This is a genomic window from Enterococcus sp. DIV1283b, from assembly GCF_051710965.1.
Classification (GTDB): Bacteria; Bacillota; Bacilli; order Lactobacillales; family Enterococcaceae; genus Enterococcus_B; species Enterococcus_B lactis.
In genome coordinates, this window is the sequence record NZ_JBIOLR010000001.1 from 1623432 (window position 1) to 1681102 (window position 57671).

Genomic DNA, 57671 nt, shown 5'->3' on the forward strand with positions numbered 1-57671 from the left:
ATTGATCGTCGACTCCTTCGCAACATTTTTATAATCTTCTAAAAATGCATCTTGTTGGACAAAATATTCTTTATTCATCTTCTTTCTCACCTTTCTTTTCAAGTTCAAGTAAAACTGCTTGTTCTTTTATGTAACAGCTTTATCTTTGTTGCTTATTGTGACAAAAAATGCGAAGAAAGACAACTAATTGCACTTTTCACAAAAAGACAGAGGGTCGTGACAAAAAACGCGTCACAACCCTTTTTCCAAAATAAACGGTAATCAATCAAAGCTAAACAGCTTTTTCATAACCGCTCTCGTCTGTCTTTCTTTATTGTGCTGTTTCGATTTCGCCTAGCGCTGCTTGTGCAAGTAGGTTCAAGTAATTCCAAGGACGGTCAAAATGTGGTTGGAAGAAGAAGTCTGAAAGAGCAAGATCTTCTACAGTCATTTTATTTTGAACAGCTAAAGACATAGTATTTGCTGATTGCGTAATGTCGTATTTAGACATGAACTGAGCACCAACGATACGATTTGTGCCTTTTTCATAAACTAACTCCATCATTACTTTTTCAGTAGTCGGCATGAACTCTGGACGATAATTGTCTTCAAATACCGTTGCTTGGACTTCTAGATCGTTCAATGTTGCGCTTTCTTTGGTCACTCCTGTCGAGCCAATCGTCCAGCCAAATAGATAAAGTCCTGAAGTTCCTTGAGTCCCACGATATGCCATTTTATGCTCTGTCAAGTTATTTCCTACAAGCAATCCTTGGCGCACGGCATTTGTTGCCAGAGGAATATAGTTTTGTGTGCCACTTGGATTGTAGTTGACTACTGCTGAATCTCCAGCAGCAAAAATGTCTGGATCACTTGTTTGCATGTATTCATTTACTTTGATTGCCCCGTTTGGCAGTGTCTCTACTTTTCCTTCGATCAGTTTTGTATTTGGACGGAAGCCCACACATAAAATGACCATATCTGTATCAAATGTATCTGTTGGTGTAGCTACTTGTTTCACTTTTCCTTCTTCATCTGTGATGAATTCAGTAACATTTTCACCTAATGCAAGAGTGACACCGCGGTCTGTCAATTCTTTTTCTAAGATATCCGTGAATGGTTTATCTAGATATTTGTTCAAGATGCGATCTAACCCATCAATCAATGTTACTTGTTTTCCAGATTCGACAAAAGCTTCGACTAATTCAATACCGATATACCCACCACCAACGATTACTACACGTTTTGCTTCTTTCGCTTGTGCAATGATTTCATTTGCTTGGTTGTAGTTTTTGCATAGGAGTACATTTTTTGCATCAATTCCACTAATCGGTGGGATGATAGGCCATGAACCAGTTGTCATTACTAATTTATCATAAGAAACCGTTTCTGTTTCTCCTGTTTTCAGATCTTTTGCCGTCACTGTTTTGTTTTCTGTATCGACGTCTGTTACATCGTGTTCCATTTTAACTGTTGCTCCTAATGAAGATAATTCTTCAGGGTTTGAGTAGAACAAGCCTGCTGGGTCTTTTACTACTCCGCCGACATAAAGTGCAATACCGCAAGATAAGAAAGAAATATTGTCATTTCTTTCATATACTGTCACTTCTGCTTCTGGATGATTTTTTAAAATACTTTTTACAGCTGCAGTACCTGCATGAGTACAGCCAATTACTACTACTTTCATTTATGGTCCCTCCGATTAACATTTTGTCCTTCGACAAAATTACTATAACAGAAATAAAACGGATACAACAGTTTAATGCTTGTGAATTCACAAAGGTTTATTTGTAGTTTTACTCATTTACAATCATAGAAATTCATTGTTAGCAAGGTTCTAATTGTGATAACATTCACTTTAACGTTTGTGTTTGTGAACAAAAGACAAAAAAATAAAAAAAGCTAGCGTTTTTTTACGCAGCCAGCTTTTTTAGGTGTAACACTTGTAGAAACTGTTTTTACATTTGTGCCTTTTTCGCTGATTCTTTACAGTCTGGACAAAGTCCATACAATTCCAACCGATGTTCGTTAATCTCAAAATCAGTCAGCCTACTCGCAGCCATTTCTATATCTTCTAACCCTGGGTAATGAAAATCAACGATCTTACCGCAGTTTTCGCAAATCACATGATAGTGACGCTTTGAGCTGAAATCAAAACGGCTAGAAGCATCGCCGTACTTCATTTCTTGAACAAATCCAATCGAAGTAAACAGACGAAGATTGTTGTAAACGGTCGCAACACTCATGTTTGGGAAACGATGTTCAAGTGCTTTATAAATCTCATCAGCTGTTGGATGGGAATGATGTTCAATCAAATATTCTAAAACCGCGTACCGTTGAGGTGTGATTCGAATGTTCTCTTTTTTTAACTTTTCGATAACCTCTTCGACTAACTTATTTTCCATGTAAACACCCCACGTTGTTATTCTCGTCTTATCATACTATTTTTACATTTTAAAATCCACTTAACATGAAAAGAAAATTCAATTTTATTGTATTTTAATGAAAAAAAGACGTAAAACAGTCATGTTCACCATTCTACGTCTCTATTCAACTAACTCTTTTCTTATCATAGATTTTTGTGTTTTCTTTTCATCTGTAAAAGCCTTCCACATAAACCTATTTATAGAGAAACAAGTTTACTTACATTTCTTGGTAAAGGGCTGTAGATAAATAACGTTCACCATTGTCGGGAACGACTGCTAATACCTTTTTGCCTTTCCCTAGTTCTTTTGCGACTTTTAATGCAGCAGCAATTGCAGCGCCAGATGAGATACCAACTAAAATTCCTTCTTTTCGTCCGACTTCTCTAGCTGTTTCCATCGCTTCGTCTCCAGTCACGGAAAGGACTTTATCATATACAGAGGTATCCAGTGTTTTAGGAACAAATCCTGTACCGATCCCTTGGATTTTGTGAGGACCTGCTTCTTTTCCTTCTAAAATGGCAGATTCTGCCGGTTCTACCCCAACTAATTCGATCTTTGGATACACACGTTTTAATTCTCGGCCAACGCCAGTGATTGTCCCGCCTGTCCCGATACCTGCGACAAAAGCGTCCAATCCATTTACTCCAAAGGCTTGATGAATCTCTGGACCAGTCGTTTTTTCATGTACAAGAGGATTTGCTTCATTTTCAAATTGTAATGGTAAAAAGTAGCCATTTTCTTTTGCCAAACGTTCTGCTTCTCTAATGGATCCAGAAATACCATCCACACCAGGCGTCAGAATCAACTCTGCGCCGTATCCTTTCATCAATAAACGTCTTTCGATACTCATCGTCTCAGGCATCACGATAATGACTTTATATCCTTTCGCGACTCCTACCATCGACAATCCGATTCCTGTATTTCCGGAAGTAGGTTCAATGATGGTATCTCCTGGTTTCAGTAATCCATCATGTTCCGCTTTTTCTATCATACTTAGAGCAATCCGGTCCTTTACACTTCCTCCTGGATTAAAAAACTCAAGTTTCACAAATACATCTGCTGAATCTTCTGGTACGACTTTATTTAATTTGACGATTGGCGTTTTACCAATCAATTCGGTGACTGAGTTATAGATAGCTGTCATCTTCAATTCCCCCTTGTCTTTGCTCTTTCCTACTTATCATAATACAATCTGTTCATTTCTGGCGAGTGATTCGTCTTTGACTAGCAAAAAAAGGCAAAGATATACCAGATATGGTAGTTTCTTTGCCTTTTTATCTAAATCAAACGTTTAGTTCTTGTCCGACTAATAAAGAATAACTGGACATGGACATACCGTTTTTCGCCATTAGATCATCAACAGACATGCCAAATTTTTGTGCAATATCCCATAGCGTATCTCCTGATACAACTGTATATGTTTGACTACTATTTGTATCCGCGCCTGTTGTCGAAGATGATGATGACGTTGAAGTCGTCGTAGTAGTTGTTGTACTTGTGGTAGTTGTGGTCGCCGAACCAGTTGATGGTGTATCAAAACGGGTTAAATTATAAGTATTAATCAATGAGTTCAATTTGGTCCCATAATCTGGATCGGTAGCATAACGACCTGTCAAGTACGCTGTTGCATCATAAAAACTTGTTGTATTGCTTTTCCATACACCAGCATAATGATAATCGCCTGTTGAAAAACTGGTTGAACGAAGAACATTTGCATGGTCTTGGAAGGATTCCCAATAAGAAGAATATTTTCGGAATGGTTCATTCATCGTTACCCATTGTCCGTTTACATATTCTTTGGTTGCCATATAAACGACCTGTCCGTTATAGCTTCCTTTTACACCGAACAAATTATAATTGGGCGCACTAGCTAATCCGGAAGTACCATATGCACTTTCCAACAACGCTTGAGCGATCATGACTGAAGCATACAAGTCATTACTTGCAGCAACTTCTGATGCAGACCAGCCGATTTGATCGATAAACGCTTGAGGATCAGCGACTGTTTGAGATCCTTGTTCATCTGCATGAACACTTTGCGGTACCGCTGTAACCATCATCGGCCCAACTAAAAGACTCGTTCCAATTAAAGGAGCAATCGCTTTTTTATTGATCACCATGTTTCTTTTAGGTCTATGGTGTCGGGCACTGCGGGTCTTCAGCTCTTGCATTCAAATTCCTCCTCAAAATAAAAAAACTTAATAAAAAGTTCTCTTCTTAAAACAAACTTAATTAATTAAATTATACTTTTAATTTTCAAGAAACACAAACTAATCCGAAGAATTCTTTGTTTTGTCATTTAAATGTAATATAACAGAAAACGAAAAGTAACATTGACTCATTCTTTCCACCACATAAAAAACAGCTGCCTCCAACTTGCAGACAGCTGTCTTTATCATTCAAACAATGATTGGTGTCTATGATAATTGATTGTACGTATTCACAACATTTTCTACTGTAAATCCAAACTCTTCTAAAATTTTAGAACCAGGAGCAGATGCACCGAAATGATCGATGGTAATCGTTGTTCCTTCTGTCCCCACATAGCGTTCCCATCCGAATGATGCAGCAGCTTCGATCGCCACGCGTTTCTTCACTGCTTTAGGAAGTACGCTTTCTTTGTATTCAGAAGATTGTTTTTCAAACAGGTCGAAGCTTGGCATAGAAACAACAGAAACATCTTTCCCGTTTTCTGCCAATTCTTTTTGAGCTTTCACGGCTAAATCAACTTCAGAACCAGTTGCAATCAAAATACCTTCTGGTGTTTCTCCTTTAGCTGGAGAAAGAACGTACGCGCCTTTTTTGACCATTTCATCTGCTACTTCTTTTGTAGAAGGCAATACAGGAAGGTTTTGACGGCTCAATACAAGGATAGTAGGCGCATCAGTAGTCTCCATCGCCACTTTCCAAGCAGCACGTGTTTCATTTCCGTCTGCTGGACGAATCACTTGGACACCAGGCATGCAACGAACAGAAGCTAATTGTTCAATCGGTTCGTGTGTTGGTCCGTCTTCTCCGACAGCAACGGAGTCATGTGTCAAAACGTAAACAACAGGCGTATGTTGAATCGCTGCTAAACGAACAGCTGGTCTTAGGTAATCGACAAAGACAAAGAATGTTCCGCCATAGATACGAGTTCCGCCATGAAGTTGGATACCATTCATAGCCGAAGCCATCGCAAATTCGCGAACGCCAAACCAGATGTTACGTCCTTCATAATGTTCAGGAGTAAAATCTTTATCAGCAGCTACCATTGTATTATTGGAACCTGATAAATCTGCTGAACCGCCCCAGAAACTTGGTATAGCTTTCGATAATTCTTGGATGACTTCTTTACTTGAAACACGGCTTGCTTGACTGCTTCCTACTTCATAAGTCGGCAATTCTGCATCCCAGTTTTCTGGCAGTTTTCCATCAAAGGCATCTTCAAATTGTTGTGCTAATTCAGGATAAGCTTTTTTATAATTGGCAAACATTTCATTCCACGCATCTTCAGCTTTTTGTCCTTCTTCTATCATTGTTTGATGGAAGCGGGCAGCTACTTCTTCGGGAACAGTGAAGTCTGGATAATCCCATCCGTAAACTTCTTTAGCCATCTTGATACCATCTTCGCCAAGAGGAGCACCATGAACAGCAGATGTTCCTTCTTTAGGAGCACCGTAGCCGATGACTGTTTTTACTTCGATCAACGTTGGTTTATCTGTTTCAGCTTTTGCTTCTTCAATCGCTTTAGAGATTGCTTCTAGATCATTTCCGTCTTTCACTAAGATATGTTGCCAGCCATATGCTTCATAACGAGCACCAACATTTTCTGTGAACGCTTTTGAAGTTGGACCATCTAATGAAATATCGTTTGAATCATATAAAACGATTAATTTACCTAACTTCATATGACCTGCCATCGAACTTGCTTCTTGAGAGACTCCTTCCATCAAGTCTCCATCCCCACAGATTGCATACGTATAGTGATCCATTACGTTGAAGTTTTCTTTGTTATAAGTTGCTGCAAGGTGTGCTTCTGCCATCGCCATACCAACAGCCATTGCAATCCCTTGGCCTAATGGGCCTGTAGTAGCTTCTACACCATCTGTATGATGGACTTCAGGATGTCCCGGTGTCTTAGAATCCCATTGACGGAATTGTTTCAAATCATCAATTGTCACTTGATAGCCAGCTAAATGAAGTAAACTATATAACATTGCTGACCCATGTCCTGCTGAAAGAATGAAACGGTCGCGATCAGCCCAATTTTTGGATGTCGTTGGATTTACTTTCAGGTGTTTTGTCCATAACGCATATGCCATAGGTGCTGCGCCCATCGGCAATCCAGGATGTCCTGAGTTTGCTTTTTGGACTGCTTCAATACTTAATGTACGAATTGTGTTAACGCCAAGTTGGTCAATTTTGTCAAACAAAATAACCCCTCCTATTAATTTAGGTTTTTTTTACCTTTATTTCTTACACTTTCATTCTATAAGATGTCACACGAAAAAGCAATCATTTTCAGTATTTTTTACTAAAAGTTGTCATTTCGGTTGTGTAAGCCTTTTTTCTTTTGGATTTCTTTTAATTTTTCCGGGGTCACGTCATTGCCCTCAGGATCGACGATTTTCATTCCTTCGATATGATGACGCATACCGGAACGAAAAGCTTCCAAATACTCTTTGCGTAAGTTGATTTGTTCTTGTTCTTCGGCTTTCGAGAGACCATTTTCCTTCTTTTTACGTGCAAGTTCATTGATCCGCTCTATTTTTTCAGGTGACAGCATGCTCAGCCCTCCTTTTACTCTCCTTCATATTATATAAAAACTGAAAAAAAAACAACTAGATAAACTAAATAAAACACGAACATTCGTTTGATTTAGCGCTTTTTATATGGTACTATTTATTTATCAAGTGAAAGAAGGTGTACCTTGTGGCCCGACAAACTGAATCAAGACAAATTGAAGTCTTACGTTATATCCATGAACAAGTAACCCAAAAAGGATACCCGCCAACTGTCCGTGAAATCGGGGAAGCTGTTCAGCTTTCTTCTACTTCTACTGTTCACGGTCATCTTGCACGGCTTGAAAAAAAAGGGTTTATCCAAAGAGATCCGACGAAACCTCGTGCAATCGAGTTGACAAAACAAGGTTTAGAAAAGATTGGGATTCGTCCAACAACTATTCCAGTACTTGGCGTAGTAACAGCTGGAGAACCAATTTTAGCAGTAGAGGATGCTTCGGACTTCTTTCCGATCCCTCCTAATCTTTCTTCTGAAGAAGGCAGTCTCTTTATGCTGACGATTCGTGGAGATAGTATGATCAATGCTGGAATTTTGGATGGCGACAACGTGATCGTTCGGAAGCAGGAAACTGCACAAAACGGTGATATCGTCATTGCAATGACTGCAGAGGATGAAGCGACTTGCAAACGATTCTATAAAGAAAAAAACTACTTCCGTCTTCAACCTGAAAACGACTTACTCGAACCAATCATTTTAGATCAAGTATCTATATTAGGACGAGTAGTAGGACTCTATCGTAGCCATATCTATTAATTAGTACTAAAAAAGAAAATTGTTTAAAACCGAGTTTGAGACCATTGTCTCAAACTCTTTTTTCGCCCAAGTTCTTCTTCTTTCAAATTTTTATCACTTCCCTCTTTACAAACCGAACAAATATTCGTATACTAAATATACGAACAATTGTTCGCATAAATTAACGAGGTGAGAATTCATGAAATCAATGAGACGTCTTGGCTTAGTATTAACTGTTTTGTTTTTAGGTATTATTATTGGTAATTTCGGCATACGTCCAGCTTTACTTGTGTTTGTTCCGTTATTTACTTTGTGGTTCATGTTGTGGGATGAAAAGAAGTACCGTCAATCTGAGCGGCGCAGAATTCATGAAGATCATTTCTATCATGAACCCTACTACAGATCCAGGCAATCATAATGAGGATTGACTGCTAATTGTTTAAAAGACAAAAAGTTAAACTTTTACGAGGGTGTGACAAAAATCGGTCACATCCTTTTTTTCGAACCTTTACCGGACTTTGACTGGTTCCATTTATAAAAAATAGCGACCCTCAAGCGTCAGAGTGCCTATCTGACTTTTGAGGGTCGCTTCAAAATCACTTCTTTATAAATTATAAATCATAAATCGCTTTTTCTGCTTAATATTCCATTAATGTAATAATGTCGTATCCTTTGATTTTGTCGCGTCCATGGAGATCCATCAATTCGATTAAAAATGCGCAGCCTACGACTACACCACCTAATTGTTCGATCAGTTCGATTGTCGCTTTGATCGTTCCACCAGTAGCCAGCAGATCGTCACAAATCAGCACACGCTGACCTGGTTTAATGGCATCCTTATGCAATGTCAATGTATCTGTTCCATATTCTAATCCATAAGTCACTTCGATGGTTTCTCGAGGTAATTTTCCTTTTTTGCGGACTGGTGCAAAACCGACTCCTAACTCATAAGCAACAGGACATCCTACGATGAACCCACGTGCTTCTGGTCCAACTACCATATCAATTCGTTTTTCTTTTGCATAATTTACGATTTGCTTCGTAGCTTCCCGATAAGCGTCACCATCTGCCATCAGCGGGGAAATATCTCGGAATACAATTCCTTTTGACGGATAGTCGGGAATACTGGCAATATAATCTTTTAAATCCACTCTTTGTTTCCTCCTAGGTTGTTAACCATTTCTTTATGGTAGGAATATCGCTCAAAAGCAAAAATTCCTCAACTTTGATTTTATTTAGCCGCCGCTGGTATAATTTGCTCTCAGTCAAAGGATGACTTTCTGGGCTGGCGACTTTTTGTAAAACACCGTTCTCTATTGTAACAAATTTCAATTCAAAAAACACCTGTATCATAAAAATTAATAATTTTTCAGGGATACGCAAATATTGAGCTACTGCTTTTATTTTATGACGTATATCTATTCGTTCTTGAGAATGGATCAATTTAAACAATTTTGCGTACTGTTCTCTTGTGCCTACCCCATTCAAATAAGCCTCATCAGGTGAAATCCCCATCAGATAAACACGATTGAATGAATAAGACCGAAAGACTTCTTTCAGCTCTGCTAAATCATCTGGACAATCCATAATAACCAGAGATTTCGGTTTTCTTTTTTCAATTACCGCCTGTATAGAATCCATTCCTTCGAAAACAATCGCCGTTTCTTGGATACTTTCCGGCACGAATTTCAACGTCGAAGAATCAAAAGCTAAATAAAGACTGTCTTCAGATGTTCGGCTCTGTTCACGGAAACGTTTTGCCCGCCAATCAAATACTTGCAGACCCCCTACTGCAAAATCAGATACCATCAATTGGGGTTTCTTACGTCCATTCCATTCATTGATCGAAAGCTTTCCTACTACATCTACTAGATTATTCAGCAGTTCTTCTTCTTGAGTTCCAAAACCAAAAGCGACCGCATCAAGCTGACTAGATTCATCGGAAAGGACAAATTTCAGATGCTGTTGATTTGCTCCGATTCTTTTGACATTCGCTGCTTGAACTTGCCGAAATAAAAATTGAGGTAAAGGATTATCTGTACCAAATGGCGCTAATAATTTTAGTTCATCAATACGCTCTACTGTTACTTCATCCGGAAATAGCACTTCATCAATTCTTAATTCAGGTCCTCTTGTCAAATCGATTTGACGATCGACTATATATTGGTTCATCTTCTCCTGTAGTATTGTGACATTTTCACTTGGCATCGTTAACCCGACTGCTGCATGATGTCCTCCAAAATAAGTAAATAAATCTCGCATCTGGTCAAGCATTTCAAAAAGGTTCAAGGCTTCAACACTACGTCCAGATCCTTTAGCTGATCCGTCTTCTTTTAAAGTAAGAACAAGCGTTGGTTTACCAGTTTCGTTCATTATTTTTCCAGCAACAATACCCAAAACGCCTTCATGCCATCCTCGGTTTACCAATAGATGGATATGATTCTCCTTATTGACCATCGCTAACGCTTCTTCTGTTATCTGCTCTACGATTGCTTTTCTTTCTTCATTGATTTCATTCAATTTTTTTGCTTGAATGGATGCCTCTTCTTCGTCAAACGTTGCAAGCAATGAAACGGCAGGTCGCGGGTCGCCCATCCGACCAATGGCATTTAGTCTGGGCGCAATCGAAAAGCCGATCGTTGTTTCGTCTGCATCTCTCATTTTTACGCCACTTTCTTCAAACAGCGCCTGAAGTCCTATCCGTTCTGAATGATGGATGGCATCGATTCCTAATGAAACAAGGATTCGATTCTCATCAGTCAATGAAACTAAATCGGCGATCGTTCCTATTGCTACTAAATCCAAAAATTCTGCAGGTGGTTCTTCCAACAATGCAGAAGCTACTTTGAATGCTACTCCGACTCCTGCCAGATCTGGAAATGGATATTGCCCCGCTGGATGACGAGGATGAACAATCGCATAGGCATCTGGTAATTTCTCAGGTAGTTCGTGATGGTCTGTAATGATCACGTCTACACCAGCTTGCTGAGCATATGCTACTGCCTCATGTCCTGCTACCCCGTTATCAACAGTGATGATCAACTGGACGCCTTTTTCGATCTTTTCTTGGTATACCGATCGATTTGGTCCATACCCGTGTTCAAATCGATTTGGCAAAAATACTTCTACTTCTGCGCCAAGTAATTCCAGTGTTTCTTTCATTACCGTTGCACTGGTGATTCCGTCTGCATCATAATCACCGTAAACAAGGATTTTTTCTCCACTGATTACAGCTTCTTGTATTCGACTGATTGCTTTATCCATATCGTGCATCAGATACGGATCATGTAGTTCTTGTTCCTTTGGATATAAAAATCGGTTGATATCCTCTTCCTCATGGTAACCTCTTTGCCACAGTAACTTACCGACAAATGGAGATAATTTCAGTTCACAGATCATTTGGAGAAAGGATTCAGAAGGCTCTGTCTCGCTTAACTTCCAATCAAAATTTGCTTGTCTCACTTTCTCACTCCTAACTTAGTTATTATAGCAAAGGAAATCAGCAAAAAAAAGCAGAAAGAAAGAATAAAAATAGATCAGATCCGCTAGACTGATGTTCAGCAGGACCCGATCTTTTATACGACCATTTATGAAATATCCCTATTAGTCAAAATAATTGAAGCTTTGTTTTGGCGCTTGCGTTTTTTGTTCTTCTGGTGCTTTCAATTGACTGATTTGTGCTGTTTTCGCTTGTAATTCCGCCTGATAAGCAGCTTCTAACTCCGCGCGTTCGTTTCTAAACTCGCGTTGCTGTTCTTCTTTTGCTTCTTCAATTTTCTTTTGCAGATCTGTTTGGTATTCTGATATTTCCTGAGTCAGCTGCTTGATTTGCTTTTTTTGCTGCCATAGTGTTGCCGAAGCAGTCAAGAATACAATCAGCGCACCAATCAGCGCAGAACCGATGATCACTAAGATCAACGGTGCAGAAAAGGAAGTGAAACCAAAACTTACAGGGACATTTTTATTGTTCAATACAGCAAAAAGAACAATAATCAAAACTAAGATAAATCCAAGAATCACATTGCTTTGCTTTTTCAATTCCTCCACCTACTTTTTGTTAAAAATTCCGCTGGCTAAATAATCACCAATCGTTGGAAACAGCGTATAAAATTTTGATGCAACTTCTAAAATAAACGGTTGATTGATTTCCCGTTTTGGATGTCTCATATTGCGGACGATCATTTTTGCCAACTTAGTGGGTTCTAAAACGATTTGCCCGACTTTTTCCAAATAGCTTCCGCTTGGATCAGCCTTGTCAAAGAAATCTGTCTCGATTGGACCTGGATTTACTGTCGTAACAGCTACACCAAGTGGTTTCAATTCTAATCGCAAAGCGTTGGAGAAGCCAAGGACCGCAAATTTCGTGGCAGAATAAACCGTTGATTTTGCAGTTGCCATTTTCCCAGCCATTGAGGCGATATTAATAATATGTCCCTGTCTTCTTTCTGCCATATCGATCGCAAATTTTTGTGTCAAAACCATCATTCCTAAGATATTGACTTCAAACATATCGTATGCTTTTCCAAGATCGAATGTAAGGAAGTCCTCGAAAATACCAAAACCAGCATTGTTTACCAGAATATCGACACGTCCAACTTCTTCCATTACTTTTTCATATAGTTCATCCACACTATAAGGATCGCTGACGTCTACTTTGAAAGCATAAGCCTCTTTGCCGCTCAAGCGTCTGCACTCGTCTCTGACACCTTCTACAAATGCCATTCTTCGTGCGCAACTTATAACGATTGCTCCTTGCTTTGCTGCTTCATAACAGATTTGTGCGCCTAGACCACCTGAACTACCTGTTACTAAAACAACTTTATCTTCTAAATTCATGCCTCATCCTCCTCACGAAATGGTATCTCAATGCTATCAAAATCTTTCATGATCGTCGTGTTTTCAAACACTTCTTTTGCTTCTTTTTCAAGCTCTAGAGCTGCTTTTCCTAAATATCTTGCACTGATATGAGTAAGCAACAGCCGTTTTGCCTGCGCTTCTTTTGCAACTTCAGCAGCTTGATGAGTCGTGGAATGGAAATAGTTATGCGCCATTCTTGCTTCATCTTTATTAAATGTGCTTTCATGTACCAAAATATCACTGTTCTCCGCAAGCACAACAGAATTATGTGTTTTTCTCGTGTCGCCTAAAATAGTCACGATCCGCCCTTTTTTATTTGGGCCAACAAAATCTTTTCCATTGATCGTCCGACCATCTTCTAGTTGGATCGTTTCCCCTTGCTTCAGCTTGCCGTACAGTGGTCCAGCGGGAATGCCTAATTCTTTCAGACGATCCACCTGCAATTCTCCTTTATGATCATGTTCAACCACACGATAACCGTAACTGTCGATTCCATGATTTAGTTTTTTTGCATAAACAGAAAATTGCTGATCAGTAAAAATCGGGTCTGTTTCATTTAACTCGATGAATTTCAGCGGATAACTTAACCGTGTTTGCGAAATGCCTAAAGAGACTTTTATGTATTCCTCTATCCCTTTTGGCCCGTAAATCTCTAACGGCGTATCCCCACCTTGAAATGAACGGCTGCTGATGAGTCCAGGGAGCCCGAAAATATGATCGCCGTGTAAATGTGTAATGAAAATTTTACCGATTTTTCTCGGACGGATAGTCGTTCGCAAAATCTGCATTTGCGTGCCTTCACCACAGTCGAATAACCAAACTTCATTACGTTCGTCTAAAAGTTTCAATGCTATACTTGTCACATTTCTATGTTTTGCAGGAACACCTGCGCCTGTTCCTAAAAATTGTAATTCCATAATCTACCTGACTTTCTTTAAGTTCCTCTTTAATTTTAGGGGAAAAAGATAGGATAATCAACCGTAAGTCGAGAAAGGCTTCAAATAAAAACGATGTTCTTCTGTGATAACGTTTTCTTTAAACTCCATTGTAAAAACAGCAGCGAACCCTTTTGAGATTCTCTGCTGTTTTTATTAATTTGAAGATTCGGAACTCTCATTGTCATCGGAAGATTGCAGATGTTTGTCCTCCCAAGTCTTTTGGGCAGCTTCTTTCGCCTGCTTTTCGGCTTCCTTCGCATCATGCACATCTTTTTCGACATCTTCATAATCCAAACGGGTAATTTCTCCGCCTAATTCCATCATCACTAATTGATTCAAAGGACGATTGTCTTCTTCATCCGCAATCAAAATCAGTCCTGTAGCTCCTTCACCGATTTTATTTCCTACAAAGTCGAACACAGTCTGAGCATCTTTTATTTCTTTTGCATCTTGTGTCGCACCGATCATCCCTCCAGCAAACCATCCTAATAGAATCCCTAGCGGCCCACCTAATACGCCAACCAACATACCAATCAACCCACCAGTAGAAGATTTGTTATTACCAGTAAAGTCGATAAAATCTTCTATTTTGAATTGATGGGTTCCATTTGGATCATGGCTGACAACGGCCATCTGTTCTCCTTTGATCGAACGAACAGCATGGAGTTTTTTGATTTCTGAAAATGCCTGATATGCTTGGCTTTCTACTTGAAAATTTAAAATGATTACTCGCTTGCTCATTGAAAACGCCCCTTTCATACCTTCTTGTTATTTATTTTACCTTTAATTGTAAAATAAGAAAAGAAAAGCACTCTTTTCTACCTAATAAAAAAGGAGAATGGCCTCAGCCATACTCCCCTTAGATTTGAAACTATATTTTTTGGTATTTGTTTTTATTTGTTTGCCTATTCGACAAATTCAAATTCAAATTCACCGATACGGACGAGGTCGCCATCTTTCGCCCCACGTGCCCGAAGTGCCTCATCCACACCCATACCACGTAATTGACGAGCAAAACGCATTACCGTTTCATCATGATCGAAATTCGTCATTTGGAATAATTTTTCGATCTTCTCACCGGATAAGATCCACGTTGCATCTGAATCACGATCGATTTGGAACTCAGGACCTTCTGGATTGAATCCATAGTGTACAGTTTCTTCTTCCAGTTCTTCCTCGTACAATGGGAATTCTGGCGTTACTTCTAACAGGTCTGCTGTAGCATTCAATAACGCATCCAATCCTTGTCGAGTCACTCCAGAAATTGGAAATACTGGGATATCATCAGCGAATTCGTCTTCTTTTTCCTTGTTCAGCTGTTCTTTGAATTTCACTAAGTTTTCCTGTGCATCCGGCATATCCATTTTGTTTGCCACGATGATTTGTGGACGCTCTAACAAGCGTAAGTTGTAAGTAGATAATTCTTTGTTGATGGCAAGATAGTCTTCATAAGGATCTCGTCCTTCCATCCCACTCATATCGATCACATGTAAAATAACTCGCGTTCTTTCGATATGACGAAGGAATTGTGTACCTAGCCCAACACCTTGCGAAGCTCCTTCAATCAACCCTGGCAAGTCTGCTGCGGCAAAACTTCTGCCATCACTTGTAGTAACCATTCCCAAGTTAGGGACGAGTGTCGTGAAATGATAAGCGCCGATCTTTGGACGAGCAGATGAAATCACAGATAGCAACGTCGATTTTCCAACAGATGGAAAGCCTACAAGCCCAACGTCTGCCAATACTTTCAATTCCAGTTCGATTTTTCGTTCTTGTCCTGGTTCCCCGTTTTCAGCAATTTCCGGTGCAGGGTTCCGAGGAGAGGCAAACCGGATATTTCCTCGTCCGCCACGTCCCCCTTTCGCCACAACTAGTGTTTGACCATTTTCAATCAAGTCTCCTAAAAGAGCACCAGTCTCTGCATCTCGGACAGTGGTTCCTTGCGGTACTTTCACATAGGTATCTTCTGAACCACGGCCGTGCATCCCTTTACTCATTCCATTTTCACCTGGCTGCGCTTTGAAATGGCGATTAAAACGAAAGTCCATCAATGTACGCAAACCTTCATCGACGACCAAGATGACATCACCGCCACGACCACCGTCTCCACCAGCCGGTCCGCCGTCAGGAACGTATTTTTCGCGACGAAATGCAACCATTCCGTCTCCGCCCTTGCCAGCTTTCACATCGATCGTTACTTGATCTAAAAACATGGACATAATTAAGTCCTCCTATTATTCAATTTATTTATTTGACTGCCTGAATTTCCACAATAAACAAAAGTCTTCCTTATTTTATCGGTGAAATCTGTTTTTGTCTATCATTTCAGCAAAAAGATTGATTGCCTTCTTCTTTTTTTATTATTTGGTAAGGTTTCCAACCATTTTTCTGCTATCGAGTATAATTTTTTGACAAAAGATGCTTTGCGTAGCAGAATAACAGTGTATTAATTGTATTAATTGAGGATGCCGTTTCATAGCACCCCTAATAAAGGAGGAACTTTTGATATGACAGTAAAAGTAGGTATTAACGGATTTGGGCGTATCGGCCGTCTGGCTTTCCGCCGCATCAAAGAAGTATCAGATGATATTGAAGTAGTAGCAATCAACGACTTAACAAGTCCAACTATGTTGGCACAATTATTGCAATTTGACTCTACTCACGGTACTTATCCTGGCACAGTTACTGCAACAGAAGACTCAATCGTAGTGGATGGCGAAGCAACGCGTGTTTATGCAGAACCCGACGCAAGCAAAATCCCTTGGGTAAAAGAAAACGGTGTAGATATCGTACTAGAATGTACAGGTTTTTATACATCTGAAGAAAAAGCGAAAGCGCATTTAGATGCTGGTGTCAAACGAGTAGTTATTTCTGCCCCAGCTGGTGCAATGAAAACCATCGTCTATAACGTCAATGATGATACATTAGATGAAAACGACCGAATCATCTCAGCAGGTTCATGTACAACAAACTGTTTAGCCCCTATGGCTTATTTCTTGAATAATGAATTTGGGATCGAAGTTGGTACAATGACAACAGTCCATGCCTACACTTCAACCCAAATGCTGTTAGATGGACCAGTAAGAGGCGGTAATTTACGTGCTGCTCGTTCGGCTGCTGACAACACTATTCCACATTCTACTGGTGCTGCAAAAGCAATCGGCTTAGTTATCCCTGAGTTACAAGGAAAATTACAAGGACATGCGCAACGTGTTCCAGTCGTTGATGGTTCATTAACTGAATTAGTTTCAGTATTGAAAACCAAAGTAACTGCTGATCAAGTAAATGAAGCAATCAAAAAACACACAGTTGACAATCCTTCATTTGGGTATGATGACCGTCAAATCGTTTCTAGCGATGTCATTGGCACAACTCAAGGTTCGATCTTTGATCCAACCCAAACAGAAGTAACAACTGCTGGCGATTTCCAACTTGTCAAAACTGTTGCATGGTATGACAATGAGTACGGATTCACTTGCCAAATGATTCGCTTACTAGAAAAATTCGCTAACTTGTAATTTAATAAATCAAACAATAAAACAAGCCTTTGACTGGGTCCAGTCAAAGGCTTGTTTCTTTTTATCCTCTTGCATTTAAACTAGTTCAATGAACATATTGGCTTAAAAATTGTCGGACTACTTGCTGATACTTTTCAGGATCTGTCTTGTATGCTTCCGCATGCTCGGCTCCTTTTACAACATACTTTTCTTTTGGCCCCTTCGTTGCACGATAAACCTTATCCAACATTTCAAATGGTACAAATGTGTCTGCGTCTCCATGTATAAATAGCATTGGACGCTGGTTTTTCTTCAATTGATCCACTGCACTTGCCTCACCGAAAAAGTAGCCGGCACGGACTTTTGTCACTAGACTCGTTACTTGCATAAGCGGAAATGCTGGAAGACTAAACATATCGTCTAGCTGATACACAAGCTCATCATGGACAGAAGAATAACCGCAATCTTCAATAATTGCTTTTACGTTATTTGGTAATTTTTCTCCGCTAGTCATCATGACAGTTGCTGCCCCCATGCTGACACCATATAGAACGATTTCTTGCGAGTTTCCATTTTCTTCTAACACTTTGTTGATCCACTGCACATAGTCTTTGCGCTCTGGCCATCCAAATCCAATATAATCCCCTTCGCTTTTTCCATGCCCTCTTGCATCTGGAACAAGGACATTGTAGCCCATATCATGGAACATCTTTGCATAATTGGTCATCGTTTCAGCATCTCCCATGTAGCCATGAGCAACCAGAGCTGTTTTGTCACTTTTCGTTTCAGCAGGAAGATAAATCGCTGATAATTTCAGACCGTCTTTTGAAGTAATCGTCCAATTGCTTCGGTTCTCTTTTGAACTAAACCACTTATGTGCATCCGTTTCTTTGGATGTCTGTGTTGTACCTGGCGTATCTTCATCTAAAAAGTCTTTCTCAGACGGTACGACAGCATAATTATAAAAATAATTCCCTGCAAACAATAGCGCAACGATTAGAACTAGGGCAACGCCTAGAAGGATTTTCATCCAAAGTTTCATAAATTATCCATCTCATTTCTCTTTTTTCATCTAACCTTGAATTAGTATAATCAAAGAATCTCTACTATGCAATGTTCATTTTTATAACCTATAAAAAAACAAAATAAAAAAGCAGAAATAACTGGCTATTTCTAGCGGATTATTTCTGCAGCAACTCTTTATCTATTTTTTATTTTCAGTTAATTTAAAGCTTGACCAAGGTTTCAAAAAGTCAAGGAGGAACAATTCGTCATCAGAAATTCTTCCTACAACATTGACCCGTCCGTCATTTTTCATATCCTTCAAGGCGATTTGTGTTTCTCCTTTATATTGACCATACCCTTCATTATCAATCAGCACATCACCATGATGCATATCTCGCGTATTGTGAGGTGGAAAATCTTTCTCTTTATAATATACACGAGTCATCGTCGAACGAAGGATATACTCTGAGCGATCTCCTCGATAACTGTGGAGGTTGTCAAACAAGCAGATTCGTTCGTTTTCTGTAATCCCTTCTTCCGTATCTACTTTCAATGTTGGATAATCTGCATTAAAAGCTTCTGCCATTTCTTTCAATTCTTCTTCGCTTGCATACGCATTTCCAATAGAAATATCATCAATCAGCCCTGTAAGGATCAAATGCTTCACTTGTGTAGCAATCTCAAGGTCTCGGTGGTCTTCTAGTGTGCACAAGCCATCTTGTGTAGGCCAAGGGCCAAACTCAGCGGATTGCGAATTGACGAACGCCATCGTATTCAAATTATATTTTCTAAATTTTTCTGAACAAAAAACAAAATGGTCGTAGCCTAAACCAGAATATCGATGAGGATAAAAATTATGAGAACCTAATAAATTATCCGTGTTTGGCGAATAACTCATAATGTTGTCAACATAATTCGTGCCCGAACTCATATTGATCTCGATTTTGATACCGAAAGGATTACGCGTCATTTTTGCTTCTTCTGCTCCGGTGAACCCGATATCCAAGCGAACTCCATAGGCACCCATCTTATGGAAAAAGGATAAGTCATCGTAAGAAATCTCCAACTGTTCAAATAACGCTGGATTGATATCTACCATTACTTCCATGCCTAGGCTATTCGCATAATCAACTACTTCTTTAAATTCTGAAAGAACTTTTTCTTTGTCGTCGTTGATTTGCAGTAAACTGGTAAAAACCCGTTTATACCCATACTTATGAGCTAAATCCAAGTACGCTTTGTCCTTTTCAAATGTTGATCGTTCTGGATAAATCGAGATTCCTAATTTTCCCATATTGCCATTTCCTCCTGCATCTTTTCGTTTTTGTATCCACTTACATTATAGCAAAGACAAGATAAATGGTCTACACCTTTTCTTTTTCTTTTAAAATAAATGATAAATTCCAATAATTTAAGTAGGTATTTCTCCTCTATTTTGTTATCATTAAAGATAACAAAATAGTAAATTGGAAAGGAATAGTTATGAAGAAAAATAAAGTTATTTTAAGTATTAGTTTAGCTGCAGCATTATTGTTTGCTGCTGGTTGTTCCGCAAACAGTACGACTTCTCCTAGTACATCGGCTGAAAGTTCAAAGAGTACATCCACTGCGGAAAGTACAACTGCCAGTAGTGTCGATTTGAATGCATTGGAATTGCCACAATTGACGAAAGATGTAGCTGAAAATGAAGATTTGGTCGAAACGGTGACAAATAAAGGCACAATCAAAATCAAATTATTCCCTGAATATGCACCTAAAGCAGTTGAAAACTTTATGACACACGCAAAAGATGGTTACTATAATGGTCTGACTTTTCACCGCGTCATCAAAGATTTCATGATCCAAGGCGGTGATCCTAAAGGCGATGGCACTGGAGGCGAAAGCATTTGGGGAGAAGGATTTGAGACAGAGATCAACAACCACCTTTACAATATAAGAGGTGCGTTATCTATGGCTCGCTCACAAGATCCTAACAGTAACGGCAGCCAGTTCTTTATCGTTCAAAATTCAGATGACATGCATGATGGTCTTTTAAAAGATGATTACCCTCAAGCGATTATCGATGCTTATAAAAACGGCGGTTATCCTTCCCTTGATGGTCAGTACACTGTCTTCGGTCAAGTGATTGAAGGAATGGATGTCGTGGATGCTATTGCAAATGTCGAAACAGATAGTTCAGACAAACCAAAAGAAGAAGTAAAAATTGATAAAATCAATATACTGCAAGAAGCAAAATAAACAGAACATAAAAATAACGTCTGAATCTAGAAAATATGACAAAATGTGCTAGATTCAGACGTCTTCTTTTTACATAAAAAAGCAAGTAAGCATCCTTCTATTTTTCTATAACAACTTTTTTATGATCAAGCATTTTGGTTGACGATGAACGTGAACTCACACTCACAGACTTTTTTATCATCTACATATGCTGCAGATAACGCTGTACCGACTGACCCCTTCATTTTGGTGATTTCAAAATGACATTTCAGTACATCTCCTGGAACAACTTTTTGACGGAATTTGGCCTTATTGATTCCACCGATATAAGCTCGTTTTCCTAGGAACTCTTCTGATTTTAGGATAAGGATCGAACCTGCTTGTGCCAGTGTTTCTAGAATCAACGCACCCGGCATCACTGGATTGTCAGGAAAGTGACCTTGGAAAAAATCTTCATTGATCGTTACATTTTTTGTCGCAACGATCTTTTTTCCTGGTTCTAATGTATCTACATAATCAATATAACAAATAGGATAACGATTAGGGATCAAGTCCATTACTTCAGTAGCAGATAATACATAAGACATAATTAAACTCCTTCTTTCAGGCAATTGCCATTTTCATTACTTTGACTATCAAAGTATCATATTCCTAAATATTTAGCAATCTTTTTTTAATTTAAGAAAAAATAGTTTGACAATCAAAACATTTTGACTAATAATTAAGAAATCAAGAAGTTATTTTAGCTATTATTCTCTATTTTTTACGACTATCAAATTTTTATCAGAAACAAAGGAGAGTCATTATGTCATTTCTAGAAGGAAAAAAAATCGTCATCATGGGCGTCGCTAACAAAAAAAGCATTGCTTGGGGGTGCGCTGAAGCAATGTTGAAACAAGGGGCAGAGATTATCTATACTTACCAAAATGAACGAATGAAAAAATCATTAGTCAAATTGGTCGGCGAAGAAGCATTCACTGTAGAATGTGATGTTTCTAGCGACGAAAGCATCGAAAAAGCAATGAATGCCATCGGTGAATATGCTGGAGAGATCCACGGCCTTGTCCATGCAGTTGCTTACGCCAACAAAGAAGAATTATCCGGAAATGTGTCTGATATTTCCAGAGACGGCTATCAATTAGCTCAAGATATCAGTAGCTACTCTTTGATTGCTGTATCAAAATACGCACAACCGTTTCTTGCACCAAATAGCGGAATCGTTAGCATGACTTATCTAGGTTCAGAGCGCGCAATCCCGAATTATAACATGATGGGTATCGCGAAAGCTTCTCTTGAAGCAGCTATCCGTTATTTGGCAGCTGAGTTTTCACCTAAAGGCATCCGAGTCAATGGTATTTCAGCTGGAGCAATCAAAACATTAGCTGTCACAGGGGTTAAGGACTATCAAAAACTGATTCAGTTATCTGAATCTCGCACGCCTGATCAGCAAGGTGTAACGATCGAAGAAGTCGGTAATGCTTGTGCTTTCTTGATCAGTCCTCTTTCCAGCGGAATCATCGGTGATATTATCTACGTTGACAAAGGTGTCCATCTTTCATAATCCTTTTGTTGCATTCTTTAAAGTAAAACATATAAAAATCAGGAAAAAACTTTTTAAAGTCTCTTCCTGATTTTTTCTTTTTTACGTTTTTTTCAACTCATTACTTTGAAATTACTCCACGACTTCAATCCAGCCTTCTGGTGCTTCTATGTCCCCGAATTGAATACCTGTCAATTCATCATACAACTGTTTTGTTACTGGTCCTACTTCCGTTTCGCTATAAAATACATGCAGATTGTTATTGTGGTAGATCCCACCGATCGGAGAAATAACAGCCGCTGTACCACATGCACCAGCTTCTGCAAATTGATCTAGATCATCAATGAAAATATCTCCTTCTATTGCTTGAAGTCCTAGTCGCTCTTCGGCTAATTGCAGCAAAGAGTATTTCGTGATACTTGGTAAGATAGATGGCGATTGTGGAGTGATGAATTTTCCGTCTTTCGTAATCCCAAAGAAATTTGCTGCCCCTACTTCTTCGATTTTCGTGTGTGTGGCTGGATCAAGATAAACACAATCTGAGTAATCCAGTTCTTTTGCTTCTGTTCCTGGAAGTAAACTCGCTGCGTAATTTCCGCCGACTTTTGCTGCGCCTGTTCCCTTAGGAGCAGCACGATCGTAATCAGATACAATAAAGTTCGTTGGTTTTAGCCCACCTTTGAAATACGCTCCTACTGGCGTACAGAAGACGACAAATAAGTATTCTGGAGCAGGATGGACCCCAATGTTTTCACCGACCCCAATCAGTAAAGGACGCAAGTATAATGTAGCGCCTGTTCCATACGGAGGCACGAAAGCTTCATTTGCTTTTACCACTTGCTTAACAGCATCAACGAACATTTTTTCAGGGACCATCGGCATCAGCAAGCGTCTAGCGCTTTGATTCATCCGCCGACTATTTTGTTCAGGTCGAAAGAGATTGACCTTCCCGTCTTTTCGACGATAAGCTTTTAGACCTTCAAAACATTGCTGACCATAATGAAGCGCTGGAGATCCTTCATGAATCGTCAGGTAATTATCTTCTGTCAATTCTCCTTCTTCCCATTGTCCGTCTTTCCATTTGGCAATGAAACGCCAAGGAGTTTTGATATAAGAAAATCCTAAATTATTCCAATCGATTTGCATATACTTACCACCTTCGTTATTTTCTCCACATTTTATCATTATCCATATTATTTGTCATTTTATTTTCAGCTTTTTTCCTTCATTATAGCTATTTTTGCTATTTCCTTTTTTGAAAACTTCTTGGTACAATACAGAAAGAATCAAATTTTAGAAAAGAGGATTTTATGTTTTCATTATTAGCAACTGCCGGTACGACAGACTCTTCTGGCGAGACATTGACAGATCAAGCTGTCAGCAAAGTAAATGCGTTTCAGCGGTTTTGGGACGGGATTGATTGGGACGCCATTTTGGCTGCCTTTATCCAAAAAAGTTTATATCTGATTTTTTTGATCGTCCTTTTTTGGATTCTTCACCGTGTGGGAAAATATCTGATTGATAAGTCTTTTAATCAGTATTCTAAAAAAGCCATTCTAAACGAGAGCCGCTTAAAGACTTTACATAGTCTTTTAAATACTATTTTTCATTATACCCTTGGTTTCTTCTTTATCTATGCAATTTTATCTGCTATCGGTGTGCCGATCGGATCACTTTTGGCTGGTGCCGGAATTGCAGGTGTGGCAATCGGTCTTGGTGCCCAAGGGTTCATGAGTGATGTTATTACCGGATTTTTTATTATCATGGAACAACAGATGGATGTTGGGGACTACATCAAGCTAGCAAACTTAACGATTGAAGGAACCGTCGTATCTGTTGGTATCCGTACCCTTCAGCTGAAAGCAACGGATGGTACTGTCCATTTCATCCCGAATCGAAACATCACCACGATCAGCAATCTCTCTCGTGCAAATATGCAAGTACTTTTAGATATCCGGATCGTTCCTGAAGAAGGATATGACAAAATCTATGAAATCATTGATCGAGTAAATCATACATTAGCTGAAAAATACCAAGAAGAGCTTCAAACTGAACCTTCCATCTTTGGTTTAGTGGATCTTGGTAATAGTAATTTTGCTATTCGTACGGTCTGCTACGCATTGAACGGAAAACAATATGCCTTAAAAGAAGAGTTCTTGAGCTCCTATGTCAAAGAATTGACAGCTTCTGGGTTCACGATTCCGAACAGTCCAATTGCTGTCGGAAAATAACTTGGTCAAACGATGCAACGAATCTCACTAAAAAGAGCGTGGGACAAAAGTAAAGAACACTTTTGTCCCACGCTCTAAACACGTATAAACGGCGGAAGCAGAAGCAACTCCTTCGGAAATAAGCTGAAATTCACAAAAATTTGAAAAGCAATTTTCGTGAATTCCTTCTTATTTCTTGGAGTTAAACGCTTCTGTCCCAGCCTCTTTTTCAAGATAAAGTCAAAACTGGTACGCTTTTGTTTCTACTTATTTTTTGATTATCTTTCAGTTTCTCGTTCTTTAGCTCACGATATCGATTTGTTCTTTTAATTCTTCGATTTTCGGAGACAATATATTGCGACGTTCTAATTCATGCACCATGAAGTTTACGGCTTTAAGCAGCTCTTTCCTTGTGATGATTCCTTTGAAAACCCGTTCTTCTGTGACAACCGGTAAAAAAGGCGAATCAACTAACAAATGGAGTACTTCTTCTAGTTCCCAATTTTCATCAATCGTCGGAACATCCGTTTCTGTTACATCAGCAACTGTTAGTCCTTCTAACGGATCCATGCTGATTGTTTGCAAGTCAATCATTTTATTGACCACATCTGATAAACTTACTAATCCTACAAAGTGATCATCTTTTCCTAATACAGGAATTTTGGAATAACCGACTTTCGATAAGACAAGTAAACCATGGGATAATGGATGATGATACATAACATTTGCCACATTTTCTGCAGGAATCAAAAACGTTTCCTGATTTTCCAGCAGCATTTCTCTTACTATAGGTCCAATCATCTGATGGCCTCCATTTCTATTTCATTCAACACTACTATTTTACCGAAACCGGATGCAAAATTCATAAAATAAAGCTTATTTTTATTAAAAATTAGAGTTTTTTTATTCAGCACTCTCTCGAAAAAGAAAAGGCCAACTCTTCAACTGCCTGATGGGCACGGTTATAGTATTGAACAGAAATTTGGTCACCTAAACTTTCAATAAGAGCATATGATGGGATTTGGATCGGCCCTCTAGGCTGAGAAATGCTTCCAGGATTCAAAAACAGGATTTTCTGATCCATCTCACAGCCTATTTGATGGGTATGACCAAAAAACACCATATCGGCATTTGCAGCTCGAGCTTCGATTGCTAACTGTGTCAAACCAAATCGGACATTCGATAAATGACCATGAGTCATGAATACTGTATCCTGACCAGTTTGGATCACTTTTTTCTGTTCGAATCCTGGTCCATAATCACAATTACCTTGAACCACTTGGAATGTATCCCATAATGGGTCAGAAGCTTCTAATTCCGAATCGCCACAATGGAAAAAGATATCCACTTCAGAACGATAGCGATCTACTAAGTCAACGAGGATATCTCTGTCTCCATGATTATCACTTACTACTAAATACCGCATCTATCTCTCTCCTTCCAGCCATTGTTTCCATTCAGCACTCAATTTTTTCATTGCTTGAGCCCGATGACTGATCTTGTTTTTTTCTTCGCTCGATAATTCTGCTGCTGTTTGTTTCTTACCTTCTGGGATAAATAAAGGATCATACCCAAAGCCATTTTCGCCAGATGGTATACGGGCTACTCGACCGGGCCATTCCGCTTCTACTACAAGGCTGTCTTTTTTGGGTGCCGCGAATACTAATGTACAATGGAATTGTGCTGTTCTTTTTTCATCCGGTACATCTGTCAATTCATATAATAATTTGGCGTTATTCCCCGCATCACTTTTTTGTTCCCCTGCAAAACGTGCAGAATAGATTCCTGGCATACCGCCTAACGCATCCACTTTCAAACCTGAATCATCTGCTAAGACTGGTTGATCAAGCAATTGTGCAATCGTTTCTGCTTTTAATCGGGCATTTTCTTCAAATGTGCTGCCAGTTTCTTCCACATCTGGCAATTCAGGATAGTCAAGTAATGTTTTTACATGATATCCCGCTTCTTTGAACATATTTCGAAACTCTTCTGCTTTTCCTGGATTTCTTGTCGCAATGATGATTGTTTTTGTTTCTTCTATTCGCCCATCATTTTGAGCAAATTCTGTTAGCAAAGCATGTTTTTGCTCTTTGATCAAATCTTCAATCGCGTTTTTTCCAAAAAAGAGCATTTCATTCAACTGTTCTCCATCAAACGTTGCTTCTTCTCCAGTTCCTTGAATCTCCACGAATTTTCCTGATTCTGTCATCACGAGATTCATATCTACAAGCGCTGCGGAATCTTCTTGGTAGTCCAAATCTGTCACGCAAGTCCCATCCGGTAAGATCCCTACGCTAACTGCAGCAAGATGCTCTTTGATTGGATCTTCTGACAATTCCTTTTCTCTTAAAAGCTTTTCAATTGCTAGTTTCAACGCGACGAATGCCCCAGTGATGCTAGCTGTTCTAGTTCCGCCATCCGCTTGGATCACGTCGCAGTCTATGATGATACTACGCTCTCCCAGCTTTTCCAAGTCTATTACTGCACGCAAGGAGCGACCAATAAGACGCTGGATTTCCATTGTTCTACCAGAAAGTTTTCCTTTGCTGCTTTCTCTACGATTTCTCGTACTCGTTGCTCGAGGTAGCATACTGTATTCAGCTGTTACCCACCCTGTTCCTGTTTCTCTCAAAAAGGGAGGTACAGAATCCTCTACTGTTGCAGAACAAATAACTGTTGTATCACCAAAACGGATCACAACCGATCCCTCTGGATATTTGAAAACATTTGTTTGAAGCTCCAGTTTACGAAGCTCTTGGGCTTTTCTCCCGTCATGACGCATCCTTATTTTCCTCCCAATTCAATATGATCTACATTTAGGTGTCCGATTCCAAGCCAGTCTTCAGCTATTTCTTGGAAAAGTTTAGCAGATCCTGTTGTATAAAACTGACATAATGTCCGTCCATTTTGCGGTGAATTGCTCAAATTGAAATAATCGAGTAGCATAGATACTTCACCTACTGTTTCTGCTCCAGAATCGATCAGTTGAACATTTTCCCCCACTACATTTTGAATGATGGGGCGTAATAACGGATAATGGGTGCATCCCAAAATCAATGTATCGATTTTTTTAGTCGTTAACGGAGCTAATGTTTCTGCCACGATTTTTTTTGCCACAGATGAATGGTATTCATTACTTTCGACAACTGAAACAAATTTTGGACAAGCAAGACTTGTCACAGTCAATTCTGGCACTTTCTCTTTCAGTGCTTTTTCATAAGCTTGACTTTTTACCGTACCAATCGTACCGATAATGCCAACTTGATTATTTTGTGTTTTTTTTACTGCCGCTCTTGTACCGGGAAGGATCACGCCGATGACTGGAATAGAAAGAGCAGCTTTGATTTCTTCTAAAGCAACCGCAGTTGCGGTATTGCAGGCAATCACTAGCATCTTGATTCCTTGCTCCACCAGATAATCCGTCATTTCCCAAGTATACTGGATTACCTGTTCCGCAGGTCTAGGACCATACGGGCAGCGTGCTGTATCTCCTACAAATAAAATATTTTCATTCGGTAATTGTTTCAGGGCTTCTTTTACTACAGTCAAGCCGCCGACACCTGAATCAATAAATCCGATAGGGCGATTATCTGTCAATCGTATCATCCTTTTTTTCAATAAATTCTATCCTCCCTATTGTGTACTTTTTAGCGTGAATTTTCAAGTGCTCTCACTTGCTTAAAACAATCAAAATCTCTTTTTTTCGAATGGAAAGAGGAAAAGCGGTTGTGACTTTAGTTTGCCACAACCGCTAAAAGAATCATCTATTAATAACTGTACCGTCTCTTTTCCAAGTAACCGGAAAGCAGAGAAAGCGCGTAACATACCACGAAGTACATAAGTGTCATGATGATGAACATCGGAAGCACATAATTGGTATTCTGTCCATAAATAATACGTGCCTGATGAGAAAGTTCAGGTAAAGAAATGATTACTGCTAATGAAGTATCTTTGATCAGTGAAATCAATTGGCTCACAATTGCCGGGATCATCGATTTGAATGCTTGCGGCAAGACGATCGTCCGCATTGTTTCTACATAAGTCAGTCCTGTTGACAATCCTGCCTCCATCTGCCCTTTGGGAACAGCATTAAGTCCAGCTCGGAAAATTTCCGACAGCATAGCTGATTCAAAGATCGTCAATGCTGCAACAGCAGACCAGAAGATGTTCATCTGGATGCCAATCTGAGGCAAAGCAAAATAAGTGAAGAAAATGATCAATAATAATGGAAGATTTCGTATGATATCGATCACAATACCAAGGATTTTGGACAAGAAAGGGATATTCGCAAAACGAATCACACCTGTCAGACCACCAATCAAGAAACTGAAAATGATCGAAAACAATGAAACTTCAACAGTAACCTTTAATCCTTCCAATAAAAAACGGACATTCATCCATGAAAAAGCGCCGCTAAAATCCATGTATTTCCCCTCCTTCTATGAACGAACCGCCCATTTTTTCTCAAGATAAACCATTAAGTAAGATAACGGCAGCGTGATAACTAAGTAAAATAACCCAACGATGATATACGTATCGAAGGTATTGAATGTTTCACTGGCGATCAAGTCTCCTTGATACATCAAATCCAAACCAGCTACGATTGCTAAAATAGACGAGTTTTTCACAAGATTAATAAATTGGTTGCCTAATGGCGGAATAACGATTTTGAACGCTTGGGGCAAAACAATATAACGCATAATTTCTGAATAGGTAAATCCAGAAGACAATCCTGCTTCTGTTTGGCCTTTTGGTACGGTTTGAATCCCTGAACGTACTGTTTCAGCAATAAAAGCGGATGTATAGATAGTCAATCCAATCGTCCCTGCTTGGAATCCATCTAGATTAAACCAATAAATCGGTACGACAACATAAAAAAACATCACGATGATCAATAATGGAATGTTTCTAAAAAATTCTACATATGCCTTTGCTAAGGCACTCACTACTTTATTCTTTGATAATTGGAAGATTGCCATCAACGTTCCGATAATCAAACTAAACACAAGTGCTAAGACACTCGAAAACAATGTGATCTTGAACCCGTCGACAAAGATTGGTCCATAAGTCTGTATCAATTCGCTCATTGCCTCTCCCCCTTACTCTACTTTTCCTTCAGTTTCATTTGGAAACCATTTTTGATAGATTTTATCATATGTGCCATCTGCATGCATTTCCTCTAGCGCTTGGTTAACAGCTTTCAAGAAGTTTTCTTGTCCTTTGTTGATCGCAATTCCATAAGGCTCATTAGTAAACGTTCCGCCGACTAACTCGTACTCAGGATTTTCATCTGCAATCCCTAACAAGATCGCATTATCCGTAGTCATTGCGTCTCCCTGGCCAGATTGTAAGGCAGTAAATGCTTCTGCATAATTTTCTAATTCCAGAATGTTTGCATCTGGTGCATGCTGTCGGATATTCGCAGCCGACGTAGAACCTTTGACTGCTAGAACTGTTGTAGAAGCATTCAAATCATCTACACTTTTGATTTGGCTTCCCTTCTTTACCAACAAAGCTTGGCCAGCATCGAAATAGACATCTGAAAAATCGACTTGTTTTTTTCGTTCATCTGTGATCGTCATCGTCGCAATGATCGCATCGATGTTTCCGTTTTTCAATAACGGGATCCGCGTTTTAGAAGTGACTTCAACAAATTCCGCTTTTCCATTCTCACCAAGGATCTTTTCAGTGATTGCTTTTGCAATATCTACATCAAATCCTTGTACGGTTCTGCTCTCAATATCCATCATTCCAAATAATCGAGTATCATATTTGACACCCCAGATGATTTCATTGGTAGATTTGCTTCTCTCTAAAATATCTTCATTTGCCAACCCATTTCCTTTACATCCGGCTAGTGCAAGAAAAGCAATGCCTAAAAGAAAAATCAGGCGTATTTTTTTAAACCTGCGCATCTTTTTCCTCCTATCAATGATTGATAACTTTACTGATAAATTGCTGTGCTCGGACTTCATTTGGATTTTCGAAAAAGTCTCTCACATTTCTGCTATCTTCCAATACTTCTCCCTCAGCCATGAAGATGACACGATCCGCAACTTCTTTAGCAAAGCCCATTTCATGCGTTACGACAATCATTGACATGCCGTCATGCGCCAATTTTTTCATGACGTCCAATACATCACCAATCATTTCCGGATCCAAAGCAGAAGTAGGTTCATCAAACAGCAGCATCTCAGGATTCATCGCTAAACCTCTGGCGATTGCCACCCGTTGCTGTTGTCCACCGGATAACATGGAAGGATAAGAATCTTTCTTATCTAACATATTGACAGTTTTCAGAAATTTCTCCGCGTTTTTGACTGCAGTTGCCTGGTCTTGCTTTAACACTTTGATTGGTGCTAATGTAATATTTTCCAGAACGGTTTTATTAGGATACAAATTGAAATGCTGGAAAACCATGCCGATATTCTTTCGGACTTCTGTCAACTTTGTCTTTTTATCATGCAAGTCAGTATCATTAATTAGTAGCTTGCCTGAAGAAATCGTCTCTAATCCATTGATACAGCGAAGCATCGTGCTCTTTCCTGAACCAGAAGGACCAATGACAACGACAACTTCTCCTTTCTCGAATTCGAGATTGATATTTTTTAATGCGTGGAACTTGCCATAATATTTATCCACGTGATCAAATTTAATCATTGCCATAGAATTACACTCCCATTATTATTTAGTAAGATTTCTTTTAAAGATGTATAATAAAATACATTATATCTGATAGTTTAGTAATTTGTAAAGTTTCTTAGAACGTTTATTCTCCCATAAATATTTCTTTCATTTCTAATCTATTAGTTATTTTATCCTCTTTCCTTGTTTTTTCCTTAGGAACTGTTGTTTCTTGTCAGGAAAAACGGTAAGATATTAAGTGCTCAGACTTACAAATCGTAAAGAGGTGTCTTTTTTGAAAAATATTATTTTAACGGGAGATCGACCAACTGGGAAGCTGCATTTAGGGCATTACGTCGGTTCTCTAAAAACCCGAGTGGCTATGCAAGCAGATGAAGACAACCAACTGTTTGTCATGATTGCTGACATGCAAGCCCTGACCGATAATGCTAAAAATCCTGAGAAGGTTTCATCAAATGTCTTGCAAGTTGCTTTAGACTATTTAGCCGTGGGATTAGATCCTGCAAAATCTACTTTATTTATCCAATCACAAATTCCGGAATTAGCTGAGTTAACCATGTATTATTTGAACTTAGTCAGCGTAGGACGCGTTCGACGCAATCCGACTGTCAAAACAGAAATCGAACAAAAGAAATTCGGTGAAAGCGTGCCTACAGGATTCTTTATCTATCCTGTTTCTCAAGCAGCAGATATCACTGCATTCAAAGCGAATCTCGTACCTGTTGGCGAGGATCAAAAACCAATGTTAGAGCAGACACAGGAAATCGTACAAAGCTTCAATCATACATATGGTGAAGTCTTGGTGGAACCAAAAGGCGTATTCCCACCAAAAGGAATGGGTAGGTTACCTGGAATCGATGGAAATGGCAAAATGAGTAAATCGTTAGGAAACGGTATTTATATCTCCGATCCTGCCGATGTCTTACAGAAAAAAGTCATGAGTATGTATACTGATCCAAACCACATCCATGTACAAGATCCTGGACAAGTAGAAGGGAATATGGTATTCACCTACTTGGATGTATTCGGAACAGATAAAGAAGCAATTGAAGAAATGAAAGCTCATTATCGCCGCGGCGGACTTGGCGATGTAAAGATCAAACGATACCTCATTGATGTATTGGAAGCAGAATTTGCACCGATCCGCGCGCGCCGAGAAGAATTGGAAAAAGATCCTTCAGCTGTTATGGAAATCTTACGTAAAGGTAGTGAAGAAGCTGCTAAAGTAGCTGCACAAACACTTTCTGAAGTAAAATCAGCAATGGGGATCAATTACTTCATTTAATTCATTTACTCTAAAAAACAGGCTGTAAAGGCCTGTTTTTTTATCTCGTCTCTGTGCTATTCCTTTTTTAAAATCAAAAAAAGAGATATGACAAACTTGTGTCACATCTCTTTTTCAAATGAATAGTCTTCAAAAGCTACTTGATCGTTACTTACTATATTTTCCCTCTTAGCGAATACTTGCCTCTAGGTTTTCTATCAACGCTTTTTCGACTTTTTCCATTGCTTTATTGATTTCTTCATCTGTCAATGTTGCTTCAGGATTGACGAATGTCAGACTATAAGCCATGGATTTATGTCCTTTTTCGATGTTTTCTCCTTGATAGACATCAAATAATTGGATATCTGTTAAAAATCTTCCGGCAGCAGAATGGATCACTTCTGTTAATTCCTGATTTGTCACAGTTTCTTTTACAAGCAAAGCGATATCCCGGCTGACTGCTGGGAATTTTGTCACTGCTTCAAAAACGATTCCTTTTTGGGCAGCTTCCACTACAGCAGATAAATCAAACTCAGCTACATATGTTTCTGGAATATCATAACTTTTGGCAATTGTCGGATGCACTTGACCGACAAAACCGATAAATTGTTCGCCAAGATAAATTGCAGCAGTTCTTCCAGGATGCATTCCTTTTATTTCTGTCACTGTTTGATAATGGATATCTTCAGTGATACCTAGTTGTTCAAATAAGTTTTCTAAAAGACCCTTGATGGTGAAAAAGTCTACGTTTTGTGTTTTCGTCTGCCAATCTTTTTCTTCCCAAACACCAGAAATAGCGATTGCTGCATGTTTTACTTCTTGCGGCAGATGTGCGCGCGGATCATTTTCTTGGAAGAATACCCGACCAATTTCATATAAAGCAATCTCTGTATTTTTTCGAGCAGTGTTATAACTGATATCATCTAATAGTCCGCTGATCAAATTCATTCGTAATACAGAACGTTCTTCGCTCATTGGCCAGTCCAAACGTGTAATATTACTTTCTTTTATAACAAACTGTCTTGATTTTTCTTCTGTTGTCAATGCATAACTGATTGCTTCGCTCAATCCGCTTCCTTCAAAGATTGTACGAATTTTACGAGTAGTTTCTTGTTCTTTTGACAAGCTTCCAGCAACCGTTTCTCCACTTGGAAGTGTAGATGGCAACTGGTCGTATCCATAAATACGAGCAACTTCTTCGATAATGTCTGCTTCGATTTGGATATCCCAGCGTCTTGGTGGTATAACTACAGAATAAACATGATCCTTTTCTTCATAGCTAAATCCAAGTGCTTCAAAAATCTCATTTACTTCTTTAACGACAAGAGATGTTCCTAAATATTGATTGATGCGTTCAAGTGAAATCTTCACTGATACGTCTTCTGCTTTGATCTCTGAACCTTTGACCGCGCCTTGTAGAACTTCCCCACCCGCAAGAGAAACGATCATTGCTGCAGCAACCTCACTGGCTTCTCCAACAGTTGCATGGTTGATCCCTTTTTCAAAGCGTGCAGAAGATTCGCTACGCAAATTAAATTGTTTTGCTGTACGACGGATCAAAATTGGATCAAACAAAGCAGATTCCAGTGCCACTGTTGTTGTTTCATTCGTAATTTCTGAATCTAATCCACCCATGACACCAGCTAAAGCAACTGGTTCTTTGCCATTAGTGATGACAAGATTGTCAGTTGTCAATTCCCGAGATTCTCCATCTAACGTTACTAATGTCTCATTTTCTTTTGCATGACGGACAAGGATCTCGTTTGATTTCAATTTGTCGTAGTCAAATGCATGTAGTGGTTGTCCGAATAAAAGCAAAATATAGTTCGTCACATCTACTACATTGTTGATTGGGCGGATGCCTTCATTCATCAAAAGATTTTGCAGCCATTGAGGACTTGGTTGGATGTTTACTCCTTCAATGATGCGGATTTGATAGGCAGGAACGACTTCTTTATCTTCAACTGTCACTTGGATCTTATCGCTAGCAAGTTGTGATGATTCTACTAATTTCTCGTCATCAAATGTAGGCGTCTGACGATAGATTGCCCCAACTTCATAAGCTACGCCACGCATTGACAATGCATCTGCACGATTTGGTGTGATAGACAATTCAATGATCGAATCATCCATATCTAAATAAGGAAAAACTGGATCGCCATTTACAGCTTCTTTTGGCATATAATAGATACCTTCAGCGTATTCTTTCGGTATAACACTGTCTGAATAGCCAATTTCTTGTAACGAGCAAATCATGCCATTTGATACTTGACCACGCATTTTCCCTTTTTTGATCTTCACATTTCCAGCAATCCGTGAGTTAGGAAGCGCAACGATCACTTTGATTCCGACCTTCACATTAGGCGCTCCACAAACGATTTGAGACAGTTCGTCTTCACCAATATCGACTTGACAAATAGAAAGGTGATCAGAATCTGGATGTGGTACACATTCCTTGACTTCACCGACAACGATTTTTTTCAAGCCTTCTTCTGGAACCGTGATTCCCTCGACTTCGATTCCTGTTACAGACATTTTATCCGCTAATTCTTTTGGTGTTACATTCGATAAATCCACATAACGATTAAGCCATTTATATGAAACTAACATCTTCTTACTCCCCCTTGAACTGACTTAAGAAACGTAAGTCATTTTGATAGAAATTACGGATATCATTCACTCCATACCGCAACATAGCTACGCGGTCTGGTCCAAGGCCGAAAGCAAAGCCTGAATATTCTTCTGGATCAATTCCTGACATCTTCAACACATTCGGGTGCACCATGCCAGCTCCTAAAATCTCGATCCAGCCAGTGTATTTACATACGTTACAACCGGCACCACCACATTTGAAACAGCTGACATCTACTTCTACTGATGGCTCCGTAAATGGGAAATAACTTGGACGCAAACGGATTTCACGTTCTTCCCCAAACATTTTTTTCATTACGACTTCTAATGTTCCTTTAAGGTCGCCCATCGTGATGTTTTTATCAACAACTAGCCCTTCAATTTGATGGAACTGATGGCTGTGGGTCGCATCATCTGTATCTCTGCGGAAAACTTTTCCTGGCGAGATCATTCGTAGAGCACCCTTAGAGAAATCATGCTTTTCCATTGTCCGTGCTTGGACTGGTGAAGTATGTGTCCGAATCAATATCTCGTCTGAAATATAGAAAGTATCTTGCATGTCCCTTGCCGGATGGTCTTTTGGCAGGTTCATCCGTTCGAAATTGTAATGGTCAGACTCTACTTCGTAACCTTCTACGATCTGATACCCCATACCTATAAAAATATCTTCAATTTCTTCCATGATTTGTGTCACGATATGACGTGTACCATGCTTTACTTTTCTACCAGGCAATGTCACGTCTACTGTTTCTTTTGCCAAAGCTGCATTTAACGCTTCTTCTTCTAATATTTGTTTTTTTCGCTCTATTTCTTCTGTCAAAAGGTCTCGGATCTCATTTGCGAAACTTCCGACTTTTGGACGTTCTTCTGGACTTAGATCTTTCATCCCACGCAATACTTCTGTGATCGGTCCTTTTTTTCCTAACGTTTCAACACGTATTTGATTTAATTCTTTTAAATCTTGTGCCGCCGTGATTTTGACGATTGTTTCTTCTTTCAAGCTCTCTAATTGTGCTTGTAAAGACATGTGCTTGTTCCTCCTTTATAATTCCAAATACAAAACAAAAAGACCTCATTCCTGTTAAGGAACGAGGTCTTCGCGTTACCATCCTAATTTGCGGATAAATAAACTTACACCGCACTCTTACTTCGTTAACGACAGATGCCGGTCTGATAATGATCAGACGAACTCGGAAAGTGAACTTCATTTTTCAAACACAGGACCTGTTTTCAGTCTGTGACAGATCTCCCTGAACTGGTTTAGCCAAACTACTCTTTTTCGTCATCGTTCTTTTACTTATTCGTATGGACTATAGTTTACAAGATTTTTTTTACAAAATCAACCGCATTCTTCCTCTGTGACCCATTTTTCACTCCAAACTTGTATTTGACGCATTGCTTTTTGCAAGTCTGCTCCTTTTTCAGTCAAGAGATATTCTGAACGGCTTTTTTCACTACAGGCAATGTTTCGAGTGACTATTCCTTCTTTTTCTAATTCCTTCAAGCGTTCGACCAATACCCGATCACTAACCATCGGGATTTTTGCCGCAAGCTCGACAAAGCGTTGCGGACCATTTTCGAGTAGTACATCGATAATCAATCCGTTCCATTTTTTTCCTAAAATAGAGAACGTTTTTTCAAATTTAGGACACAAAACGAATTCTGTCTGTGTTAGCTCCATCATACTCACCTCTTCCCAGAGTATAGCATAATCCTTACAAAATATAAGTCAAGTTTGCTCAATTATAATTATTTATTAATGTTTATGATTCGTTTCACTCGAAGTAAAATTAGGAAAACATTTTCTACAGGTTTATTCAGTGCTTCTGTCATTGCTTGTTGGTAAAGTCTTAGCTGTCCTTGATATTTTTGGACGATCGCGTCTATTTCTGCTGGATCATCCGGATGTAAAATGAAATCTGTTTTAAAATCATAGATATGGAGATGATCTTTTTCTTCTAAGTATCCATCGACGATTCCGTGGATCAATAGCTCATCTTCCTGATTTGGATAGTCTTGAAATACTTCATCAGCAGAAAGCAGCATGGAAAAAGGTTGTTCCCGTTTTACGTTTTCTTTGTTGGCAATCAACTGTTGCCCAAGTTCTGTTTGAAAGAACCATATAATAGAAGAAACATCTATTTTTTTTGCGACCTTTTCGTCTATTAACCGTTTCTTTACTAATTCCTGCAACTTTTGATTGATGCTCTCTGTAGTTGGCATCTCTAATGGCAGCAATTGCAGTAAAGCATGGGTAGCTGTTCCAACAGCAGCTGCCGACACTTGCCGATCTTTTTGTAAAAATTTTGGTTCTGCTAGTTGTTCTTGCGTATAACGGAATTGACGAGATGCTGCCTTTGTTTGACTACTTTCCAGAGTCAAACGTGATTCTTGTGTATCATCTGGATCTTCGAATAATCGTTTGATCTCAGATACAGATTGATAACTTGTGGTTTGCGAAGAAGCCTGATAAGGATATTCATAGGCTAGACGTTTTTGTAACGAATCTGCTAATACAGTTTCCTCTTCTTTCATCTGCTCATCTAAGTCAACCAGTTGTTTTTCAGCAAGCAACTGTCTTTGTTCAATGATTGATTGCTGATTCATCCATGAAATGGAAAACTGTGCATTTGAATCTTGAAGGAGAGAAGTCGAAACTTCTTCCTCTAAGTATTTCTGCATTTCAGGATGGCGGATCAATCCGTAACCAATCCAATTCATCAAGCTACTTCTGCCCTTCAAACGTAGCGCAGGATCAAAAACCAACTCCTCATGATCAGCTGCTTCAGACCACGTTTGGATCATTTGCTCTTTATTTTTATAGGAACCGACAATGAAAAGCTTTTGTTCTGCCCGAGTCAATCCTACATACAATTTACGCATTTCTTCCGATAACAATTTGTTTTGCTTTGCCAATTTGATGGCTTGAAACGGTAACGTATCATACAACACCCGTGTTTCAGGATCCATATAGCGAATACCTGCTCCAAGTTTTTCTTCAAAAGCATACCGATTACGCAAGTCTTGTAAGTTGAATTCTTTCGTCATATCTAACAAAAATACAACTGGAAATTCCAAGCCTTTACTTGCATGGATCGTCATTACGCGAACAGCATTATCTTCTATTGAAATGACTGGTTCTGCTAAGTCTTTATCTTTTTCTTGCATTTTTTCAATGAAACGCACGAACTGATATAATCCTCTGAAAGAACTTTGCTCGTAAGCTTTGGCGCGATCGACCAACGCATAGAGATTGGCTTGTCTCTGTGCTCCTGCTGGCAGACCGACCACATACTCTAGATATCCCGTCTCATAATAGATATCCCATAGCAAGTCAGTGATCGAAGAACGGCGAGCAAGTTCTCGCCAATGATCTAGTTGTTTGCCAAAATGTTCCAGCTTAGCCGCTAATTCATCTTCGTTTGATGCTTGATAAGCAAGCACAGCATCATAGTAAGTATGTGCACGGTCGGCTAATCGGATGCTGGCTAATTCTGGTTCAATCAAACCCACGACTGGCGAACGCAATACAGCCGCAAGCGGAATATCTTGATAGGGATTGTCAATTAATTGTAGTAGCGAGATCATCGTGCGAATTTCTGTCGCTTGAAAATAGTTTTGAGCATCATTCATCTCCAATGGAATATCCAATGTTTTGAAAATCTCTAAAATCGTTAAGTTATTCTTCTTTGTAGGTGTCAAGAGAACAATGTCTCTGTATTCTATCGGACGATCTTTCTTTGATTTTTTATCATAAATCATAAAGGAAGAATCAATCAATTGACGAATCTTCAGTCCTGTCATAAAAAGTTCGCCTTCTGTTTTGTCTTCCAGTATATCGTCAGTCGGAATCTCGATCTCTGATTCTTCCTGTTCTTTTTCATAGATCATGATTTCTGGCTCAAACTGTTCATTCTCTGGAAAGTCTGAAAATCCCTGTATCAGTTTGGCTGCTTCGTCATAATTGATTTGACCCACTGCTGGATCCATTAGTTGTTCAAAAATAAGATTCGTAAAAGAAAGGACTTCTTTTCTAGAGCGGAAGTTCTCAGCCAAAACGATCCGACGTCCGCCTTCTTTCTTTGAAAAATTCTCGTATTTCCCGATAAATAAACTAGGATCTGCTAAACGGAAAGAATAAATGGATTGTTTGACATCCCCAACCATAAACATATTTCCCTTTGTATCATCAGGTTCTCTTAGCCAGTATAAAATGGCTTCTTGTAATTGGTTCACGTCTTGATATTCATCTACCATTACTTCTTTGAATTTTTTTCGATAATGTTTTGAAGCTTCACTTGGCAGCCATGCATCTTTCGTTTTTTCTGTGAGAATCTGCAACGCTAGATGTTCCAGATCATTGAAATCCAACACACCTTTTTCCCGTTTACGCATACTGAAACCGTCCATAAAGCTTTGCGTGACTTTTGTCATTTCTTCGACTAACGGTAGTGCTTTTTCCGTTAATTCTTCCATTTGGCTTGGTGAAACAGGAAAGTAACTTTTACTTATCTGCTGAATCAGTTTTTTTGCTTTATCCCTCATGGCCTTGACTTCATTGGAGATTTCTTTCAATTCTGCTTTACGACTGCTCTTAAAAGTTGAAAAAGTCAGTTGTTCCAAACTAGCATAAGCTTCTTCTAACCGATCTTGCGAGAAAGCTTCATAGATATTTTTGATCTGCTGTTGTTCTCCAACCACTTGCTCATGCATTTTTTCTAATCCTTCACCTTGTGCTAACTGAGTCATCTGTTCATATAATTGTACACATTGGTATATATCTGCCAATACTAAAGGACGGATTTGTTCTTGATATAATCGAGATTTCGCTAGCCCCTCAGTCAAACGATAATTATCGCTTAACTGTTCTAGCCATTTTTGGGGGTCAGGGTTGGCACGGGCAAACTCATAAAGAGAAAACACCAGATTCGTCAAGCCGTCATCTGAACGATCATTAGAAAAATTCATTGTTAATTGGAAAAATCGTTCATCATTTTCTGCATAAAGTGCTTCTCTCAGCTCGTCCCACACATCCTCCTTCATCAAGATCGTTTCTGTTTCATCTGTTAACATGCGAAAGACCGGATCAATATCAATTAAGTAATAATAACGTCGAATAACTGTTAGACAAAAAGCATGTAAGGTTGAGATATTCGCTGTGGGCAATAAAACTAACTGCTTAGTAAAATGCTGTCTTCGTACAGGGTCGCTTTCGCTGTTGACCGCTTCTTGTAATGCCTCTTGAATTCTTTCTTTCATTTCTCTTGCGGCTGCTTCAGTAAATGTCACAATCAGTAATTCATCGATATCAAAACCCATTTTTAATTTTTCAATCACTCTTCGAACAAGCACTGTAGTTTTACCTGATCCGGCAGACGCAGAGACTAACAAATTATCTCCTTGATCGAAAATCGCCTGCCACTGATCATCTGTAAATCGTTCGTTTTGCGGTTTTAAAGGAATTTGATTCACTCTTCTTCACTCCTTTTCAATATTCTGCGCAGTGCTTCTTCCTTATCCATTTTCTCCAGACGGTGGTAATTATTTTCTTTCAGCATCACATCAAACGTACAGATGCTTCTGAATGGACAAAATTCGCAGGCAATTCGCTGTTTATCTTTATAAGCTGGGTTCAGTTTGATTTCTCCGGAAGTGATTGCATCTCCAGCTAACCGCATATTTTCCCGATTATGCGCCATAAACAGTTGCAGTTCTTCTTCCGTGAAAAATTTGTCTTTGCTGAAACTACCTTTTTGGTATTCATCTTTCGCATTCTTTTTCACTGGGTAGATCAGTGATTGTTCTTTTGCTTCCAGTGAATGATCTAGTACTTCTAAAAGAGCGGGATCATCGACAAAAACGCCATCATAACTAAATTTTTTCAATGTATTCTTCTCTACATCATCTGTCTCCGTCAATACAGGATTATGAACATGTAAATAATATGATCCTGCTGGTTTAACAGCCGCCTTTCCAGTCAAACGTACCGCATCCATCAATGCTACGTCCAGATACGTCAATAATTGCATAGCCATGCCATAATAAGCTTCTGTGACATCGAATGAACGTCCACTAGATTTGTAATCAACGACGCTTAACCAAGTATCTTCTTGTTCAGAAGCTACATCGATCCGATCGATTTTTCCTCGAACATGGAGTTTACCACCATTACTCAACGGTAATTCCAGACCTGTGATACCTTTTGCTCCAGCAATCTGACCAAATAAGATCTCCGTCTGAAGAGGATGCATGCCCGTATTTTTGCTCTGTTTTTGCAAAGCCCATGCCACTTTTTGGATCGTCTGTCCTAACTGATAGCGGATATAGTTCATTCTTGCAGAACTATCCAATATCTCAAACCGAAGTTCTCCGAACACTTCTTGCAGCACTTTTTCAGTAAAGTCTTTACGCTGCGCATCGGTCATATTCACTAAGGATAATTGGTTTGAAAACAGTAGCTTGAAGAAACGATCCAATGATTCATGATAAAAATCACCTGTTGCTGCTGGAGTCAGACCATAAACAGTTCGTTCTTTCAATTTCAAACCAAATTGCATGAAGTATTTGTATTCACAATTATAAAAATTCTCCATACGTGAAATCGAAGTATAAATTTCTTTTCCATAAAGCTCTTCCGCCATTTTTTCTGGCATCGAAACAGGCACATTCAAATGTTCCTGACTTTCAAAGATTTGTAAAGCAAAATTGCGCCATGAGGAATTCAGTACTAATTCTTTGAGCTTTTGCCAATGTTTTGGTACAGGTTTTTTTTCATCTAAAGCTAATCGATAAATCCTATTGACTGTATTGATTCCGCTTCTATAAGTTCCTACATAACAATCAGGATCGCTTTCGATCGTCAAATGCTCTTTTCTCTCGACGGGAACTGATAAATATTCTGTGATCCTGCGCAAATAAGGAGACATCTTCAGTGAACCATCTGTGTCATAGCTTTGTGCATAGCTAAGATATAATCGATCCGTTCCGGAAAGAAAAACAAGGTAGGCTTGGAAAGGCTCAAAAGAGATACTTTCTTTTGATGGGTCGAATAAAAACTGTCCATCTGGCAAAGCTTGATTTAATACTTCTCGTTCTTCACTGGACAACAATCCTTTTGTTTCTTTACGGTCTGGAAACACTTGATCATTCAAACCTAATGCAAAAGTGACGGCAGCTTGATTCGGTCGAACTAATTCCAAACGGTTGATTCGCACTTGGTCGATTGCGGTAGGGATTTTACCATAACTTAGATTTTCTAGACCACTCGTAATGATTTCTTGGAACAGTGACCAGTCAAAAGCCGATTCACCATAAATGACTACATATTCATCCAGCAGATCAATCAGCGCTCCCCATGTCTGCTCATGGTTTCTTGCCGCTTCTAAGTTTCCTCTGTCTACTTCCTGATTACGCCAAAACAATAATTGTTGCTGTACACCACTTTGAATCAAAAATTGATAAAAAACATTTGCGGCCGCTTGTCCTGTTTTGCTTTTCTTTATTTTTTTAAAAAATGCAGGTACAGATTTCTGAAATAATCGTCTAATCGTATTTGACTGTTCTTCCAGATACTGTACGTCTTCAATCTGTTCTGCTTCAAAATCATACGCTACAAACTGCCAGTCTTTTTCACGCGTCCAGTAAGTGCCTTGATAATTATAAGCAAGTGCGACATTTTCTGTGATGTCCAATTTTTTCCTGAATTCATCTCGTTCTTGTTTCCATTCATCCAGTTCGATTTCTGTTTCCGTCGATAGGAACAATTCTGTCTTGAAAAAACGCATAATATCACTTAGCCGATAAGAATAGCGGTCAAGAGCGAACAGACTGTTGATCCATTCAATCAGCGGATGATTTTCCATCATTTGTTCTTCATCGATATAAAATGGAATCGCCATTTCTTGAAAGATTGGTCGAAGAATATTTCCATATAAGGACATATTTTTTGTCAGTACTTGGATATCACGATAACGGTAGTTTTCTTCACTGACTAGCCGTCTGATTTCAACAGCTAACTGTCGGACTTCCTCAGTTGGATTTTCAGCTTCCCACAAATGGAGAGCCTCTTGTTCCCCTAATTTGTGGACGGTTGCTTTCTTTTGGCTGGAAGTCTCTTCCCACATCGTTTGCAGCAACTGAAGCTCTGTCGGACGATTCTGCTCTGGCGCAAAACGATCTACTAATATAGGAACTTTCCGTTCTCTCGCACTTTGAAAAAGACGGAAATAAAGCTTTCCAGTCTCATGAAAGAGCGTAAATACTTCTGGAAGATCCGCTGTATAAGGACGATCCAACAATAAATCGACAACTAATTGCCCCTTTTCCATCATTGCCTGCAGTAATTGATACTCTTGCCCATTGATTCGGGAAAAACCGCTGACGATAAATTTGACGTTGGTGAAATCTTGTGTCTGCATATAATTTGCTAGTATAGCCAGTGCATCTTCATTTGATAGTGCACGCTCGGTCAATTCGCTGTCATAAGCTGAAAAAATCAGCTTCAAGTCTTTCATTTTAAGTTGCTGGTCTTCTGCATTCGGTGAATCACCAAATAAAAGCATCAAGTCTTCCGGTTGAATATTCCCTGTGCGCAACTCACTATAGAGTTCTTGCAATTGGCGAATAAATCCTCTTTTATTGATTTCTCCGCGAAAGATCGTTAATTCTTCCTCATGTTTTTCTAAAATCTGTCGCAAGATCATCGCAGATCCGGATTCTGATAATTCATTTCCTGTAAGAAGGGTTGTCTGTTGCAGCAAATACCAAGCCAGACGGTAAAAACTGAATACTTGAACATTTGTTGTGCTGAAAGCTTTTTTCCCGCTTCTTCTTCGCATCTCCGCTAAAATTTCTTGTTCCTGTTCGAATTTGCTGTAATTGGGAACAAGGAAAAATACTTGGTTGCTTGCATCCTGGTCGAGCCAAGCTGACGCTTCGTCGATCAAGACTTGACGGTGATCTTTTTTCCCGTTTCCAAGAATAAATTGTAAAGACATGCTTTTCCTCCTTCAACACATGATACGGTGCTTCTTTATTATATCAAAAAATACTGAACATTTGTTCTATATTCTTCAAATTATATACTTTTATGGTTCTGATATTTCTATTTTTTTGAGTATACGCAAAAAGACAGGAATCGCTAAAAATAAGCAATTCCTGTCTTTTCGTGAGTTGATTAATGGATAGATCCCATTAGTTTTTTGATTGGTTCTTTCACAGTAAATAGCAAGATACCACCGACGATTGCTACTGCACCGATAATACCGAAGTAGGCAGATTCTGTTCCCGGTGTGTAGAAGCGTGCAATTTGTGCATTGATTGCTTGTGAAGAAGCATCAGCTAAGAACCAAATAGCGATTGTTTGTGACTCAAATGCTCGTGGTGCTAATTTTGTTGTCACAGACAAACCAACTGGTGAAAGACACAATTCAGCAATAACCACGATGAAGAAACTTCCTAACAACCACAATGGACTTACTTTTCCACTTGTCCCATAAAGCATACCTGGCAACATCAATAGTAAGTATGATAATCCTGCAAACAAAAGACCAAGAGAGAATTTCACTACTGTAGATGGTTGGCGTTTGCCAAGTTTTGTCCACATTGTTACGAATACCGGTGTCAAAATAAAGATGAAAATCGGATTCAATGATTGATACCAGCTTGCTTGGATCGTCACACCAAATAGTGTAGATTGCGTACGTTCACTAGCAAATAAAGCTAAGATAGATGAACCTTGTTCTTGTAATGACCAGAAAATGATTGCTGCAAGGAATAATGGGATATACGCCCATACTCTTGGTTTTTCTTCAGCAGTTACATCTTTTGAAGTCAACATTTTGATAAAGTAATACAACGGTAAGATAATCCCCAATACACTGATTGTATTGACAAAAAAGTCGATTGTCAGATGACCAGTTAATTGTGCCCCACCGAATACTGCAGCGATAACAACAAGTGCGATGATCAAGTTACGGATGAATCCTTTACGTTCTTCAGTTGTCAAAGGATTCGGCGGTGTAGTACCCACTCCGTCTAATGTCTTGCGTCCTTGGATGATGTATTGTAATAATCCAAAGAACATCCCAATAGCAGCTAAAGAGAACCCTAAATGGTAGTTATATTCTTGACCGATTGTCCCAACGATTAGTGGTGCTAATAATGCCCCTAAGTTGACACCCATGTAAAAAATCGAAAATCCTGCATCTCTTCGCAAGTCAGTCTTTGAATAAAGATGTCCGACCATACCAGAAACGTTTGGTTTCAAAAAGGCGGTTCCAATAATAATCAATGCCATTGAAACAAATAATGTACTTACACCAAATGGTAAAGCCAAGACGATGTGTCCAAGCATAATGAAGACTCCACCAAAGAATACAGTACGTTTTGCTCCTAACATTCGGTCAGATACCCATCCGCCGACGATACTAGACATGTAGATCAAAGATCCGTATATCGACATGATAGCTAATGCTGTTGCTCGTGGTAATCCAAGTCCCCCGTTGGCAACTGTATCGTACATATAATAGATAAGTAATGCACGCATACCATAATAACTAAATCGTTCCCACATCTCAGTGAAGAACAAAGTTGACAATCCCTTCGGCTGCCCGAAGAAGCCCTTGTCTTGCTGTTTTTCCATAATCTATACCCCAATTCTTTAAATTTTCAGAAAATATTATACATCTTTACCGAAAAATTTAACTAAAAAACTTATTTAAGAAATATAAACTAATTTTCTATAAAAACAAGTAATTTTTAATGGCAATATCATAAAAAAAAGAAGATAGAGATTTAATAATTATATATCAGCTGTTTTTTTCAAATAAGCAAAAATTCCTAAAACACAGCAATGAAAGCGATAACCAAGAAAATCTTTTTCTAACGATTTCCCTTATTAAAATTGTTTTTTGAACTTCGCTTATTTTTGTGAGCATATCTGTTTACTTACTTTTTGTAAGATGCTATACTTCATTTCGTAATCAATTAAAAAAATGCAAAACGCAAATCAAAGGAGAAATTTTATTATGACAACTTTTACTGACACTTTAAAAAACCGCCGTTCAATCTATCATCTAGGACGTAATGTTTCACTTTCTAATGAAGAATTGACAGCTTTGATCAAAGAAGCAATTAAAGAAAGCCCAACTGCTTTCAATGCTCAATCAACACGCGCAGTTATTCTTTTCGGAGATGCACATGAAAAACTTTGGGAAATCACTGAAGAAGCACTTCGCCCATTGACTCCAGCAGAAGCTTTCCCAAATACACAAAACAAATTAGCTGGTTTCAAAAATGGTTATGGTACAGTATTATTCTTCAAAGATACTGACGTGGTAAAAGGTCTACAAGAACAATTTGAATTATATGCAGACAACTTCCCAGATTGGTCAGAACAATCAAACGGAATCGCAACAGCGAACACTTGGGTAGCATTAGTTGATAAAGGATTGGGCGCAAACTTGCAACATTACAACCCAGTTATTGACGAAGCAGTTGCAAAAGAATGGAATATCCCTTCAAACTGGAAACTACGTTCACAATTAGTATTCGGTTCACCAGAAACACCAGCTGGGGAAAAAGAATACATGAACGATGCAGATCGCTTCCGTGTATTCGGATAATTTTACTTGAAAAAAACAGAGGTTGTGACAAACATCTTGTCGCAACCTCTGTTTTTTATTCTGGATCGATCATAATATCAATCTCCGCCTCATCGTTCAAACGTTGGGACAAAAATGGAACTAATTCTTCTAATGATGCAGAAAATTTCAGCATCGGTCCCCGCCATCCGTTTCGGAAAAAATTCATTTTTACAATTTTAGAACCTTTTGGTTGGTACAACACGATTTTATTGATTTCAGAAAAAGGAACACCTTTTTTATCAAAGCTATTCAAGACAAGCCCTTCTTCTGTAATTCCTCGACTATCCAACAAAAAACTAATAAAAATCATCGCTGACAAAATTCCTTTTGCCAATTCATCTGCTGTAGGCTGACTGATGAGTGTGTACCAAATGACTAGTACTACCAAGAATGGTATGACCAAGTAAACCCATCGATTCCGAACAGTCCGATAAATAATTTCTTTTCGAACCAGCCAAAGAAATAAGAACATAACAACAACGAATAAAAACAATAGAACCGTAAAAAATGTTACCATGACAACTCGCCTCGCTTTTTCTTCTCCTGAAAACAGGAAAAGAATACTGATTTACCTTCTCAAAGAAATTGGACTTGCAGCACGCCGCACGTCCAATTATTTTCTTTATTCAAATGTATCATATTTTGCAACAACCATGCTTGCTTTTTCATCTAATAACTCTTGATCCTCTGCAGCACATTGGGCAACTTTGACCACGGCACAGTTTGTCATTTTTGATACAACTTCACCAATGACCGTTTTTGTAAAGCCAATTGGTTTGCATGCATATTGTTCTCCTAAATTAATCATTTCTTCCGTCATCAAAATCCTCCTAAACTGCTGGAACTTTTCTCCATATTACAATTGCTATTTTTTGGAGATTTAACTATTTGATTTTTTGTTTACAGTCAAAAATCAACCTTACAGGCATTATAGCGTACTGTTTTCGTTTTCACAATTAAAACAGCCGTTGTATCTAGAAGAATTTTTTCTAGAATAATAAATAATATTCCTCAAAAACTGATTATTTCTTACATATTTAAATAAAATACTTCCCTTCCCAATAAAAATACACTTATAATAGGAAAGATAAACAGCTGAAAAGGGAGATTTCCAATGAAGAAAAAAACATTTAAAAAACTATTGTTTCTAGGAGGTACAGCTACTCTTTTATTAAGCGGTACAAGTTATTACCTACATATCCATTCTCCAGAACATACAATGAATACTACACAAAAAAGTTCAACACAAAAAACGAAAAAGACAAAAAAGAAAGCAGAAGTTTTGCTAGATGTTCCATTAGAGAGCCAGTTTGACTCTCCTTCTCTAGAAAATGGCTGCGAGGTCACTTCACTTTCCATGCTTTTATCTTTTTATGGTTATGAAACGACTAAAAACCAGTTAGCTGAACAATTGGACTACGTCCCTGTTTTCAATGCAGATGGGACTCATGGCGATCCTAATGAAGGATTTGTTGGAGATATCAGTGGCGGAGACTGGGCTATGGGCGTCTATGTCCCTCCTGTTGCCTCTCTTGCTCAGCAGATCGTCCAAACGGATTATCATACCTTACCAAAAACAGATGCTCAACTAGATGATATCAAAAAAGCTCTATCTAAAGGGAATCCTGTATGGACTTCCGTGACTATCAATTTTGAAGTTCCTGATGAAACTGATTTTATGACTTGGACAACAAACAACGGAGAAGTAAGAGTCACTCCACTTGTTCATGCGTGTGTAGTCACTGGATACGACAAAGAAAATATTTACGTCAACGACCCCTATGGCGTAAAAAATCGAGCAGTGCCGATCAATGATTTTTCGGCCATTTTCACTGCAATGGGCGGACAAATGCTAACTTTGGAGAAAAGCTAGTAATTAAAGTAAAAATCCCTTATACTCTAGATACCGAACCTTTGAAGGGAGCACAGATAATGGAAAAATTCACTCATAAAAAAATGGATCCAAATGAAATTCCGATTATTTTTGTCCGTGACCGCAAAGGAAATGTTCAAGGTAAAGTTTCTATTAATGAGTGGAACGAACGGCGCAGACCTGCTACCCTCAATGAACTAGAAATCAAACTGTATCGTCAAGCTCTTGTCTATTATGGAGACCAAGAGTATGGAAAAGCAATCGATTTATTAAAATTTCTGATTGCTCGAACGGAGTACACCCACTTTGAATATATCGAGCGTTTAGCAAACATTTACCATATCCTGAATGAACCTGTCAAAGAATATCAGTTGCTTGACTCCGTCTTGTCAGTAGCAGAGCGGATTGCCCTTCCTGCTGGATTGGAAAAGAAACTGGTGCGCCGCCTTTTACGAGTAAAACAACAACTATCTGATCAAGAAAAATAACTTGCGTTTTTTTAGAAAAGTGCTATGATTATTTTGTTGAATAAATGGGATGTAGCCAAATTGGTAAGGCACTTGACTCTGAATCAAGCAATTGTAGGTTCGAACCCTGCCATCCCAATTTGATGAGCTTGTTGATAAGAAATGAACCCCTGAAAAAAGATCATTCTTTTTTCAGGGGTTTTTGGAATATTTTTATTATTCATTGTACAGTTTACATAATTTTATTATAATTAACAATTAAATCTGTAGCACTCATACAGTAGATTTAGCCAATAATTGCTAATGCTTTTTCCGGAACTTTTTCTCTAGGAACTTCTTCATACGTTTCTATGTGTGCTCCTTTATTGCTGATTTTCAAATAATGATTTTCTTTTAACACAGAAAGTCCATTAAATTCAATTGTACGCTCTTCCCCATCGGCATTAGCAGCTTTTTGAACATACCTTGCCGTTCCATGTTCATTTACTTCCTCTGGTTTTTGTGTTTTTACATAGACCTCACCTTTTTCAACTAATGGATTTAGTTGATCAAGTATACCAGGGATTTCCCCGTAACTTCCTTCAGTATAGTATTTCAGTCCAAATAGCAAAATACCACTAATCGCCGCCAATCCTATCAAATATTTAATCACTTTCATCTTTCTACCTCCTTGTTATATATTCAGTATATGGGGCAATTAGAGAAATTCCATCCGACCTAAGTTGGAGATTTTTCTCCTACTTTAGAAGCGAGAAACAAGTGTTTTTTTAGTAAAAATGATCGTTATTTGATATTATGGTGTTGTGGATAATTTAGTTTTTCTCGCTTTATCCATGGAAAAAAATCAAGTTGATGGCAAAGGATGTGTTCAAAATGAATCAAGAAGAATTATTTCAAAAAGTCAAGGAAATGATAAAAGGCGGCAACTTCGACGGCGCAAAACGATTTATCGAAGAACATAAAGAACAACTAGGTCCTTACAAAGAGAAAGCACAAAATCTTCTAAAAGACGTAAATATCGATAGTGTGAAAGACAAATTCAAAAATCTATTTAATAAGTAGGAACTTTCATTTCTGGAACACCGTAAATCAGAAGTTGTGAAAGAGACGTTCAGCCTTATTGCCGATACGCTGTCTCTTGAACACCGTTTTTCCAGAAGAAGGGACTGTGACAAAAATCGTGTCACAGTCCCTTCTTTTTTCTGAATCATCCTTGTTAAAATAAGCGTGTCGGATCATAGTGATAAGTCACATTGCCGTTCAGCGATGCTTTTCCTACCACATATTTACGATTCTCCAATTTCAGCCATGCTTCTCGAAAAGCCATCAATTCTTCTCTTTTTACATCGATCTTTTCGATTTTTCCATCAATCAAATCTTGGATAAGTTGTTCATATGGATTCATTTTTTTCCTCCACTTGCTGTTAATCAATAAGTTGTAAAAATAGGTTCATATGCCTTTTTAGTATCCAGATCTTCTCTGACTTTGACTGTCGTATAAATAATTTTTTCTACTGGGATACTATAATAACTACCTTCACCGTTATTGAATCGGTGAACGTCTTTCTTTGCTAAAATACCATTGATTTTATTCGTCAGTACACGTTGTTCGACACTATTGCTTACAACATAGTAAATCACCCGAATATTATTGATTAAATGCAAATCGATTTCTAACACTACATGATCCATGAAAATTCCACTCCTTCTTTCACTTTGATTATAGCAAGTTTTCCCTATAAATTCAAAATCAATACATATTTTACTGGATAAATCCATAGAACTGCTTGCGCCTTCCCGCACAAAGTGTTATTTTGTATCTTGGACTTTATTTATTGGAGGCAATAGTATGATCGCGATCGGTCAGTTTGTTTTTTATATTCCTTTTTTTATTATGCTAAGCATTCTTTTCTATTACATAAAATGGACGAAAAAGAAGTTTTCAGTTTTACTGGCCTCTTTACCTGCCGTATATTTTACTTATCAGATTTTTTCTTTTAGACATTGGGAAACAACATCTGTATTAGTGATACACATCATCGAATTGACGCTTGCAGTAGTTTTTCTAATCATTTGGATCTATTTTTTATATAAAAATCAGAATTGAATCCTAGCAGTTTCAAAAGAAAACGATTAAAGATACAGCAAATCTCTGCTGATCTTTAATCGCTTTTTTCTATTCTGTGATACCAAAAAAATGTTTGAATCGGTGAAGAAGCGTTCCTTGTTTTAATTCTACAAATTCTTGTGCAATCGGATATTTTTCTTCCAAATTTTCTTTGTTCTTTTCAATCAGACTTTTTGCTTCTTCATATTTTTTATCTGCACATAATACTTTTACTTCCTGTAAAACTTTTCCTGCTTCCATTTACCTCACCCTCTTGCCTTTTTTATTGCTTTAAGTTTGATTTAAGCTATACGCATTATTCTATATTCATCCCAAATAACCTTTTTTCATTTTTTACTCCTCGAACCAGTCAGTTTTCTAAAGACTGATTGGTTCGTCTTTTTTATTTTTCATCCATTTTATTCTGCTCTTCTGCTAATCTGTCTAATGCTTTAATGGATGTGACAGTTTTCGCATAATCATAGCTGTATAATTCTGTAAATTTATCAGGCAGAACAAACCAAGCTGGATGGTAGCCGTTCGCAGTGATTGGGAATCCTTTATCTTGTTGATTATCTCCATCCCACCTTATAGCAACACCTTTTTTTCCTTTCCACTTTATTAAAGCAATCGAGTATCCTTTTTTGGTTTGTGTGCCGTCTTCAATAATTGCTAAAATTTCTATTTTTTCTTTTGGTGCACGAACTTCTTGAGGACGAACCATTTTCTATTCCTCCCTTATCTAATTACTTCACGACCAATACACTGCAAGGGGCATGTGAAACGACATAAGAAGCGGTCGATCCGACTAGTGCTTGTTGTATAGCTCCTTTTCCTGTCGCTCCCATAACGATCAAATCAATATTTTCTTGTCCAGGGATGACATTGGCAATCAAATTTCTTGGATCTCCAGTTTCAACTATTGCATGGATCTCAGCAATGCCGAACTCTTTGGCATCATTGATTTTTTTCAGCATGGCTACTTCTGTTCTTTGTTTTTCATCTGCATAGATTTTTGAAAAGGCATAGGCACTATGGGTCAGCTCAACTTTGTTGATGATTGACACGATAAATAAGTGGGCTTCATTGTCCTTTGCTAAGTCAAGGGCTTCAGCGAACGCTTTGATCGATTGTCTTGATCCGTCAACTGCTACCATGATGTTCTGGTATCTCTTACTCATTGGAACCGCCTCCTTTTTCTTTTATTGTAACATCTCAAGCAAAAATACAAAAAATATACGCAATATGTAAATAAAATGATGATTAAAAGCAATTTTTTTCAAGTTATTTATACATTTCTATTCTCATCAGAACACCTGTTCTAATCCCATTATTTCTGCATTATGTGAATTTCCTCATCATTTTTCACATGGGATGAACATCATTCTGTTACAAAAAACGTGGATTTGTCATAAATTGTCATGCTTCTTTTACCTATGAAATATTTTCACATGTTAAAGTATTCCTCGTTGAACACAACAAATAAAACTTTTTAACGAATAAAGGAGATTTTTCATGACATCACTTAAAACTTTACTTTTTGGAACAACTTTGGCTGCCGGTGCTGCATTCTTCATGGGAACGACTGCTCATGCGGACGAAGCTTATACCGTTCAATCAGGTGATACTCTATCAGCGATTTCTCAAAAATACGTTGGTGACAACTCCTTGATCAATGCCATTGCAGAATCAAATTCAATTTCTGACATTAACCTGATCTACTCAGGACAACAATTAACGATTCCAACAGAAGGCTCTGCACAAGCAGCTGCTGAACCTCAAGCAGCCGTTCAAGAAGCACCAGTCCAAGCTGAACCTGTTCAAGCTGAACAACCTGTTGTACAAGAAACGGTTCAAACGGAAACACAAGCAGCACCTGTTGCTGAAGCACAACCTGCTCCTGCTGCAACAGAAACAGCTGCGGCTCCAGCAAGCACAAGTTCTGCAAAAGAATGGATCGCACAAAAAGAATCAAGCGGTTCTTACACAGCAACGAACGGACGTTACATCGGACGTTACCAACTAGATTCTTCTTACTTAAATGGTGACTACTCTGCTGCGAACCAAGAAAAAGTGGCAGAACAATATGTTGCTTCACGTTATGGTTCTTGGGAAGCTGCGAAAGCATTCTGGGAAGCAAACGGTTGGTACTAAGATTCATTATTTGAACGTTTAAACACATTCAAAATAGTAAGAGGCCATGCGAAAGAATACACCGCATGGCCTCTTTTTGAGTTGTTTTGTAACAGCAGAGCGAGTTTTTTGCTTATCTGCTACTTCTATGACTTTCTTACCGAAATCTATCTATTTTATAACTGTTTATCTTTTATAATAGCTATTTAGGATATATCATTCGTTTGTAAGTCAATCAGTTTTTTTATTTGGTCAAAGTCTTTTGTTAAGAAGAAAGTGGTCGGGACAACCAATACATGTTTGTTCTTTTTTTCTTGGAAAAAAGGTTCGACGATTTCTGGAAGCACCACTAAATCCGCTAACGCTACTTTAGTTGGATCCGTGGATACATTGTAACTTCTCGAAAAATATTCTTCAACTTCTTTTTTTAAATCTGCTAGCTCATAGTAAATTCTAGCGTACCAACCAACTTCTTTTGTGATATCCATGATGAACAAGATCCTCATCTCGTATTCTCCTATTCTATAATCGGTTCACTCATTTCGTTTGCCTCTATATCTTAGTAGTAAATTCAGATTTTATAAAAAAATACCGACGGGATCTCTCCATCGATATCTTCTCTCAGTATATAAAAAATTATGCGGCTAAGAAGATTCGAACTTCCACGAGGTCGCCCTCACTAGCGCCTGAAGCTAGCGCGTCTGCCAATTCCGCCATAGCCGCATCACATGTTCTAGTTTAGGATTACATTTGTTTTTTGTCAAGAACATATTTTTTGTTCTTTTTTATCTCTACGCGTTTCCCCTCTTGCAACCAATACAAATAGTTCATCCGAGTAACTCCATCATCTATTGAAGGGCGATAAAAAAATTCTGTTTTTTCCATAAGCTCAATTTCACTTTTCAGAAAATTGGTCACATGATGCGGGACGCTATCGATGCAAACATAGACATAGTCAACAGCACGGATTCTTTCAAATAGTGCTTTCTCCCCGTACTCATATGCGTCGATTCTTTCGACAGTTTTTACATATTTCTGCAATCCTTTTACGAATCCTTTTATTTGTTTGTTCCCGATCACAGCAATTTTGAGTGATGATGCCCACTTTTCAGCATCTATGCTCAATTGCTTTTTACTTGGCTGTTTAGATTTTTGACTTGTTCTCTTTAGATATTTGTCGCTTCTTCTTTTTGACTTATTCTGTTCAACGATAGGATAGCAGTACCTTAAATATACTGGACCGTCTACTGTTTTTTGATGTACTCGTACCGCTATGCCATCTGTTAAAAGATCTTTGCGTTTAAAGCTCTCTTCTACTATCAGTGGTCTTCTTTGCTCCGTATTGACCTCGTGGAAATAAATGCTGCCCTCTTCTATTTCTACAAAACCATAAAAAATATTTGTTTCTTGATACTGCAAATCATTCGCTTGTTGTTCAAAGATCCATTGGTACCTATTGAACAGCTTGTTCAACTGATTGAACTTATAAAATGATTGGGTGTCTAACTGTTGGATCAATGCATGGATCAGATCTTGAGGAGCTGCTTGTACGAAGTTTTGTTTTTTCTTTGCTAATTGTTCTGATTGTCGCTGGTTGACTTTATACACCTGTTGCAGTTCTTGTTTTTTCTTCTCCATGATTTTCAGATACGTAGCATTTCTATTTGAAAGCTTTTCTAATTTCTGTTTCAGTCGATCATTTCTTTTCTTTAATAAACCTGACGCTCTATGTATTCTTTCTAGATAATGTTGGATTTGGCTATTTTTTTGCAGCAAATAAATGATGATCTGGTTACGTTTTTGGAGTTCCTGAAGTGCGTGGTTATCTGGATTCCAGCCCACTTCTTCTAATTTTTGATACAATTGTTCTGTTTTTCTCTGCTGTTCAATGACTTTTTGTCTCATCTCTTCTTTTTCTACTTTTGCTTGCTGTTGCTGTTGTTCGAGTTGCTGTGACAGCTCTTTGATGTGTTTCTTGTCCTCTCTTCTTTTCTTGTTCACAGTAGCTACTTGTTTTTTTACTTTACTCAATTCTTGCTTCAATTGATTCATTTCATTGTTTAAACGAGCGACTCGGGGATCGGTAGCTATTTTATTTTGCTGCTTTTTCTTCGTTTCTTTGTTCTTCTTTTTCTCTCGATTCAGCTGTTTTTGCTGCATTTTCTCCAACAACTGTCTTCTTTCATTTTGATACTGATCATTTTTTATTTCTGCTTGTTGCCATCCTTCTGGAATTCTTTTATAACCGCTAAAGTAGTTCACGAGATCTCCTTTCTAGTGATCATAAGCAACGGACGAAAAAGCTTTAAATAACACATTTATTAAAAATTCAATTTATCTTGAACTTTCAATATCAATCAATAAGACCATTTTTTAAAACAGATAACGAGCATTCACCTATTATAAAAACAATACAATAAATAACAAAAATATGCAATCGTTTATTTTGTTAAATTATTCTTAATACGATACATCACAAAAAAATAAAAATAAGAATGGCTATTCACCAAAATAGTGCTATAGTAGAAAAAAATATGTTTACTTAGGAAGAGGCGGATTCGATGAAATTGATCAAATTATGGGAAGCAGATTTAGAGAAAGCTTATCGGCTGCAAACTAGCTTCGGACCAAACGAGAATGGATTTATCAACAATGCTTATGGCTATACACTTGCTGAATTTTTAGATTATGTAAAAAAATGCGAAAACACTTCTTTAGGGATTGATCTTCCTGAGAATTACGTACCCGCAACCGTCTTTATTTTGGAAAATGATGGACATGAGTATGTAGGAATTTTTAATCTGCGCCATAAACTGAACGAATCATTAAGAAACGGCGCTGGCCATATCGGTTACGGCATCTCCCCTGACTATCGTAAAAAAGGATATGCAACACAAGGTTTAGCATTAGTACTGCAAGAGGCAAAAAAACTCGGCATCGATGAGGCACTTTTGTCTGTAAATAAAAAAAATCTTGGCAGTCTTAAGGCACAGCAAAAAAATGGGGCCACGATTTATCGTGAAGATGAAAAAGAATACTATACGAAAATCAAATTGATGTAAAAAAGAGGGATGGCAAAAGAAAAGGGATTTGAATGTCCTTTATCAATAGAACACATTTGTTTGATTAACTTCTAATATAGCAGACAAAATTTTATAAACAAAAAAACCTCTTATCTCTTTTCTTCTAGAAAGGATAAAAGGTCTTTTGTTTTTCCTATTTGCTTCTCATAGCTAGTCAGTCAAGATTCCTATCGAATCCCCAACGCAATCCGTGCATAACGGCTCATCTTATCGGTCGTCCATGCTGGATACCAGACAAGTTTTACTTCTGCTTTCGTTACTTCTGGTACTTCTTTCAATGCGTCATGGATAGATTCTGTTAAAATATCGGCTAGTGGACAGCCCATAGTTGTTAGCGTCATTTTGATGACTGTTTCTCCGTTTTCAGGATTGAATTCTATATCATAAATCAAGCCTAAGTTGACAATATCGATTCCTAATTCAGGATCGATCACCATTTCCAAGGCAGCAAGAATACGTTCTTTGATCAGTTCTATTTCTTGCGCAGACCGTTCTTGGTTTGCTTCGCTCATCGTACGACACTCCTTAACACGATTTTTATTTATCATACTCTTTTTTTAACTACTTGTAAATGAGAATTTAGAAGGAAGATTCTCGTTTAAATTTATAAAATGTCCTTGTTAGATGGAATACATTAAATTCATTCTAAAATAAATATGATTCCTTATTTTTTTTGTGAACGATTTTTTATTTCTGGCAATACACCTGTTGTTCGATACATTTTTTGTTCGTTTTCATTTGCAAATCGGCCAAATACTGAATGAGTTGGTAAAATATTGATAAATGCATCGTCGTCGATTTCATGAACGATCTGATCAAGATCATACATTTCATAGCGGGTGATGACCATCATGATCATATTTCCTTGTTTTTTTGAATAGCCACCGACAGACGGAAGCAATGTCATTCCACGTACCATCCGTTTCGCTAGTTCTTCTGTTACCTCTTCAGGTTTGACGGTCACGATCATCGCTGTTACTTTTTGATGACTCGTATGGATGGCATCAATCACTTGAGTCATTGCATAAATGGAAATAATCGTATACAAGGCACTTTCCCAGTTAAAGAAGAAGCCTGCGATGACTACAATGATCCCATTTAGAATCAGCATATAATTTCCGACTGTTTTTCCAGTTGTTTGTGAAAGCACAAGAGAGATGATGTCCATCCCACCAGTTGTAAAGCCCATTTTTAAAGATAAGCCTACGCCAAGACCTAATAAGACACCGCCTACTAAGGCATTCATCAAAATATTATCCGTAATCTGTCCGACTGGAAGTAGCATCGTCATCACTGATACGCATACAACGTTCACAAAACTAAGGATCGTTGCTCGTTTTCCTACTTTGAGAAACCCTAATACAAACACAGGGATATTTAAAATAAAAATAAATGTTCCTGTGTCTACCTTGATATGAAACCATTCATATAAAAGCGAGGAAATGATTTGAGCGATCCCATTCATCCCTGCAGAAAAGACATTGGCTGGAATCAAAAAATAATTTAAAGCGACCGCAGCGGTCAATCCGGTTATCAAAATAACCACTATTTTCTTTAATCTTTCATTTTTATGATACGCAGTCATAATTTTGCTCACAAGCACCTCTCCTCTACTTTGTTATTCCAAATGTAAGAATAAC

Annotated in this window: 58 protein-coding genes and 2 tRNA genes (1 of these 60 only partly in view); 15 read left to right on the forward strand and 45 right to left on the reverse strand. The window is 38.4% G+C overall.

The features are described 5' to 3' along the window. From IGJ53_RS07970 to IGJ53_RS08000, 7 genes are all read right to left on the reverse strand, one after another. Positions 1–78: the 5' portion of a DUF5960 family protein gene (locus IGJ53_RS07970; RefSeq protein WP_002372384.1), read on the reverse strand. Its footprint begins 210 nt before the window's first position; the window shows 78 of its 288 coding nt (coding positions 1–78); the start codon lies at positions 76–78; its stop codon lies off the left edge, out of view. Between the two features lie 232 nt (positions 79–310). Continuing rightward, positions 311–1663 (reverse strand): NADH oxidase, encoded by a 1353-nt coding sequence (locus tag IGJ53_RS07975; RefSeq protein ID WP_002309372.1) that lies wholly within the window; start codon positions 1661–1663, stop codon positions 311–313. Between the two features lie 271 nt (positions 1664–1934). Further along, complete coding sequence (locus IGJ53_RS07980; protein ID WP_002289542.1) at positions 1935–2381, reverse strand: Fur family transcriptional regulator; 447 nt, start codon at positions 2379–2381, stop codon at positions 1935–1937. Between the two features lie 238 nt (positions 2382–2619). Further along, complete coding sequence (gene cysK / locus IGJ53_RS07985; protein ID WP_438750002.1) at positions 2620–3546, reverse strand: cysteine synthase A; 927 nt, start codon at positions 3544–3546, stop codon at positions 2620–2622. A 139-nt stretch (positions 3547–3685) separates the two neighbouring features. After that, the gene (locus IGJ53_RS07990; protein ID WP_086328288.1) at positions 3686–4573 is read right to left on the reverse strand and encodes a glucosaminidase domain-containing protein; all 888 of its coding nucleotides are present in this window, start codon (positions 4571–4573) and stop codon (positions 3686–3688) included. A gap of 246 nt (positions 4574–4819) precedes the next feature. Beyond that, on the reverse strand, positions 4820–6817 hold the full coding sequence (gene tkt, locus IGJ53_RS07995) for a transketolase (protein WP_010732670.1): 1998 nt from the start codon (positions 6815–6817) through the stop codon (positions 4820–4822). Positions 6818–6918: 101 nt separating this feature from the next. Beyond that, positions 6919–7170 carry a DUF896 family protein gene (locus IGJ53_RS08000; RefSeq protein WP_002309377.1) on the reverse strand — a complete coding sequence of 84 codons (252 nt, stop codon included), beginning with the start codon at positions 7168–7170 and terminating at the stop codon, positions 6919–6921. A gap of 146 nt (positions 7171–7316) precedes the next feature. Between IGJ53_RS08000 and lexA the strand changes: the two genes are divergently transcribed. Further along, the gene (gene lexA, locus IGJ53_RS08005) at positions 7317–7940 is read left to right on the forward strand and encodes a transcriptional repressor LexA (RefSeq protein ID WP_002309378.1); all 624 of its coding nucleotides are present in this window, start codon (positions 7317–7319) and stop codon (positions 7938–7940) included. Positions 7941–8118: 178 nt separating this feature from the next. Continuing rightward, positions 8119–8337 (forward strand): hypothetical protein, encoded by a 219-nt coding sequence (locus tag IGJ53_RS08010; RefSeq protein WP_002297436.1) that lies wholly within the window; start codon positions 8119–8121, stop codon positions 8335–8337. A gap of 220 nt (positions 8338–8557) precedes the next feature. Here the strand turns inward: IGJ53_RS08010 and IGJ53_RS08015 are convergent, their stop codons facing one another. The 7 genes from IGJ53_RS08015 to obgE all read right to left on the reverse strand — a co-directional run bounded on the left by IGJ53_RS08015 (position 8558) and on the right by obgE (position 15933). Then, entirely contained in the window at positions 8558–9070 is a 513-nt protein-coding gene (locus tag IGJ53_RS08015) for an adenine phosphoribosyltransferase (protein ID WP_002295813.1), read from the reverse strand. Between the two features lie 13 nt (positions 9071–9083). Then, the gene (gene recJ, locus IGJ53_RS08020; protein ID WP_438750005.1) at positions 9084–11381 is read right to left on the reverse strand and encodes a single-stranded-DNA-specific exonuclease RecJ; all 2298 of its coding nucleotides are present in this window, start codon (positions 11379–11381) and stop codon (positions 9084–9086) included. A 141-nt stretch (positions 11382–11522) separates the two neighbouring features. After that, a complete protein-coding gene (locus IGJ53_RS08025; protein WP_002390566.1) occupies positions 11523–11966 on the reverse strand; it encodes a LapA family protein in 444 nt (147 codons plus the stop codon). Beyond that, complete coding sequence (locus tag IGJ53_RS08030; RefSeq protein ID WP_002329154.1) at positions 11967–12755, reverse strand: SDR family NAD(P)-dependent oxidoreductase; 789 nt, start codon at positions 12753–12755, stop codon at positions 11967–11969. After that, the gene (gene rnz / locus IGJ53_RS08035) at positions 12752–13693 is read right to left on the reverse strand and encodes a ribonuclease Z (RefSeq protein WP_010732672.1); all 942 of its coding nucleotides are present in this window, start codon (positions 13691–13693) and stop codon (positions 12752–12754) included. Before rnz ends, IGJ53_RS08030 begins: the two co-directional genes overlap by 4 nt. 174 nt (positions 13694–13867) lie before the next feature. Further along, positions 13868–14455 carry a hypothetical protein gene (locus IGJ53_RS08040; protein WP_010732673.1) on the reverse strand — a complete coding sequence of 196 codons (588 nt, stop codon included), beginning with the start codon at positions 14453–14455 and terminating at the stop codon, positions 13868–13870. A gap of 164 nt (positions 14456–14619) precedes the next feature. After that, positions 14620–15933: a GTPase ObgE gene (gene obgE, locus IGJ53_RS08045; RefSeq protein ID WP_002309385.1), complete on the reverse strand. Its 1314-nt coding sequence runs from the start codon at positions 15931–15933 to the stop codon at positions 14620–14622. A 288-nt stretch (positions 15934–16221) separates the two neighbouring features. Between obgE and gap the strand changes: the two genes are divergently transcribed. After that, on the forward strand, positions 16222–17232 hold the full coding sequence (gene gap, locus IGJ53_RS08050; RefSeq protein ID WP_002309387.1) for a type I glyceraldehyde-3-phosphate dehydrogenase: 1011 nt from the start codon (positions 16222–16224) through the stop codon (positions 17230–17232). Positions 17233–17317: 85 nt separating this feature from the next. Here gap and IGJ53_RS08055 read toward each other — a convergent pair whose 3' ends face one another. Then, positions 17318–18253 (reverse strand): alpha/beta hydrolase, encoded by a 936-nt coding sequence (locus tag IGJ53_RS08055; protein ID WP_259741848.1) that lies wholly within the window; start codon positions 18251–18253, stop codon positions 17318–17320. 162 nt (positions 18254–18415) lie between these two features. Continuing rightward, entirely contained in the window at positions 18416–19510 is a 1095-nt protein-coding gene (locus IGJ53_RS08060) for a DUF871 domain-containing protein (protein WP_010732676.1), read from the reverse strand. Between the two features lie 188 nt (positions 19511–19698). On the opposite strand from IGJ53_RS08060, the gene IGJ53_RS08065 reads away from it, so the two are divergent. Then, positions 19699–20454: a peptidylprolyl isomerase gene (locus IGJ53_RS08065; RefSeq protein WP_259741849.1), complete on the forward strand. Its 756-nt coding sequence runs from the start codon at positions 19699–19701 to the stop codon at positions 20452–20454. Positions 20455–20579: 125 nt separating this feature from the next. Here the strand turns inward: IGJ53_RS08065 and fabZ are convergent, their stop codons facing one another. Beyond that, entirely contained in the window at positions 20580–21020 is a 441-nt protein-coding gene (gene fabZ, locus IGJ53_RS08070) for a 3-hydroxyacyl-ACP dehydratase FabZ (protein ID WP_002309395.1), read from the reverse strand. A 218-nt stretch (positions 21021–21238) separates the two neighbouring features. Between fabZ and fabI the strand changes: the two genes are divergently transcribed. Next, positions 21239–21994, forward strand: a complete 756-nt coding sequence (fabI, locus tag IGJ53_RS08075; RefSeq protein WP_002295795.1) for an enoyl-ACP reductase FabI — start codon at positions 21239–21241, stop codon at positions 21992–21994. 111 nt (positions 21995–22105) lie between these two features. On the opposite strand, the gene IGJ53_RS08080 is transcribed toward fabI, so the two are convergent. After that, positions 22106–23158: a branched-chain amino acid aminotransferase gene (locus IGJ53_RS08080; protein WP_259741850.1), complete on the reverse strand. Its 1053-nt coding sequence runs from the start codon at positions 23156–23158 to the stop codon at positions 22106–22108. 125 nt (positions 23159–23283) lie between these two features. On the opposite strand from IGJ53_RS08080, the gene IGJ53_RS08085 reads away from it, so the two are divergent. After that, entirely contained in the window at positions 23284–24204 is a 921-nt protein-coding gene (locus IGJ53_RS08085; protein ID WP_002315101.1) for a mechanosensitive ion channel family protein, read from the forward strand. A 279-nt stretch (positions 24205–24483) separates the two neighbouring features. Here IGJ53_RS08085 and cbpB read toward each other — a convergent pair whose 3' ends face one another. From cbpB to IGJ53_RS08125, 8 genes are all read right to left on the reverse strand, one after another. Continuing rightward, positions 24484–24984, reverse strand: a complete 501-nt coding sequence (gene cbpB, locus IGJ53_RS08090) for a cyclic-di-AMP-binding protein CbpB (protein ID WP_002309404.1) — start codon at positions 24982–24984, stop codon at positions 24484–24486. Positions 24985–25090: 106 nt separating this feature from the next. Further along, positions 25091–25609 (reverse strand): metallophosphoesterase, encoded by a 519-nt coding sequence (locus IGJ53_RS08095; protein WP_010732679.1) that lies wholly within the window; start codon positions 25607–25609, stop codon positions 25091–25093. After that, a complete protein-coding gene (rph, locus tag IGJ53_RS08100; protein WP_010732680.1) occupies positions 25610–26965 on the reverse strand; it encodes a ribonuclease PH in 1356 nt (451 codons plus the stop codon). A 2-nt stretch (positions 26966–26967) separates the two neighbouring features. Continuing rightward, positions 26968–27789 (reverse strand): glutamate racemase, encoded by an 822-nt coding sequence (gene racE, locus IGJ53_RS08105; RefSeq protein WP_042956980.1) that lies wholly within the window; start codon positions 27787–27789, stop codon positions 26968–26970. Positions 27790–27950: 161 nt separating this feature from the next. Continuing rightward, the gene (locus tag IGJ53_RS08110; protein WP_002292958.1) at positions 27951–28607 is read right to left on the reverse strand and encodes an amino acid ABC transporter permease; all 657 of its coding nucleotides are present in this window, start codon (positions 28605–28607) and stop codon (positions 27951–27953) included. 15 nt (positions 28608–28622) lie between these two features. Further along, positions 28623–29270 (reverse strand): amino acid ABC transporter permease, encoded by a 648-nt coding sequence (locus IGJ53_RS08115; RefSeq protein WP_002288038.1) that lies wholly within the window; start codon positions 29268–29270, stop codon positions 28623–28625. A 12-nt stretch (positions 29271–29282) separates the two neighbouring features. Continuing rightward, on the reverse strand, positions 29283–30098 hold the full coding sequence (locus tag IGJ53_RS08120) for a transporter substrate-binding domain-containing protein (protein ID WP_002309411.1): 816 nt from the start codon (positions 30096–30098) through the stop codon (positions 29283–29285). A 13-nt stretch (positions 30099–30111) separates the two neighbouring features. Continuing rightward, positions 30112–30849 (reverse strand): amino acid ABC transporter ATP-binding protein, encoded by a 738-nt coding sequence (locus tag IGJ53_RS08125; protein WP_010732682.1) that lies wholly within the window; start codon positions 30847–30849, stop codon positions 30112–30114. Between the two features lie 253 nt (positions 30850–31102). Here IGJ53_RS08125 and trpS point away from each other — a divergent pair, with 253 nt between their 5' ends. Then, positions 31103–32113, forward strand: coding sequence for a tryptophan--tRNA ligase (trpS, locus tag IGJ53_RS08130; protein WP_010732683.1), 1011 nt, complete (start codon positions 31103–31105; stop codon positions 32111–32113). A gap of 168 nt (positions 32114–32281) precedes the next feature. On the opposite strand, the gene pheT is transcribed toward trpS, so the two are convergent. The 6 genes from pheT to IGJ53_RS08160 form a co-directional block, all read right to left on the reverse strand. Then, positions 32282–34702, reverse strand: a complete 2421-nt coding sequence (gene pheT / locus IGJ53_RS08135) for a phenylalanine--tRNA ligase subunit beta (protein WP_438750011.1) — start codon at positions 34700–34702, stop codon at positions 32282–32284. Between the two features lie 4 nt (positions 34703–34706). Then, positions 34707–35750, reverse strand: coding sequence for a phenylalanine--tRNA ligase subunit alpha (gene pheS, locus IGJ53_RS08140; RefSeq protein ID WP_010732685.1), 1044 nt, complete (start codon positions 35748–35750; stop codon positions 34707–34709). Positions 35751–36062: 312 nt separating this feature from the next. Further along, positions 36063–36404, reverse strand: a complete 342-nt coding sequence (locus tag IGJ53_RS08145) for a winged helix-turn-helix transcriptional regulator (RefSeq protein ID WP_002292948.1) — start codon at positions 36402–36404, stop codon at positions 36063–36065. A gap of 68 nt (positions 36405–36472) precedes the next feature. After that, complete coding sequence (gene addA / locus IGJ53_RS08150; RefSeq protein ID WP_259742280.1) at positions 36473–40195, reverse strand: helicase-exonuclease AddAB subunit AddA; 3723 nt, start codon at positions 40193–40195, stop codon at positions 36473–36475. Further along, positions 40192–43719, reverse strand: a complete 3528-nt coding sequence (locus IGJ53_RS08155; protein ID WP_438750014.1) for a PD-(D/E)XK nuclease family protein — start codon at positions 43717–43719, stop codon at positions 40192–40194. Before IGJ53_RS08155 ends, addA begins: the two co-directional genes overlap by 4 nt. A gap of 179 nt (positions 43720–43898) precedes the next feature. Then, on the reverse strand, positions 43899–45365 hold the full coding sequence (locus tag IGJ53_RS08160) for a peptide MFS transporter (RefSeq protein WP_010732688.1): 1467 nt from the start codon (positions 45363–45365) through the stop codon (positions 43899–43901). A gap of 385 nt (positions 45366–45750) precedes the next feature. Here IGJ53_RS08160 and IGJ53_RS08165 point away from each other — a divergent pair, with 385 nt between their 5' ends. Further along, positions 45751–46347: a nitroreductase family protein gene (locus IGJ53_RS08165; protein ID WP_002309425.1), complete on the forward strand. Its 597-nt coding sequence runs from the start codon at positions 45751–45753 to the stop codon at positions 46345–46347. A 55-nt stretch (positions 46348–46402) separates the two neighbouring features. Here the strand turns inward: IGJ53_RS08165 and IGJ53_RS08170 are convergent, their stop codons facing one another. After that, positions 46403–46885 (reverse strand): hypothetical protein, encoded by a 483-nt coding sequence (locus tag IGJ53_RS08170; protein WP_002315109.1) that lies wholly within the window; start codon positions 46883–46885, stop codon positions 46403–46405. 105 nt (positions 46886–46990) lie between these two features. Continuing rightward, on the reverse strand, positions 46991–47188 hold the full coding sequence (locus IGJ53_RS08175) for a hypothetical protein (protein WP_002288059.1): 198 nt from the start codon (positions 47186–47188) through the stop codon (positions 46991–46993). 294 nt (positions 47189–47482) lie between these two features. On the opposite strand from IGJ53_RS08175, the gene IGJ53_RS08180 reads away from it, so the two are divergent. From IGJ53_RS08180 to IGJ53_RS08190, 3 genes are all read left to right on the forward strand, one after another. Then, complete coding sequence (locus tag IGJ53_RS08180) at positions 47483–48241, forward strand: C39 family peptidase (protein ID WP_259742278.1); 759 nt, start codon at positions 47483–47485, stop codon at positions 48239–48241. 59 nt (positions 48242–48300) lie between these two features. Beyond that, entirely contained in the window at positions 48301–48729 is a 429-nt protein-coding gene (locus IGJ53_RS08185) for a hypothetical protein (RefSeq protein WP_038398872.1), read from the forward strand. A 45-nt stretch (positions 48730–48774) separates the two neighbouring features. After that, positions 48775–48847: transfer RNA gene (locus tag IGJ53_RS08190), tRNA-Gln, on the forward strand. Positions 48848–48994: 147 nt separating this feature from the next. Here the strand turns inward: IGJ53_RS08190 and IGJ53_RS08195 are convergent. Further along, positions 48995–49366 (reverse strand): YxeA family protein, encoded by a 372-nt coding sequence (locus IGJ53_RS08195; protein WP_002315113.1) that lies wholly within the window; start codon positions 49364–49366, stop codon positions 48995–48997. Positions 49367–49581: 215 nt separating this feature from the next. On the opposite strand from IGJ53_RS08195, the gene IGJ53_RS08200 reads away from it, so the two are divergent. After that, the gene (locus IGJ53_RS08200) at positions 49582–49770 is read left to right on the forward strand and encodes a hypothetical protein (protein ID WP_002292937.1); all 189 of its coding nucleotides are present in this window, start codon (positions 49582–49584) and stop codon (positions 49768–49770) included. A gap of 154 nt (positions 49771–49924) precedes the next feature. Here the strand turns inward: IGJ53_RS08200 and IGJ53_RS08205 are convergent, their stop codons facing one another. Beyond that, entirely contained in the window at positions 49925–50113 is a 189-nt protein-coding gene (locus tag IGJ53_RS08205) for a hypothetical protein (protein WP_002288067.1), read from the reverse strand. A gap of 23 nt (positions 50114–50136) precedes the next feature. Next, complete coding sequence (locus IGJ53_RS08210; protein ID WP_002292935.1) at positions 50137–50400, reverse strand: hypothetical protein; 264 nt, start codon at positions 50398–50400, stop codon at positions 50137–50139. Between the two features lie 157 nt (positions 50401–50557). Here IGJ53_RS08210 and IGJ53_RS08215 point away from each other — a divergent pair, with 157 nt between their 5' ends. Beyond that, positions 50558–50815 (forward strand): hypothetical protein, encoded by a 258-nt coding sequence (locus IGJ53_RS08215; RefSeq protein ID WP_002292934.1) that lies wholly within the window; start codon positions 50558–50560, stop codon positions 50813–50815. 69 nt (positions 50816–50884) lie between these two features. Here IGJ53_RS08215 and IGJ53_RS08220 read toward each other — a convergent pair whose 3' ends face one another. The 3 genes from IGJ53_RS08220 to IGJ53_RS08230 form a co-directional block, all read right to left on the reverse strand. Beyond that, on the reverse strand, positions 50885–51076 hold the full coding sequence (locus IGJ53_RS08220) for a hypothetical protein (protein WP_002292933.1): 192 nt from the start codon (positions 51074–51076) through the stop codon (positions 50885–50887). 142 nt (positions 51077–51218) lie between these two features. Then, complete coding sequence (locus tag IGJ53_RS08225; protein WP_259742277.1) at positions 51219–51539, reverse strand: hypothetical protein; 321 nt, start codon at positions 51537–51539, stop codon at positions 51219–51221. 22 nt (positions 51540–51561) lie between these two features. Then, positions 51562–51996 carry a universal stress protein gene (locus tag IGJ53_RS08230; protein WP_002292929.1) on the reverse strand — a complete coding sequence of 145 codons (435 nt, stop codon included), beginning with the start codon at positions 51994–51996 and terminating at the stop codon, positions 51562–51564. A gap of 334 nt (positions 51997–52330) precedes the next feature. On the opposite strand from IGJ53_RS08230, the gene IGJ53_RS08235 reads away from it, so the two are divergent. After that, positions 52331–52969, forward strand: a complete 639-nt coding sequence (locus IGJ53_RS08235) for a LysM peptidoglycan-binding domain-containing protein (protein WP_438750019.1) — start codon at positions 52331–52333, stop codon at positions 52967–52969. 185 nt (positions 52970–53154) lie between these two features. Here IGJ53_RS08235 and IGJ53_RS08240 read toward each other — a convergent pair whose 3' ends face one another. The 3 genes from IGJ53_RS08240 to IGJ53_RS08250 all read right to left on the reverse strand — a co-directional run bounded on the left by IGJ53_RS08240 (position 53155) and on the right by IGJ53_RS08250 (position 55210). Beyond that, positions 53155–53454 (reverse strand): hypothetical protein, encoded by a 300-nt coding sequence (locus IGJ53_RS08240; protein WP_038398866.1) that lies wholly within the window; start codon positions 53452–53454, stop codon positions 53155–53157. A gap of 133 nt (positions 53455–53587) precedes the next feature. Continuing rightward, a tRNA-Leu gene (locus tag IGJ53_RS08245) sits at positions 53588–53671 on the reverse strand. 21 nt (positions 53672–53692) lie between these two features. Then, the gene (locus IGJ53_RS08250; protein ID WP_259742425.1) at positions 53693–55210 is read right to left on the reverse strand and encodes a hypothetical protein; all 1518 of its coding nucleotides are present in this window, start codon (positions 55208–55210) and stop codon (positions 53693–53695) included. A 299-nt stretch (positions 55211–55509) separates the two neighbouring features. Between IGJ53_RS08250 and IGJ53_RS08255 the strand changes: the two genes are divergently transcribed. After that, positions 55510–56010 (forward strand): GNAT family N-acetyltransferase, encoded by a 501-nt coding sequence (locus IGJ53_RS08255; RefSeq protein ID WP_010732695.1) that lies wholly within the window; start codon positions 55510–55512, stop codon positions 56008–56010. Between the two features lie 188 nt (positions 56011–56198). Here IGJ53_RS08255 and IGJ53_RS08260 read toward each other — a convergent pair whose 3' ends face one another. After that, a complete protein-coding gene (locus tag IGJ53_RS08260; RefSeq protein ID WP_002292174.1) occupies positions 56199–56543 on the reverse strand; it encodes a metal-sulfur cluster assembly factor in 345 nt (114 codons plus the stop codon). 152 nt (positions 56544–56695) lie between these two features. Beyond that, positions 56696–57616, reverse strand: coding sequence for a YitT family protein (locus IGJ53_RS08265; protein ID WP_002316215.1), 921 nt, complete (start codon positions 57614–57616; stop codon positions 56696–56698). Positions 57617–57671 lie beyond the last annotated feature (55 nt).

Bases quoted from the DNA above. Each gene is read 5' to 3' on its own strand.
- IGJ53_RS07975 (WP_002309372.1), bottom strand. From the start codon at position 1,663: ATGAAAGTAGTAGTAATTGGCTGTACTCATGCAGGTACTGCAGCTGTA.
- IGJ53_RS07980 (WP_002289542.1), bottom strand. From the start codon at position 2,381: ATGGAAAATAAGTTAGTCGAAGAGGTTATCGAAAAGTTAAAAAAAGAG.
- cysK (WP_438750002.1), bottom strand. From the start codon at position 3,546: ATGACAGCTATCTATAACTCAGTCACCGAATTGATTGGTAAAACGCCA.
- IGJ53_RS07990 (WP_086328288.1), bottom strand. From the start codon at position 4,573: ATGCAAGAGCTGAAGACCCGCAGTGCCCGACACCATAGACCTAAAAGA.
- IGJ53_RS08000 (WP_002309377.1), bottom strand. From the start codon at position 7,170: ATGCTGTCACCTGAAAAAATAGAGCGGATCAATGAACTTGCACGTAAA.
- IGJ53_RS08010 (WP_002297436.1), top strand. From the start codon at position 8,119: ATGAAATCAATGAGACGTCTTGGCTTAGTATTAACTGTTTTGTTTTTA.
- IGJ53_RS08030 (WP_002329154.1), bottom strand. From the start codon at position 12,755: ATGAATTTAGAAGATAAAGTTGTTTTAGTAACAGGTAGTTCAGGTGGT.
- rnz (WP_010732672.1), bottom strand. From the start codon at position 13,693: ATGGAATTACAATTTTTAGGAACAGGCGCAGGTGTTCCTGCAAAACAT.
- IGJ53_RS08040 (WP_010732673.1), bottom strand. From the start codon at position 14,455: ATGAGCAAGCGAGTAATCATTTTAAATTTTCAAGTAGAAAGCCAAGCA.
- obgE (WP_002309385.1), bottom strand. From the start codon at position 15,933: ATGTCCATGTTTTTAGATCAAGTAACGATCGATGTGAAAGCTGGCAAG.
- gap (WP_002309387.1), top strand. From the start codon at position 16,222: ATGACAGTAAAAGTAGGTATTAACGGATTTGGGCGTATCGGCCGTCTG.
- IGJ53_RS08055 (WP_259741848.1), bottom strand. From the start codon at position 18,253: ATGAAACTTTGGATGAAAATCCTTCTAGGCGTTGCCCTAGTTCTAATC.
- IGJ53_RS08060 (WP_010732676.1), bottom strand. From the start codon at position 19,510: ATGGGAAAATTAGGAATCTCGATTTATCCAGAACGATCAACATTTGAA.
- IGJ53_RS08065 (WP_259741849.1), top strand. From the start codon at position 19,699: ATGAAGAAAAATAAAGTTATTTTAAGTATTAGTTTAGCTGCAGCATTA.
- fabZ (WP_002309395.1), bottom strand. From the start codon at position 21,020: ATGTCTTATGTATTATCTGCTACTGAAGTAATGGACTTGATCCCTAAT.
- fabI (WP_002295795.1), top strand. From the start codon at position 21,239: ATGTCATTTCTAGAAGGAAAAAAAATCGTCATCATGGGCGTCGCTAAC.
- IGJ53_RS08080 (WP_259741850.1), bottom strand. From the start codon at position 23,158: ATGATAAAATGTGGAGAAAATAACGAAGGTGGTAAGTATATGCAAATC.
- IGJ53_RS08085 (WP_002315101.1), top strand. From the start codon at position 23,284: ATGTTTTCATTATTAGCAACTGCCGGTACGACAGACTCTTCTGGCGAG.
- cbpB (WP_002309404.1), bottom strand. From the start codon at position 24,984: ATGATTGGACCTATAGTAAGAGAAATGCTGCTGGAAAATCAGGAAACG.
- IGJ53_RS08095 (WP_010732679.1), bottom strand. From the start codon at position 25,609: ATGCGGTATTTAGTAGTAAGTGATAATCATGGAGACAGAGATATCCTC.
- rph (WP_010732680.1), bottom strand. From the start codon at position 26,965: ATGCGTCATGACGGGAGAAAAGCCCAAGAGCTTCGTAAACTGGAGCTT.
- racE (WP_042956980.1), bottom strand. From the start codon at position 27,789: ATGATACGATTGACAGATAATCGCCCTATCGGATTTATTGATTCAGGT.
- IGJ53_RS08110 (WP_002292958.1), bottom strand. From the start codon at position 28,607: ATGGATTTTAGCGGCGCTTTTTCATGGATGAATGTCCGTTTTTTATTG.
- IGJ53_RS08115 (WP_002288038.1), bottom strand. From the start codon at position 29,270: ATGAGCGAATTGATACAGACTTATGGACCAATCTTTGTCGACGGGTTC.
- IGJ53_RS08120 (WP_002309411.1), bottom strand. From the start codon at position 30,098: ATGCGCAGGTTTAAAAAAATACGCCTGATTTTTCTTTTAGGCATTGCT.
- IGJ53_RS08125 (WP_010732682.1), bottom strand. From the start codon at position 30,849: ATGGCAATGATTAAATTTGATCACGTGGATAAATATTATGGCAAGTTC.
- pheT (WP_438750011.1), bottom strand. From the start codon at position 34,702: ATGTTAGTTTCATATAAATGGCTTAATCGTTATGTGGATTTATCGAAT.
- pheS (WP_010732685.1), bottom strand. From the start codon at position 35,750: ATGTCTTTACAAGCACAATTAGAGAGCTTGAAAGAAGAAACAATCGTC.
- IGJ53_RS08145 (WP_002292948.1), bottom strand. From the start codon at position 36,404: ATGGAGCTAACACAGACAGAATTCGTTTTGTGTCCTAAATTTGAAAAA.
- IGJ53_RS08155 (WP_438750014.1), bottom strand. From the start codon at position 43,719: ATGTCTTTACAATTTATTCTTGGAAACGGGAAAAAAGATCACCGTCAA.
- IGJ53_RS08160 (WP_010732688.1), bottom strand. From the start codon at position 45,365: ATGGAAAAACAGCAAGACAAGGGCTTCTTCGGGCAGCCGAAGGGATTG.
- IGJ53_RS08165 (WP_002309425.1), top strand. From the start codon at position 45,751: ATGACAACTTTTACTGACACTTTAAAAAACCGCCGTTCAATCTATCAT.
- IGJ53_RS08170 (WP_002315109.1), bottom strand. From the start codon at position 46,885: ATGGTAACATTTTTTACGGTTCTATTGTTTTTATTCGTTGTTGTTATG.
- IGJ53_RS08175 (WP_002288059.1), bottom strand. From the start codon at position 47,188: ATGACGGAAGAAATGATTAATTTAGGAGAACAATATGCATGCAAACCA.
- IGJ53_RS08180 (WP_259742278.1), top strand. From the start codon at position 47,483: ATGAAGAAAAAAACATTTAAAAAACTATTGTTTCTAGGAGGTACAGCT.
- IGJ53_RS08185 (WP_038398872.1), top strand. From the start codon at position 48,301: ATGGAAAAATTCACTCATAAAAAAATGGATCCAAATGAAATTCCGATT.
- IGJ53_RS08195 (WP_002315113.1), bottom strand. From the start codon at position 49,366: ATGAAAGTGATTAAATATTTGATAGGATTGGCGGCGATTAGTGGTATT.
- IGJ53_RS08200 (WP_002292937.1), top strand. From the start codon at position 49,582: ATGAATCAAGAAGAATTATTTCAAAAAGTCAAGGAAATGATAAAAGGC.
- IGJ53_RS08205 (WP_002288067.1), bottom strand. From the start codon at position 50,113: ATGAATCCATATGAACAACTTATCCAAGATTTGATTGATGGAAAAATC.
- IGJ53_RS08210 (WP_002292935.1), bottom strand. From the start codon at position 50,400: ATGGATCATGTAGTGTTAGAAATCGATTTGCATTTAATCAATAATATT.
- IGJ53_RS08215 (WP_002292934.1), top strand. From the start codon at position 50,558: ATGATCGCGATCGGTCAGTTTGTTTTTTATATTCCTTTTTTTATTATG.
- IGJ53_RS08220 (WP_002292933.1), bottom strand. From the start codon at position 51,076: ATGGAAGCAGGAAAAGTTTTACAGGAAGTAAAAGTATTATGTGCAGAT.
- IGJ53_RS08225 (WP_259742277.1), bottom strand. From the start codon at position 51,539: ATGGTTCGTCCTCAAGAAGTTCGTGCACCAAAAGAAAAAATAGAAATT.
- IGJ53_RS08230 (WP_002292929.1), bottom strand. From the start codon at position 51,996: ATGAGTAAGAGATACCAGAACATCATGGTAGCAGTTGACGGATCAAGA.
- IGJ53_RS08235 (WP_438750019.1), top strand. From the start codon at position 52,331: ATGACATCACTTAAAACTTTACTTTTTGGAACAACTTTGGCTGCCGGT.
- IGJ53_RS08240 (WP_038398866.1), bottom strand. From the start codon at position 53,454: ATGAGGATCTTGTTCATCATGGATATCACAAAAGAAGTTGGTTGGTAC.
- IGJ53_RS08255 (WP_010732695.1), top strand. From the start codon at position 55,510: ATGAAATTGATCAAATTATGGGAAGCAGATTTAGAGAAAGCTTATCGG.
- IGJ53_RS08260 (WP_002292174.1), bottom strand. From the start codon at position 56,543: ATGAGCGAAGCAAACCAAGAACGGTCTGCGCAAGAAATAGAACTGATC.
- IGJ53_RS08265 (WP_002316215.1), bottom strand. From the start codon at position 57,616: ATGACTGCGTATCATAAAAATGAAAGATTAAAGAAAATAGTGGTTATT.